General features: G+C 72.5%; 43 protein-coding genes, 2 pseudogenes and 1 riboswitch (1 of these 46 running past the window's edge). Of the genes and pseudogenes, 17 read left to right on the forward strand and 28 right to left on the reverse strand.

Annotated features, from left to right (window positions below; genetic code table 11):
• Window positions 1-90: 90 nt before the first annotated feature.
• Window positions 91-1,101, reverse strand: coding sequence for a GNAT family N-acetyltransferase (locus AB0M46_RS30460; protein ID WP_363341524.1), 1,011 nt, complete (start codon window positions 1,099-1,101; stop codon window positions 91-93).
• A gap of 317 nt (window positions 1,102-1,418) precedes the next feature.
• Window positions 1,419-2,687, reverse strand: coding sequence for a threonine synthase (gene thrC, locus AB0M46_RS30465; protein WP_363341526.1), 1,269 nt, complete (start codon window positions 2,685-2,687; stop codon window positions 1,419-1,421).
• A gap of 14 nt (window positions 2,688-2,701) precedes the next feature.
• Window positions 2,702-2,838: riboswitch (SAM riboswitch) on the reverse strand.
• Window positions 2,839-2,924: 86 nt separating this feature from the next.
• On the opposite strand from thrC, the gene AB0M46_RS30470 reads away from it, so the two are divergent.
• Complete coding sequence (locus AB0M46_RS30470; RefSeq protein ID WP_363341528.1) at window positions 2,925-3,842, forward strand: glucosyl-3-phosphoglycerate synthase; 918 nt, start codon at window positions 2,925-2,927, stop codon at window positions 3,840-3,842.
• A 7-nt stretch (window positions 3,843-3,849) separates the two neighbouring features.
• Here the strand turns inward: AB0M46_RS30470 and AB0M46_RS30475 are convergent, their stop codons facing one another.
• The 3 genes from AB0M46_RS30475 to AB0M46_RS30485 form a co-directional block, all read right to left on the reverse strand.
• A complete protein-coding gene (locus AB0M46_RS30475) occupies window positions 3,850-4,332 on the reverse strand; it encodes a hypothetical protein (protein WP_363341530.1) in 483 nt (160 codons plus the stop codon).
• A gap of 45 nt (window positions 4,333-4,377) precedes the next feature.
• Window positions 4,378-5,250: an ABC transporter permease subunit gene (locus tag AB0M46_RS30480; RefSeq protein ID WP_363341532.1), complete on the reverse strand. Its 873-nt coding sequence runs from the start codon at window positions 5,248-5,250 to the stop codon at window positions 4,378-4,380.
• 89 nt (window positions 5,251-5,339) lie between these two features.
• The gene (locus tag AB0M46_RS30485) at window positions 5,340-8,036 is read right to left on the reverse strand and encodes an alpha/beta fold hydrolase (protein ID WP_363341534.1); all 2,697 of its coding nucleotides are present in this window, start codon (window positions 8,034-8,036) and stop codon (window positions 5,340-5,342) included.
• Between the two features lie 77 nt (window positions 8,037-8,113).
• Between AB0M46_RS30485 and AB0M46_RS30490 the strand changes: the two genes are divergently transcribed.
• Window positions 8,114-10,363 (forward strand): AAA family ATPase, encoded by a 2,250-nt coding sequence (locus tag AB0M46_RS30490; protein WP_363341536.1) that lies wholly within the window; start codon window positions 8,114-8,116, stop codon window positions 10,361-10,363.
• 5 nt (window positions 10,364-10,368) lie between these two features.
• Here AB0M46_RS30490 and AB0M46_RS30495 read toward each other — a convergent pair.
• Together AB0M46_RS30495 and AB0M46_RS30500 are read right to left on the reverse strand one after the other, a co-directional pair.
• Window positions 10,369-10,593 (reverse strand): annotated as a pseudogene (locus AB0M46_RS30495) (DUF3263 domain-containing protein); the annotation flags it as partial.
• A gap of 253 nt (window positions 10,594-10,846) precedes the next feature.
• Window positions 10,847-11,632 (reverse strand): DeoR/GlpR family DNA-binding transcription regulator, encoded by a 786-nt coding sequence (locus tag AB0M46_RS30500; RefSeq protein WP_363341538.1) that lies wholly within the window; start codon window positions 11,630-11,632, stop codon window positions 10,847-10,849.
• A gap of 197 nt (window positions 11,633-11,829) precedes the next feature.
• Here AB0M46_RS30500 and AB0M46_RS30505 point away from each other — a divergent pair, with 197 nt between their 5' ends.
• Window positions 11,830-12,771 (forward strand): ROK family protein, encoded by a 942-nt coding sequence (locus tag AB0M46_RS30505; protein WP_363341540.1) that lies wholly within the window; start codon window positions 11,830-11,832, stop codon window positions 12,769-12,771.
• On the forward strand, window positions 12,768-13,880 hold the full coding sequence (gene nagA, locus AB0M46_RS30510; protein ID WP_363341542.1) for an N-acetylglucosamine-6-phosphate deacetylase: 1,113 nt from the start codon (window positions 12,768-12,770) through the stop codon (window positions 13,878-13,880). Before AB0M46_RS30505 ends, nagA begins: the two co-directional genes overlap by 4 nt.
• A 22-nt stretch (window positions 13,881-13,902) precedes the next feature.
• On the opposite strand, the gene AB0M46_RS30515 is transcribed toward nagA, so the two are convergent.
• The 3 genes from AB0M46_RS30515 to AB0M46_RS30525 form a co-directional block, all read right to left on the reverse strand.
• Window positions 13,903-14,643, reverse strand: coding sequence for a phosphatase PAP2 family protein (locus AB0M46_RS30515; protein ID WP_363341544.1), 741 nt, complete (start codon window positions 14,641-14,643; stop codon window positions 13,903-13,905).
• A gap of 65 nt (window positions 14,644-14,708) precedes the next feature.
• Complete coding sequence (locus tag AB0M46_RS30520; RefSeq protein ID WP_363341546.1) at window positions 14,709-15,938, reverse strand: serine protease; 1,230 nt, start codon at window positions 15,936-15,938, stop codon at window positions 14,709-14,711.
• 529 nt (window positions 15,939-16,467) lie between these two features.
• On the reverse strand, window positions 16,468-18,306 hold the full coding sequence (locus AB0M46_RS30525; RefSeq protein ID WP_363341548.1) for an NAD-binding protein: 1,839 nt from the start codon (window positions 18,304-18,306) through the stop codon (window positions 16,468-16,470).
• Window positions 18,307-18,398: 92 nt separating this feature from the next.
• On the opposite strand from AB0M46_RS30525, the gene AB0M46_RS30530 reads away from it, so the two are divergent.
• Together AB0M46_RS30530 and AB0M46_RS30535 are read left to right on the forward strand one after the other, a co-directional pair.
• Window positions 18,399-19,388, forward strand: a complete 990-nt coding sequence (locus AB0M46_RS30530; RefSeq protein WP_363341550.1) for a hypothetical protein — start codon at window positions 18,399-18,401, stop codon at window positions 19,386-19,388.
• Window positions 19,389-19,455: 67 nt separating this feature from the next.
• Window positions 19,456-20,037 (forward strand): 50S ribosomal protein L11 methyltransferase, encoded by a 582-nt coding sequence (locus AB0M46_RS30535; protein WP_363341552.1) that lies wholly within the window; start codon window positions 19,456-19,458, stop codon window positions 20,035-20,037.
• A 48-nt stretch (window positions 20,038-20,085) separates the two neighbouring features.
• On the opposite strand, the gene AB0M46_RS30540 is transcribed toward AB0M46_RS30535, so the two are convergent.
• Window positions 20,086-22,491, reverse strand: coding sequence for a Tex family protein (locus tag AB0M46_RS30540; RefSeq protein WP_363341554.1), 2,406 nt, complete (start codon window positions 22,489-22,491; stop codon window positions 20,086-20,088).
• A 100-nt stretch (window positions 22,492-22,591) separates the two neighbouring features.
• On the opposite strand from AB0M46_RS30540, the gene AB0M46_RS30545 reads away from it, so the two are divergent.
• From AB0M46_RS30545 to AB0M46_RS30560, 4 genes are all read left to right on the forward strand, one after another.
• Window positions 22,592-23,509, forward strand: a complete 918-nt coding sequence (locus tag AB0M46_RS30545) for a hypothetical protein (RefSeq protein ID WP_363341556.1) — start codon at window positions 22,592-22,594, stop codon at window positions 23,507-23,509.
• Entirely contained in the window at window positions 23,506-25,221 is a 1,716-nt protein-coding gene (locus AB0M46_RS30550) for an insulinase family protein (RefSeq protein ID WP_363341558.1), read from the forward strand. The genes AB0M46_RS30545 and AB0M46_RS30550 overlap by 4 nt, the downstream gene beginning before the upstream one ends.
• Before the next feature lie 66 nt (window positions 25,222-25,287).
• Entirely contained in the window at window positions 25,288-27,135 is a 1,848-nt protein-coding gene (locus tag AB0M46_RS30555; protein ID WP_363341559.1) for a sigma-70 family RNA polymerase sigma factor, read from the forward strand.
• Window positions 27,136-27,137: 2 nt separating this feature from the next.
• Window positions 27,138-27,524 carry a hypothetical protein gene (locus tag AB0M46_RS30560; protein WP_363341561.1) on the forward strand — a complete coding sequence of 129 codons (387 nt, stop codon included), beginning with the start codon at window positions 27,138-27,140 and terminating at the stop codon, window positions 27,522-27,524.
• A gap of 81 nt (window positions 27,525-27,605) precedes the next feature.
• Here the strand turns inward: AB0M46_RS30560 and AB0M46_RS30565 are convergent, their stop codons facing one another.
• A complete protein-coding gene (locus AB0M46_RS30565) occupies window positions 27,606-27,833 on the reverse strand; it encodes a hypothetical protein (protein WP_363341563.1) in 228 nt (75 codons plus the stop codon).
• Between the two features lie 69 nt (window positions 27,834-27,902).
• Window positions 27,903-31,784, reverse strand: a complete 3,882-nt coding sequence (locus AB0M46_RS30570; protein WP_363341565.1) for a hypothetical protein — start codon at window positions 31,782-31,784, stop codon at window positions 27,903-27,905.
• 127 nt (window positions 31,785-31,911) lie between these two features.
• Here AB0M46_RS30570 and AB0M46_RS30575 point away from each other — a divergent pair, with 127 nt between their 5' ends.
• Window positions 31,912-33,546 (forward strand): ricin-type beta-trefoil lectin domain protein, encoded by a 1,635-nt coding sequence (locus AB0M46_RS30575; protein ID WP_363341567.1) that lies wholly within the window; start codon window positions 31,912-31,914, stop codon window positions 33,544-33,546.
• Window positions 33,547-33,710: 164 nt separating this feature from the next.
• The gene (locus AB0M46_RS30580; RefSeq protein ID WP_363341569.1) at window positions 33,711-34,403 is read left to right on the forward strand and encodes a DUF6082 family protein; all 693 of its coding nucleotides are present in this window, start codon (window positions 33,711-33,713) and stop codon (window positions 34,401-34,403) included.
• Window positions 34,404-34,405: 2 nt separating this feature from the next.
• Here AB0M46_RS30580 and AB0M46_RS30585 read toward each other — a convergent pair whose 3' ends face one another.
• From AB0M46_RS30585 to AB0M46_RS30595, 3 genes are all read right to left on the reverse strand, one after another.
• Window positions 34,406-34,651, reverse strand: a complete 246-nt coding sequence (locus AB0M46_RS30585; protein ID WP_363341571.1) for a hypothetical protein — start codon at window positions 34,649-34,651, stop codon at window positions 34,406-34,408.
• A gap of 101 nt (window positions 34,652-34,752) precedes the next feature.
• Complete coding sequence (locus tag AB0M46_RS30590; RefSeq protein WP_363341573.1) at window positions 34,753-34,947, reverse strand: hypothetical protein; 195 nt, start codon at window positions 34,945-34,947, stop codon at window positions 34,753-34,755.
• 10 nt (window positions 34,948-34,957) lie between these two features.
• Window positions 34,958-35,953 carry an acyl-CoA desaturase gene (locus AB0M46_RS30595; protein ID WP_363341575.1) on the reverse strand — a complete coding sequence of 332 codons (996 nt, stop codon included), beginning with the start codon at window positions 35,951-35,953 and terminating at the stop codon, window positions 34,958-34,960.
• A gap of 168 nt (window positions 35,954-36,121) precedes the next feature.
• Here AB0M46_RS30595 and AB0M46_RS30600 point away from each other — a divergent pair, with 168 nt between their 5' ends.
• Both AB0M46_RS30600 and AB0M46_RS30605 read left to right on the forward strand, forming a co-directional pair.
• Complete coding sequence (locus tag AB0M46_RS30600; RefSeq protein ID WP_363341577.1) at window positions 36,122-37,078, forward strand: lactonase family protein; 957 nt, start codon at window positions 36,122-36,124, stop codon at window positions 37,076-37,078.
• A 74-nt stretch (window positions 37,079-37,152) separates the two neighbouring features.
• A complete protein-coding gene (locus tag AB0M46_RS30605; protein WP_363341579.1) occupies window positions 37,153-37,452 on the forward strand; it encodes a hypothetical protein in 300 nt (99 codons plus the stop codon).
• 11 nt (window positions 37,453-37,463) lie between these two features.
• On the opposite strand, the gene AB0M46_RS30610 is transcribed toward AB0M46_RS30605, so the two are convergent.
• Window positions 37,464-38,381 carry a hypothetical protein gene (locus AB0M46_RS30610; RefSeq protein WP_363341581.1) on the reverse strand — a complete coding sequence of 306 codons (918 nt, stop codon included), beginning with the start codon at window positions 38,379-38,381 and terminating at the stop codon, window positions 37,464-37,466.
• Window positions 38,382-38,748: 367 nt separating this feature from the next.
• Between AB0M46_RS30610 and AB0M46_RS30615 the strand changes: the two genes are divergently transcribed.
• Window positions 38,749-39,837 (forward strand): EamA family transporter, encoded by a 1,089-nt coding sequence (locus AB0M46_RS30615; RefSeq protein WP_363341583.1) that lies wholly within the window; start codon window positions 38,749-38,751, stop codon window positions 39,835-39,837.
• Window positions 39,838-40,060: 223 nt separating this feature from the next.
• On the opposite strand, the gene AB0M46_RS30620 is transcribed toward AB0M46_RS30615, so the two are convergent.
• The 5 genes from AB0M46_RS30620 to AB0M46_RS30640 form a co-directional block, all read right to left on the reverse strand.
• A complete protein-coding gene (locus AB0M46_RS30620) occupies window positions 40,061-45,808 on the reverse strand; it encodes a ThuA domain-containing protein (protein WP_363341585.1) in 5,748 nt (1,915 codons plus the stop codon).
• A 167-nt stretch (window positions 45,809-45,975) separates the two neighbouring features.
• Entirely contained in the window at window positions 45,976-47,466 is a 1,491-nt protein-coding gene (locus AB0M46_RS30625; protein WP_363341587.1) for an O-antigen ligase family protein, read from the reverse strand.
• On the reverse strand, window positions 47,463-48,416 hold the full coding sequence (locus AB0M46_RS30630; RefSeq protein ID WP_363341589.1) for a glycosyltransferase family 2 protein: 954 nt from the start codon (window positions 48,414-48,416) through the stop codon (window positions 47,463-47,465). Before AB0M46_RS30630 ends, AB0M46_RS30625 begins: the two co-directional genes overlap by 4 nt.
• 48 nt (window positions 48,417-48,464) lie before the next feature.
• Window positions 48,465-50,489 (reverse strand): hypothetical protein, encoded by a 2,025-nt coding sequence (locus AB0M46_RS30635; RefSeq protein ID WP_363341591.1) that lies wholly within the window; start codon window positions 50,487-50,489, stop codon window positions 48,465-48,467.
• Window positions 50,490-50,738: 249 nt separating this feature from the next.
• Window positions 50,739-51,464, reverse strand: a complete 726-nt coding sequence (locus AB0M46_RS30640; RefSeq protein WP_363341623.1) for a SigB/SigF/SigG family RNA polymerase sigma factor — start codon at window positions 51,462-51,464, stop codon at window positions 50,739-50,741.
• 631 nt (window positions 51,465-52,095) lie between these two features.
• On the opposite strand from AB0M46_RS30640, the gene AB0M46_RS30645 reads away from it, so the two are divergent.
• A complete protein-coding gene (locus tag AB0M46_RS30645; RefSeq protein ID WP_190251213.1) occupies window positions 52,096-52,299 on the forward strand; it encodes a cold-shock protein in 204 nt (67 codons plus the stop codon).
• Window positions 52,300-52,461: 162 nt separating this feature from the next.
• Here AB0M46_RS30645 and AB0M46_RS30650 read toward each other — a convergent pair whose 3' ends face one another.
• The 4 genes from AB0M46_RS30650 to AB0M46_RS30665 all read right to left on the reverse strand — a co-directional run bounded on the left by AB0M46_RS30650 (window position 52,462) and on the right by AB0M46_RS30665 (window position 53,859).
• Window positions 52,462-52,740: a hypothetical protein gene (locus AB0M46_RS30650; RefSeq protein ID WP_363341593.1), complete on the reverse strand. Its 279-nt coding sequence runs from the start codon at window positions 52,738-52,740 to the stop codon at window positions 52,462-52,464.
• Window positions 52,741-52,840: 100 nt separating this feature from the next.
• Window positions 52,841-53,167 carry an STAS domain-containing protein gene (locus AB0M46_RS30655; protein WP_363341595.1) on the reverse strand — a complete coding sequence of 109 codons (327 nt, stop codon included), beginning with the start codon at window positions 53,165-53,167 and terminating at the stop codon, window positions 52,841-52,843.
• Window positions 53,164-53,532, reverse strand: a complete 369-nt coding sequence (locus AB0M46_RS30660) for an ATP-binding protein (protein ID WP_363341596.1) — start codon at window positions 53,530-53,532, stop codon at window positions 53,164-53,166. Before AB0M46_RS30660 ends, AB0M46_RS30655 begins: the two co-directional genes overlap by 4 nt.
• Window positions 53,533-53,595: 63 nt before the next feature.
• Complete coding sequence (locus AB0M46_RS30665; RefSeq protein WP_363341598.1) at window positions 53,596-53,859, reverse strand: hypothetical protein; 264 nt, start codon at window positions 53,857-53,859, stop codon at window positions 53,596-53,598.
• Window positions 53,860-54,238: 379 nt separating this feature from the next.
• On the opposite strand from AB0M46_RS30665, the pseudogene rho reads away from it, so the two are divergent.
• A pseudogene (gene rho, locus AB0M46_RS30670) lies at window positions 54,239-55,426 on the forward strand (transcription termination factor Rho); the annotation flags it as partial.
• A 21-nt stretch (window positions 55,427-55,447) separates the two neighbouring features.
• Here the strand turns inward: rho and AB0M46_RS30675 are convergent.
• Together AB0M46_RS30675 and AB0M46_RS30680 are read right to left on the reverse strand one after the other, a co-directional pair.
• Window positions 55,448-56,308 (reverse strand): hypothetical protein, encoded by an 861-nt coding sequence (locus tag AB0M46_RS30675; RefSeq protein ID WP_363341600.1) that lies wholly within the window; start codon window positions 56,306-56,308, stop codon window positions 55,448-55,450.
• Between the two features lie 169 nt (window positions 56,309-56,477).
• Window positions 56,478-57,671: the 3' portion of a hypothetical protein gene (locus tag AB0M46_RS30680; RefSeq protein WP_363341602.1), read on the reverse strand. It continues 633 nt past the right edge of the window; the window shows 1,194 of its 1,827 coding nt (coding positions 634-1,827); its start codon lies off the right edge, out of view; its stop codon occupies window positions 56,478-56,480.

Raw genomic sequence — 57,671 nt, forward strand, 5'->3', positions numbered from 1 at the left:
TCCGCGCGCACCTCCCGAACCCGACCTCGCCCCAACAACAAACGCGGGCTGACCGGCGTCACCAATCAGCCCGCGTTTAGCACCAGTCACCTAGAGGGTGGTGGGGCCCTGCCAGTTGGCCCAGTTGCCCGCGAATCGGAAGCCCATGGCCTCGTTGATCGCGATCATGTGCTCGTTCGAGGCCGCGTTGAACGTGTCGATCGTGGTCACCGCCGGCTCGGCGGCGAGCATCGCCCGCAGGTTCTCGACCTTCGCCACGATGCCGAGGCGGTGGCCGCGGTGCTCGGGGCGCACCAGGGTGATCCCCTGCCAGGCGTGCCAGTCGACGCCCTCGCTCAGCCCCATCGCGGTCCAGGCGACGAGCCGGCCTCCGGCCGCGTGGACGACGCCGGTGTGGTAGCGCCGCGAGCCCCGGGCGGCGAACGTCCGCTGCTGCTCCCGGATCCGCCCGACGTCGACCTTCTCCGGCTCGTACTCCAGCTCGCCCATCGGCGCCTCGGCCACGAAGGAGCTGTCCAGCGCGGCGAGGTCCTCGAGGTACTCCTCCGGCGCCTCGCCCACCCATCGCACCACGGTGTAGCCGTCCGCGCGGGCCAGGCCCCCGGCGTGCAGCCGGTCGAGCGCGGCGTGGTCGAGGTCGGCGATGAGCAGCCGCCGGCGGGCGTCGGTCAGGCCGTTGCGCATCGCAAGCCCGGCACAGAAGGCCTCCTGCGCCGGGGCGAGCAGGCTGAACGAGTGGGCGGTGGTGCGCCCGGCGGCCCGGGCGAGCTCGGCCGCGTGCCGGTAGAGGGCCCGGCCGATGCCCCGGCGCCGGTGCCCGGGGGCGACGAGGACCTCGATGTGGGCGTTGCTCAGGTTGTCGCGCAGCGGCAACTCCAGCTCGACGGTGCCGGCCGGGGCGTCGCCGTCGAGGGCGAGGAAGACGCGGCGTTCGCACCAGGGCGCCGGGACGCGGAACAGCGCCGCGTGGGAGAACCGGCCGCCGTCGGGCCAGTCCGGCACGTCGGCGCGCAACGCCGCGTCCCCGATGTCGTAGGTCACGTCGATCGCGGCCGGGTCATCGGCGCGCACCTCGACGATCTTGATCGGTGTCCGGGCCATGGGCCCAGCGTGGGCGCGGTGCGCGGGCTCCGGCAAACCATTTATGCCCGGAAATTGGTCGAGAGGACGCTCGCCAACACCTCCGGTGTTGTGGTCGCGGACCCCACCGAAATCGGCGAAGTCTCGCGGCGACACGTCCTCCCGCACCGAGCATCCTGGACCTAGGTACCTAAGGCGTCAAGTCCCCGATCAGCGTACGGCACGCCGACGATCACGTTGCGTGTCGATCACATCCGCCATTCGGACGATCGACGGCAGGTCCCCGCCTGAAAGCGCTCTCTCTGCGTGAACGCTCGGTGACGACGGGGCCTCAAAAATCATCCGAGCAGGCCGGCCTCGCGGGCGGACTTGAGCGACGGCTTCACCCGGTGGGTGGGGCCGACGTTGCCGGCCACCGCATCGAGCGTCTTCAGGCCGTCGCCGGTGTTGAAGACGACCGTCTCGGCGCTGGGGTCGAGCTTGCCCGACTCGACGAGCTTCTTGAGCACCGCCGTGGTCACCCCGCCGGCCGTCTCGGCGTAGACGCCGGTGGTCCGGGCGAGCAGCTGGATGCCGGCGCGGATCTCGTCGTCGTCGGCGTACTCCATCCAGCCCCCGGTGCGCCGCACCGACTCCAGGGCGTAGACGCCGGCCGCCGGGTCGCCGATGTTCAGCGACTTCGCGATGCCGGTCGGCTTGACCGGGGTGATCTCGTCGACGCCGTCGTGCAGGGCCTTGGCGATCGGGTTGCAGCCGGCCGACTGGGCGCCGAAGACCTTCCACTCGGTCGCCGGCACCAGGCCGATCTCGACCAGCTCGGCGAACGCCTTGTCGACCTTCGTGAGCAGCTCACCGCTGGCCATCGGGATGACCACCTGGGCCGGGATGCGCCAGCCGAGCTGCTCGGCGACCTCGTAGCCGAGCGTCTTGGAGCCCTCGGCGTAGAAGGGCCGGACGTTGACGTTGACGAACGCGGTGTCCTCGAACTCGTCGGTCTCGGTCAGCTCCGAGCAGAGCCGGTTCACCTCGTCGTAGGAGCCCTCGATGGCGACGACCTCGCCGCCGTACACGGCGGTCATGATGATCTTGCCCGGCTCCAGGTCGGCCGGGATGAACACGGTCGACGGGACGCCGGCCCGGGCCGCGTGCGCGGCGACGGAGTTGGCCAGGTTGCCGGTGGAGGCGCAGGAGTACCGCGTGAAGCCCAGCGCCTTGGCCGCGGTCAGCGCCACCGAGACCACCCGGTCCTTGAACGAGTGCGTCGGGTTGGCCGAGTCGTCCTTGACCCACAGCTGCGCGGTGAAGCCGAGCTCCTTGCCCAGCCCGTCGGCCTTGACCAGCGGCGTGAGGCCCGGGTCGAGGCTCACCCGGGTGTCCGGGTCGACTCCGACCGGCAGCAGCGGGGCGTAGCGCCAGATGTTCTGCGGGCCGGCCTCGATCTGCTCGCGGGTCACCCGGGCGAGCGCGGCCGGGTCGTAGCCCACCTCGAGCGGGCCAAAACACTCGTAACAGGCGTGCTGGGCGGCGAGCGGGAACGTGGCCCCGCAGCCGCGGCAAACCAGGTTGCGGGCCGGCGAGTCGGTGAAGACGCTGAGCGTCGAGGTCATGGCGGAGGCCTTTCCTCTCATCTTCCCCAAGCGCACGGGCGTGCACCGGGACGGATTTGGCACCTACCGCCCGCTGGCCTCAACATCGAGACGCGCGCAGGGGTTGCCGGGGCTTCATCGGGCCGTATCCCTCTGCCCCTCTGGATGAGGTATGCAGTTGTGCCCCCAGTGTAAGGGGCGCCACCGGGGGCCGGGTATGAGTCATCTCACGACTCGGACACCGCTAGCGTTTCAGTCATGCACCCGATCGCGGCGAACTGGTTCGGCCGGCGCACCTCCGGCTGGCGGGACTGGCCCGCGGAGGAGGTGCTGGCGGCGAAGGGCGACACGCGGGTGAGCGTGGTGCTGCCGGCGCTGGACGAGGAGCCGACGGTCGGCGAGATCGTGGCCGGGGTGCGCACCCTGGGCCCGCTGGTCGACGAGCTGATCGTGGTCGACTCGGGGTCGGTGGACCGCACCGCCGAGGTGGCCGCGGCGGCCGGCGCGACCGTGCACCACCGCGACGACATCCTGCCGGGCACCGGTTCCCGGCCGGGCAAGGGCGAGGTGCTGTGGAAGGCGCTCGCGGTCACCAAGGGCGACATTCTGGTGTACATCGACGCCGACCTCACCGACTTCCGGCCCCACTTCGTGACCGGCCTGCTGGGCCCTCTGCTGGCCGACCCCACCACGCTGATGGTCAAGGCGTTCTACGACCGCCCGCTGCTGGACGTCTCGGCGGCCGGCGGCGGCCGGGTCACCGAGCTGGCCGCCCGGCCGCTGCTCAACGCCTACTTCCCGGAGCTGGCCGGGGTGGTGCAGCCGCTGGCCGGGGAGTACGCGGCCCGCCGCTCGTTGCTCGAGTCGCTGCCCTTCGCGGCCGGCTACGGCGTGGAGACCGGCCTGCTCATCGACGCCTGGCGCGGGCACGGGCTGGACGCCATCGCGCAGGTCGATCTCGGCCAGCGCACGCACGGTCACCAGGACACGGCGGCGCTGGGCCGGATGGCCGCCACGATCCTGCAGACGATCAACGCCCGCGTGTCGCCGAGCCTCTCGGCCTGGCCGACGTTGACGCAGTTCGAGCGGCATGATTCCGCTGTCGTACCGCGGGAGACGACCGTCGCCCACCCCGACCGCCCGCCGATGCGCACGGTCAGCGGCTACGAGGCATAGCGCCCGATCAGGCGGCCGCCCCATCCGTCTCCGGGACGAAGCGCCACAGCTGGGCGGTGGCCGTCGCGGCGCCCACGACGGCCAGGGCGAGCGCGCCCCACTCGGCGGCCAGCAGCCACCACGGGGTGTCGATGATCGCCACCGGGTCGCCGCCGGTGAACGAGCCGACGCCGACCGCCACCGCGACCAGCAGCAGGACCACCAGCAGCAGTACGGCGGTCAGGCGCAGCACCCACTCGCCGGAGCGGCCGGCCAGCCGGGCCAGCAGGGTGCTGCCGGCGGCCACGAGCGCGGCGAAGGCGCTGGCGAACGAGCCGAGCAGGTTGAAGACGCGCGCGGTCTCCAGCTCGGTCGGGCCCTTGGTCACGTTGGGCGTCTGCGCGAAGTGGGTCCACTGCACCAGGTGGCCCTGGTCGTAGTAGAGGCCCGCCGCGAGGGCGGCGAGCCCGACGACCAACGCGCACGCGCCCCCGAGGGCGGAGATTCGCATGACCGGGCACCCTACCGGTCGGTAGGGCGCCCGGTGGACGTGGGCCTAACTGACCACGTCCTTGCGCAGGAAGCGCCAGAACCCGAGGGCGAAGAACACCGTGGCGTAGGCGAGCGCGGCCACGGCGCCCTTGACGAGGTCGTCGACCTGCATCGGGCTGGAGAGCAGGCCGAGCCAGGCGTCGTTGTAGTGCGTCGGCAGGACCGTGCGCAGGTTCCCCAGCGCGGTGATCTGGTCGAGGATGTTGGACAGGATCTGCAGCAGCACCGCGCCGCCGACCGCGCCGAGCGGGGCGTCGGTCGACACCGACAGCAGGAACGCGAGCGAGGCGACGACGAGCAGGCAGACGCAGAGGTACCCCACGATCTCCAGCAGCCGCACCACCCCGGTGCCGGCCGGGATCTCCCCGCCGATCGGCGCGCTCAGCGGGGCCCAGCCGTAGCGCAGTGTGCCGGCCAGCAGCGCGGTGCCGACGAGGGTCAGCACCGCGAGCAGGCTGTAGAGGAGGGAGACGGCGAGCTTGATGCCGAGCAGGCGGGCCCGCGGGACGGGCATCGCCAGGAGGTACCGGAGGCTGCCCCAACTGGCCTCGCTGGCCACCGTGTCGCCGCAGAACAGCGCGACCACCACGACCAGCAGGAAGCCCGACGACACCAGCAGCGTGAACAGGGTGAAGTTCGGGCCGCCGGAGGTCGCGAGGTCCGACAGGCGGGAGAACTGGCCGTTGCCGCCGCCGTTGTCGTTGTTGCTGCCGCTGTCCAGCTGGAACGCGATGAGGATGATCAGCGGGAGCAGCACCATGAAGCCCAGCGCCATCTGCGTGCGCCGGCGAGAGGCCTGCCTGCGGATCTCCGTCCACAGCGAGAGGGTGGCGCCGGGCCGGTACCCTCTCGCTCCCCCAACGACTTCGGTACTCACGGCCGCTCCACCAACAACGTCGGTGCTCACGGCCGCTCCCCCAACCACATCGGTGCTCACGCCGTCACCTCCGCTTCGCTCCGGACCGCTCACGGCCGCTCCCCACTCGCCTTGGTGTCCCCGCCGACGAGCGACAGGAACGCGTCCTCCAGCCGGCGCCGCGGGGCGACCCGGTCGATGCCGACCCCGGCCCTGACCAGCGCCGCCACCACCTCGGCCCGCGGCGCGCCGTCGATGTCGACGACCAGCCCGCGCCCGCCGGACCAGGCCACCGAGCGCACGCCGGTGAGCTCCTGCAGTACCTTCTCGGCCGTATCCACGTCGGAGACGTCCAGCTGCACGCTGGGCGACTCGCCGACGATCTCGTCGACCGGGCCGGCCGCGACCACCTCGCCCCGGTGCATCACCACCACGTCGGTGCAGGTCTGCTCGACCTCAGCCAGCAGGTGGCTGGAGACCAGCACGGCCCGCCCGCCGGTGGCGTAGCGGCGCAGCACCTTGCGCATCTCGGCGATCTGCGGCGGGTCCAGCCCGTCCGTCGGCTCGTCGAGCACCAGCAGCTCCGGCAGGCCGAGCATGGCCTGGGCGATGGCCAGCCGCTGCCGCATGCCGTGGCTGTAGGTGCTCACCCGGCGGTTGACCGCGGTGCCGAGGCCGGCGATCTCGTAGGCCTCATCGAAGCGGGCGTCCTCGGCCGGGCGGCCGGTCGCCTTCCAGTACAGCTCCAGGTTCTGCGCTCCGGTGAGGTGCGGCAGGAAGCCGGGCCCCTCGACCAGCGCCCCGACCCGGGACAGCACCGGCGCGCCGGGCAGCAGCCGGTGGCCGAAGACGAGGATCTCGCCCGCGGTCGGCCGGGTCAGCCCCATGAGCACCCGCAGGGAGGTGGTCTTGCCGGCGCCGTTCGGGCCGAGCAGCCCGACCACCTGGCCGCGCCGCACGGTGAAGTCCACCCGGGACACCGCGACGAAGTCCTTGTACTCCTTGCGCAGCCCGCGCACCACCAGCGGCGTGTCGACGAGCTCGGCGTCGACGCTGCGGTCGATGCGCCGGGCCCGCCGCCGGGCGAGGATCAGCACCACGGCCAGGCCGAGCGCGATGGCCGCGATCAGCCCGGCGAGCACGTAGCGCCACACGACGTCGGGGTTGGCCAGCGGGATGCCGGCGATGGCGGGGAGATCAACCGGGCCGTCGAGGGCGACGGTGTACACCACCGGCTCCGCCGGCGACCAGTAGCCCGAGTCCGCCGTGGCCACCGTGACCCGCACCCGGCTGCCCGCCTCGAAGCGGTGCACGACCGCGGGCAGGGTGACGGTCACCGGCACCGCGTCGCCGATGCTCTTGGGCAGGCCGGTGAGGCGGATCGGGGCGATGAGCCCGTCCGGCACCGACGGCTCGCCCTTGGCCGGCACGTCGTAGAGCTTGACGAAGAGCGTCGCGTCGCCGGTCGGGGAGGCGACGCGCAGCCGGACCTTCGGCGCGCCGGTCACGTCGAGGGCCGCGCCGACCGGGGCCGAGACGAAGTCGGCGTGCTGGCCGGGGATCTCCCGGGTGATCCCGCCGGCGCCGGCCGTGCCGAGCAGGCCCGCCAACCCGGCGATGGGCAGCGAGGAGATCGGCGCCGGATTGCCGTCCGGCGGATTGGCGATCCGCTGGTCGGGACCCTGCAGCTCGACGGCCGCGCCGGCGTTGCGCAGGCCGGGGTAGGCGTCCACCGAGGAGGCGGCGGTGACCAGGCCGCGGCCCTGCGCGTTGAGGCCGGAGACCCGCGAGTAGGTGAAGCTCGTCGGCGGGGTCGCGCCGTTGCCCTTGAGGTAGTGGCCGAGCCACTGGTCGCTGAGCTGCCGCAGCCGGTCCACCTCGGACTGCGGGCCGCTGCCGCCGTCGTGGCCGCCGGTGTACCAGGCGACGCGGACCGGCGTGCCGTTGGCCGCGATGCCGCGGGCGTTGGCGTCGCCCTCGCTGAGCGGGAACAGGGTGTCCACCTGGCCCTGGATCAGCAGCGTCGGCGCCTTGATCCGGTCCAGCACCTGCGACGGCGAGGACCTGCGCAGCAGCGCCTCGGTGGCGGGGGTGGACCGGCCGGTGGTGGCGATGTCGAGGTACGCCTTGCAGATGTCCGCGGCGAAGCGCCCGCACTGCGGGTCGGCCGGGTTCTCCGAGGAGCCGAAGAACTCCCCCGCCCACTGCCGCTTGAACACCCCGCCGGGCAGGAAGACGTTGACGAGGTCGTTCCAGGTGATCATCGGCACGATCGCGTCGACCCGGGCGTCCTGGGCGGCCAGCAGCAGGGACAGCGCGCCGCCGTAGGAGCCGCCGACGGCGGCCACCTTCGGGTCGTTGCCGTCCTTGCGGATCTCGGGCCGCGCGGCGAGCCAGTCGATGAGCCGCTCGGCGTCCTTGACCTCCCAGTCCGGGTGGTCCAGGTGGATCTCGCCGGTAGAACGGCCGAAGCCCTGCGCGGTCCAGGCCAGCACCGCGTAGCCCTGGTCGGCGAAGCGCTCCGCGTCGGAACGCACGCTCTGCTTGGTGCCGCCGAAGCCGTGGGCCAGCAGGATGGCCGGCACCGGGTCGTCCGCCCCGGCCGACTTGGGCAGGTAGAGCGTGGTGTCCAGGGTGACCTCGGACCCGTCGCCGGGGCCGGTCTTCACCGTGATCATCTGATCGGTGGTGCGGAAGCTCTTCGGCTTGGGCGCCGCGGCCCAGCCGACCAGCCCCGCCACGAGCACCAACGCGACGGCGCCAGAGATGATCTGGCGCCGGCTCAGGCTCGGCAGGCGAACTCGCATTGACCAAACGTACGCATCGGATGTCGCGGCGGGCGCAATCCCTCAGGCACTTCACAGCAACGGCTACGCTCGTTTGCGTGTCGGCGACCTTGACGCTCACCGCCAGCCTCCGCCCAGCCGCGCTCGACGCCCGCCGGGGGGTCGTGCGCCTGCACCCGGAGGTGCTGACCGCGCTCGGCCTACGCCCGGGCGACCCGATCGCGCTCACCGGCCGGCGCACCTCGGCCGGGATCGTCGCGGTGGCCGAGCCGGGCGCCAGCCGGGCCCTGCTCTACGCCGACGACCTGCTGCTGGGCAACCTCGGCCTGCGGGACGGGGGCCAGGTGGCGGTGGCCGCCGCCCCGCTACGCGCGGCCCAGACGGTCACGCTGTCCGGGCCGGCCGAGATCATGGCGGTCGTCTCGCCGGAGATGCTGCGGCTGGCCCTGCTGGGCAAGGTCGTCACGGTCGGTGACAACGTGTCGCTGCTGCCCCAGGACGTGTCGCTGGGGACGCTGTCGGTGTCGGCTCCCGCGGTACACATGGTGGATCGCGGCCTGGTCGAGGCGGCCCGGCGCAGCCTGTCCAACACCGTCGGCTACGCCTGGACGAGCGCCCTGCTGACCGTGGTGGCGGCCGACCCGGACCCGGGCGCGCTGGTCACCATGGACACCGCCGTCGGCTGGCAGCACGGCCAGGCCACCCACGCGCCCGGCAGCGTCGTCGCGCCGGCCGGCGCCGCCCCCACCGCCACCGCGCCGGCCTCGGCCCCGGTCCCGGCGCCGGAGCTGGACGACCTGCCCGGGCTGCGGGCGCAGGCCGAGCAGCTGATCGAGCTGCTGGACCTCGGCTTCCACCACGGCGAGGTGCTGGCCAAGCTCGGCACCACCGTCTCCCTCGGCGTGCTGGTCACCGGCCCGGCCGGCTCGGGCAAGTCGGCGCTCGTGCGCGCCGTCGCGGCCGAGGTCGAGGCCCAGGTGGTGGCGCTGTGGGCGCCCGAGATCGCGGCGCTGACCAACAACGACGCCGCGGCCCGGCTGCGTAAGGCGGCGGACGAGATGCGTGCTCCCGGCCCGGCCATCCTGCTCATCTCCGACGTCGATGCGCTCGCGCCGCGCGACCAGCCCGGCCCGCTGGCCACCGTGTTCCGCCAACTGCTGGCCGAACTGATCCGGGAGGGCGAGGCTGTGGTGTGCACCACCAGCCGCCCCGAGTCGGTCGACCCGGCGCTGCACTCCCCCGAACTGCTCGCGCACGAGATCTCGGTGCCGCTGCCGGACGCCGCGCTGCGCCGCGAGCAGCTGAGCGTGCTCACCCGCGGCATGCCGCTGGCCGACGACGTGCGCCTCGACGACGTCGCCGGCCGCACGCCCGGCTTCGTCGCCGCCGACCTGGCCGCGCTGGCCCGCGAGGCCGGGGTCCGGGCCGCGCTGCGCCACCGCCGCGAGGCGGAGGCCCTGCAGGTGGTGATGGCCGACTTCGAGGCCGCGCTAGAGGTCGTCCGCCCGACGTCGATGGCCGAGAGCTCGCTCGAGCTGGCCAAGGTCACCCTCGACGACGTCGGCGACATGGTCGAGGTCAAGCAGACGCTCACCGAGTCGGTGCTGTGGCCGTTGTCGTACCCCGACGCCTTCTCCCGGCTGGGCGTGGAGCCCCCGCGCGGGGTGCTGCTCTACGGCCCGCCCGGCTGCGGCAAGACCTTCCTGGTCAAGGCGATCGCCGGCACCGGCAAGGCCAACGTGCTCTCGGTGAAGGGGGCCGAGCTGCTGTCCAAGTGGGTCGGCGAGTCGGAGCGCGCGGTGCGCGAGCTCTTCCGCCGCGCCCGCGAGGCCGCGCCGACCCTGGTCTTCCTGGACGAGGTGGACGCGCTGGCCCCGACCCGCGGGCAGGCCACCGACGGCGGCACCACCGACCGGGTGGTCGCCGCGCTGCTGACCGAGCTGGACGGGGTCGAGTCGCTGCGCAACGTCGTGGTCATCGGCGCCACCAACCGGCCCGACCTGGTCGACCCGGCCCTGCTGCGCCCCGGTCGGCTGGAGCGGCTGGTCTTCGTGCCGCCGCCGGACGCCGACGCGCGGGCCGAGATCCTGCGGGCGGCCGCGAAGTCGGTGCCGCTCGCCCCCGACGTGGACCTGAAGGCCCTGGCCGGGTCGCTGGACCGGTTCTCGGCCGCGGACTGCGCCGCGCTGGTCCGCGAGTCGGCGCTGGCCGCGATGCGCGAGTCGCTGGACGCCACCGAGGTCACGGCCGCCCACGTGGAGCTGGCCCGCGAGCGGGTCCGCCCGTCGCTGGACCCGGTTCAGGTGGCCTGGCTGGCCAACTACGCGGAGCAGCAGAAGGCGCGCTGAGTCGCCTACCGGTGCCTTGCCCGGGAGGCGCGCAGCCGGCGCAGGCGCTGGACCACCACGGGGTCGTGCGCCAGCGCCAGGGGGTCGTCGAGCAGGGCGTTGAGCAGCTGGTAGTAGCGGGTCGCGCTGAGCCCGAAGGTGTCGCGGATGGCCTGCTCCTTGGCCCCCGCCTGGCGCCACCACTGCTTCTCGAAGCCGAGGATCTTCTTGCTGCGCTCGTCGAGCTCGGCCGGCTCCTCGGCCGCCGCCACGTCCCGGGCCGGCTCCTCCGGCTCGTCGCCGTCCAGGAAGTCGTCGACGTCCTCTGTGGACTGTTGCGGGGCGACGCGGCGGGCGGCGAGGTCATCGCGCTTCATCGTCGCTCTCCCGGGGGATGTGGGGTCACCGCCACCCTATCGGCTGACCCGCCGTTCACCCACCCGATCATGCCGGGAGATGTCCGACATGCCCGCTTCTTCGGATTGCACGCCCGCCGTAATACCGTCAGGCGGTGACGATCTTCACCCCGGCCGCGCGGAAGGCGTCCAGCGTGACGGCCGTCGCGTTGGAGTCGGTGACCAGCGTGTCGATGCGGTCGATCGGGCAGATCCGGGCGAAGGCGTGGCCGCCCAGCTTGGAGCTGTCCGCGATGATCACCACGCGGCGGGCGCGGGCGACCATGAGGCTGTTCATCGCCGCCTCGCCCTCGTGGTGGGCGGCGGCGCCGAGGGTGACGTCGAGCGCGTCGACGCCGAGCAGGGCGATGTCGAGGGTCACGTCGCGCAGGATGTTGCCGCCGAGCGGGCCGACCAGCTCGAAGGACTGCGGGCGGACCACCCCGCCGGTCACGACGATCTTCATCCGGGAGCGCACCAGCAGCTCGTTGGCGATGTTCAGGGCGTTGGTGACCACGGTGAGCTGGGCGTCGTCGACCCCGCCGGTGAGCTCGGGGCGCACCGCGAGCGCGCGGGCCACCTCGGTGGTCGTGGTGCCGCCGTTGAGCGCGACCACCATGCCGGGCGAGACCAGCGCGGCCGCCGCGGCGCCGATGCGCTGCTTCTCCGGGGCATGCTTGGCCGTCTTGTACCGCAGGGGAAGGTCATAGGACACCCCGTTGGCCACGGCCCCGCCGCGGGTGCGGGTGATCATCTGCTGCTGGGCCAGCTGGTCGAAGTCCCGCCGGATCGTGGCCTGCGACACGTCCAGCCGCTCCGCCGCGTCCTCCACGCTGATGCGGCCGGCGTCGGTGAGGATTTCGAGGAGCGCGTTCCAGCGCGCATAGCGGTCCACTCGACCCCTCCCCTGCGCATACGGTGCGAGATGTGTGCACAATAATGCTCGAAACGGCGGGTAAACGCAAAGGCAACTGCTCGAACAAACCCGGACGACATGGTTGCCAGCCGGCCCATCGGTGCGCAATGATGCGCGAACCCGCCGGATTTGATGCCATAACGATCAGGCAGTGAGTGATCGGGGACATAGAGCACATGACGCAGACCGTGATCGCCCTCGATGTCGGGGGCACCGGGATCAAGTGTGCCCTGGTCGGCGCCGACGGCGACGCACTGCACACGGTCCAGCACGCGGAGCGGCACCCCACGGGCGCCCAGCGCGGCCCCGAGGCCGTCATCGCGACCATCCTGGACATCGCCGGCGGGCTCTTCGCGACCGCCCGGGCCAACGGGCTGGAGCCGGTGGGCGCCGGGCTGGTGGTGCCCGGGGTCATCGACGAGGCCAACGGCGTCGCGGTCTGGGCGGCGAACGTCGGATTCCGGGACGTACCGCTGCGAAGGCTTCTGGAAGAACGGCTCGGGCTGCCCGCGGCCCTCGGGCACGACGTGCGCGGCGGCGGCCTGGCCGAGGCGCGGCTCGGCGCCGGGCGCGGGCACGACTACGTGCTCGTCATCCCCATCGGCACCGGCATCGCGGCCGCCAATGTGGTGCGCGGCCAGGTGTACACCGGCGCGCACGGGGCGGGCGGCGAGATCGGCCACATCGTCGTGCGGCCCGGCGGCCCGGTCTGCGGCTGCGGCCAGCGCGGCTGCCTGGAGGCGGTCGCCTCGGCGTCGGCGGTCGGCCGGCGCTACACCGAGCAGGCCGGGCGCCCGGCCACCGCCGAGGAGGTGGCCCGGCTGGCCACCGAGGGCGAGCCGACCGCGGTCGCCGTGTGGCGCGAGACGATCGACGCGCTGGCCGACGGCCTGATGACCGGCATCGCGCTGTTCGACCCGGCGGTAATCGTGCTCGGCGGCGGGCTGGCCGAGGCGGGCGAGTCCCTGCTGGCCCCGCTGCGCGAGGGCGTGCGCGCCCGGGTGACCTTCCACCGCGAGCCGGACATCACCCGCGCCGCGCTCGGGGACGAGGCCGGCTGCCTGGGCGCGGCCCTCATCGCGCTCGACAACCTGAACACGAAGGGGAACACGCAATGACGGTGGTGTCCGGGGTCCGGGTGGTCGCGGGCGACCGCGTCATCGACAACGGCTTCGTCCGCATCGAGGGCGAGCACATCGCCGAGGTCGGCGAGGGGGGCGCGGCGGCCGACGGCGCCGTCGTGGTGCCCGGCTTCGTCGACATCCACGTCCACGGCGGCGGCGGCGCGACCTTCACCACCGGCGACGCGGACGAGGCGCGCAAGGCCGCCGCGTACCACCTCGGGCACGGCACCACGACCATGCTCGCCAGCCTGGTCACCTCGCCGCCGGAGCTCATGCTCGCCGCCACCAGGGCGTTCGCCCCACTCGTCGCCGAGGGCGTGCTGGCCGGCGTGCACTTCGAGGGCCCGTACCTCTCCCAGGCCCGCTGCGGCGCCCAGAACCCGGCCTTCCTGCGCGACCCGTCGCTCGAGGAGCTGGAGTCCCTCATCGCCGCGGGAGAGGGTGCGGTACGGCTGGTCACGGTCGCCCCCGAGCTCCCCGGCGCGCTGGAGGCGATCCGGCTGCTGGTCGCTCGCGGTGTCGTCGCCGCCATCGGCCACACGGACGCGACGTACGAGGAGGCCCTCGCCGGCGTCGAGGCCGGCGCCACCGTGGGCACCCACGTCTTCAACGGCATGCGCCCGCCCCACCACCGCCAGCCCGGCCCGGTCTTCGCCCTCCTCGGCGCGTCGGGCGTGGTCTGCGAGTTCGTCGCCGACGGCATCCACCTGCACGACGGCACCCTGGCCTTCGCCGCCTCGGTCACCGGCCCGGCCCGCGCCGCCCTGATCACCGACGCCATGGCCGCCGCCGGCATGCCCGACGGCACGTACGAGCTGGGCGGCCAGAGCGTCGACGTGGCCGGTGGGGTGGCCCGACTGACCCGCGACGGCGCGATCGCCGGCAGCACGCTCACCATGGACAAGGCGTTCCGGCGGGCCGTCGGGGCGGGGCTGTCGCTGGCGGCGGCCTCGCGGATGGCCTCGACCACGCCGGCGGGCGCCATCGGCCTGGGCTCGGACCGCGGCACGCTGCGGGCGGGCGCCCGCGCCGACCTGCTGGTGCTGGACGAGGAGCTGAACGTGCGGCGCGTGATGCGCGCGGGTGCGTGGGTTCGTAGCTGAGCGTGCTTCGGGCCCGGCGGCCTTACACCCGGTTGCCGAGCGGTGCTTCGGTCCCGGCCGGCTCGACGTCGTAGAACGGGCCGGCCCAGCCCGCGCGCGTCAGGCGCCCGCCGAGCGGCACCGCGTCCCAGGGCACCCGCCGCAGCAGCCGGTCCAGGAACAGCCCCAGCAGCAGCGCCGCCAGGCCGTCGGTGATCCAGTGGAAGCTCAGGTACGTCGTGGTGAACAACAGCACCACCGGCACCGTGTAGCGGATCACCGCCACCACCCGCGGGCTGACCACGCCGGTCAGGAGAGTGGCGAGGACGCCGTACCAGACGATGGCGTTCACCACGTGGCCCGACGGGTACGAGATGCCCTCGTCGGCGTAGAAGAGGTACTCCGGGTGGGCGTGCACGTGCTCACTCGCCGCCAGCCGGTCGGTCCAGATCTTCAGCGGGCCGATCGTCACGTACGTGATCGCGAAGGCGCCGATCACCAGCAGGAACGGGCGCACGGTGTGGCGGGCGCGGGTCAGGAAGAAGGCGGCGATCACGGCCAGCGGGGTGAGCACCTGCCCGCCCTGGCCGAGCCGGTTGCACCAGCGCAGCAGGGTGTCGGCCCAGCCCGGGCGGTGCGCGTCGGCGAAGTCGCGGACGGCGAGGTCCAGGCTCAGCAGCGGGGTCTTCGCGGCCAGCAGGATCGTGATGACGGCGAAGCCCGCCACCAGCAGCGCGTCGAGCCACCAACCAGACGGGCGGATTGGGCGTAACTCGAGGCGCACGAGGTCAAACGGTACCCGAACAGGCGAAGGGGCCCGGCGCACCGGGCCCCACGTGCACGGGATCTTTACATGACCCGGCGCAGCTGGGCGGCGATGCGGTCGATGCGCACGCCGGAGTTCGGGCAGCCGCCGAAGTGGTGCAGGGCGATGACCTTGTTGGTGCGCCGGGAGATCACCGGGGAGCCGGACGAGCCGCCGTCGGTGTCGCAGAAGTACGACATGTCGGTGCGCGCCGCGTAGCCGTCGTAGGCCGGGTTGTCCACCGCGCAGTTGCCGCTCCGCTCGGTGGCGTCCTCGCTGGCGATGACCGTCGGGGCGCCCCGGGGGTGCTGCGGGATGTACAGCTCCTCGCCGCGCACCGGGGCCCGGTCGTCGATCTCGAGGTACCCGAACTGCTGGATCTGCGCGAAGTTGCGCACGCTGAACAGCGTGTAGTCAAGGATGTCGTCGGTGGCCAGCACCTGGTCGCCCATGACCTTGACCGGACGCAGCGTGGCGCCGCCGTCACACCGCGCGCACTCGTAGTTGAACCACACCTCGGTGTTGCGGGCCTCGCGAGTGGTGGTGAAACAGTGGTGGTTGGTGAGCATCCGGTTCTGGGTGCCGACCCGCCAGGCGGTGCACAGCTCGACGCCGTTGATGAGAATCCGGGCCACGGGCTTCGAGTTCGCGTAGGCCACCGGGTCCGACGACTTGTAACAGGCCGCGTTCTCCGTCTCGTTGGCCCGCCCGCAGATGCTCTCCTCGCGCGGCCCGGCGGCCAGCGCGGCCTTCCGGTCGGCGTCGGCCTTGGTCCGCTCGGCGGCGGTCTGTCCGCGCGCCACGCTGTCGACGGTGACCCCCATCGAGGCCAGCCGCGACCGGATCCCGAAGACGTCGTCGCGCCCCTTCACGACCCGCACCACGGCCCGGTCGCCCGACACGGACATGGACCAGTTGCCGGAGTCGCCGAGATCCTTCGAGGTGTACTCGTAGTGCTCGGTCCCCAACGCATCGCTCACCACGACCTTGTCGCCGGACCCGAGCGCAAGCCGCGAGAAGTGCACCTTCACGTAGTCGGCGCCGGGGTACTCGAAGGTACGGCTGGCGGCCCGCTCGATCGCCCCGGTGGTCACCGACTCCAGCACGCCGGCCGGCTCGGCACCCGGCTCCCGCAGGCCCGAGATGTCGTGGCGCAGCTGCGGCGCGCTGCCCGGCGCCCGATACGGCGGGCCGGAAGAAGCCATGGCGACCCCCGCCCCGGCGATTCCCAGCAGGGCACAGACCCCGGCGACGAGCAACGACCTACGGCGCATGAGCGCGTCCTCCCGAATGGGTTGCAAGAAGGGACCGCCCCGGAGCGTTAGGGGTAAATCGGGCGATCCGCCCATTCAACGAGCCATCCACCCGCCAGGAGGCGGGAACGCCCGCGGATCCGTCGCCCGTACCGCCGTTGCGACCCAACCGGCCCGCACCGCCACGACAACCGGCCGACATTTCCGAAATTTCGGACACATGACGCACCAAGACGAGCGGCGAACGACGGCGCCGGACGTCGAAAACGGAGCAGAGGCGGGAGCGGAGGTCGGAGCGGAAGTGGAGCCGAGCGGAGGTCGGAGCGGAAGTGGAGCCGAGCGGAAGTGGGAGCGGAGGTCGGAGCGGAGCGGAGGTCGGAGCGGAGCGGAGGTCGGAGCGGAGCGGAGGTCGGAGCGGAGCGGAGGTCGGAGCGGAGCGGAGGTAAGGGACGGAGCAGAGGTGGGAGCGGAACAGGCGTTCGCGCGAGCGGAGGAAGGGCCAGGGCACGGGAGTCGGCGCCGCGGCCGAGAAGCGACGCCAGGCCGGGCGCTACGAGGGCGTGCCACCCGTGCGGGACAGCAGATCGCCGAGGCCCAGGCGGGTGGTGACCACGGTGAGCAGGTCGTCGGCGCGCAGCACGTAAGCGGCCGGCGGCGCCCACACCGTCCGCTGTTCGCCGTCCGTCGCCACGGCCAGCACCCGCACCCCGCCCACCTCCTGGGCCGCCGACACGGGGCGCCCGTCGAGCTGGGAGCCCTCGCACACCGGCACCTCGGCCAGCAGCAGCACCCGCCGGTCGATCGGGACGGTGCCGATCACCTCGCGCTCGAGCAGGGCGGCGGCGAAGGCGGGGGCGGCGAGGTACGACACGCTCCGCGAAGCGGTGATGCCGAAGGCCCGCTGCACCCGGTCGGCGAAGCGGCCGTCGAAGAGCCGCAGGACGACCCTCAGGCCGGGCTTCAGCGCCCGGCCCTCCAGGGCGGCCTCTAGGTTGGCCTGGTCGTCGGTGGAGACCACCACCAGCGCGCGGCAGGTCTGCACGGACGCGGCCTTCAGGGTCTCGGCGCTGCTGGCGTCGCCGATGATGAACGGCACGCCGCGGGACCGGGCGGACTGGGCGCCGCGGGCGTTCTCGTCGCGGTCGATGACCACGACGGGGACGCCGAGGTCGACGAAGGCGTGCATGACCCGGGTGCCGACGTTGCCCAGGCCGACCACGATGACGTGGTCCGAGACCGGCTCGCGCAGCCGGCCCAGGGCGATCGCCAGGCGGGCGTTGACCACCGCCTCGACCACGGCCGCGGTGATGACCGGGATGAGGGCCACGTTCACCAGGCCGAGCAGCGTGGTGACGAGCTTCTCCGGCCAGTGCGACTCGAGGTCGGGGCTCGCGCCGGTGAGCTCGGACAGCAGGGTCACGTAGGCGGCGTTCCACCAGCTCACGTGCTTGTAGTGGGCGATGACCACGCTGCCGGCGACGAGCACGGCCAGCAACGCGGCGGCGGTGACCCACAGCCGGCGGCTCACCAGTCCGCGCACCAGCCGCAGGGGGCTGCGCAGCTGGCGGCGCCACCAGCGGCCCAGGCGCTCGGCCCTCGGGCGCCGCCGCGGCAGGCGCTCGCCCCGCTCCACGACCGTGGCGGCGCGCTCGCCGTTGGCAACGGCGAGTACGACATCGGCTTGTTCCTGCTCCTCCGGCAGCAGCCGGGGCTCGTCCTCGCCGGCGGTGGCGGCCAGGCCGCAGACCACGTCGTCGGGGCGGACCTCGGCGCGGCGGGCCACGAAGAGGGTGCGCTGCGCGACCCGCACGTGCACCGGGGCCACCTCGCCCAGCGCCTCGGACACGAAGGCCGGCGCGGCCATCTGGGCGTCGGAGAGCACCCGCACGTCGGCGAAGTTGCGCCGCACGCTGTACCCGAGCCGCAGGTTGAACATCCGGATGACCAGCCGGATCTTCGGGTTGACCTCCTGGGCCTGCAGGGCGGCGTCGAGGTTGCCGATGTCGTCCTGCCTGACCAGCGCGAGCGCGTCGGCGCCGGTCAGGTCGGCCCGCTCGAACGCCGCCGTGTCGGGCCGCTCGGCCTCGATGACCCGGCCGCCGTGGCGGGACAGCAGCCGCGCGATCTCCGGGCCGTGCCGCCGCTCGGCGCTGGGCATGATCGCGGTGACGTGCACCCCGTACTGCAGGATCAGCTCACTGATCAGCCGGTGGGCGAGCGGGTCGTCGCCGCACACCACCACCCGCTTCGCCGGGCCGTGCACGACGTGCCGGGCGGCAGGATCGGAGGAGGGGTCGGCCGGGGGCTCGATCGACCACGGACGGGTGATCGCCCGGGCGCGTGGAAGATTGCCGCGCAGGCGCCTCAGCAGCGAAGACTCGGACGCCACCGGGCGATCCTAACGAAGATCACCAGTTTCCGAAGCCCCGGCGTCTCGTTGGACCCGGCGAATCGCATTGTCGACCAGATGGGTTTTCGCCGATGAACACGTGGTTTCGCCGGACGGTAGGCACCGTCGGCCTCGCCGGCGGCATGCTGCTGCTGGGCGCCGGCGCCGCACACGCCGATGACACCGCGCTGGCAGCCGGCCAGCTGGACGATCTGTTCTCGCCCCTTGGCGGGCCGAACAACCAGTCGCTGCAACTGCAGGCGCACAGCGACCGCATCGACACCAGCGTCGACGCGGCCACCGATGCCAGCCTCGAGACCAACCGCCTCAACGGCCGCCCGATGCCGGGCGTGCTCGACGGCGTGCCGGTGTCGAGCCTGGTCCCGACCGACAGCCTGGGCCTGCCCCGGACCACGTCGAGCCGCCTGCCGGGTCTCCCGGCCCTGCCCACCGGCGCCGTGCCGGTCGCCGGCACCGAGAGCTCGCTGCCGGGCCTGCCGCTGGTCGGCCAGCTGACCAGCCTCGACCAGGTGGGCCTGCCGGGCCTGCCGGGCACCGGCACGCTGGGCGGCACGTCGATCGCCGACACCTCGACCGCCCTCCCGGCCCTGCCGGCGACGCGGTCCAAGCCGAAGCCGTCCCCGCGCGGGGCCCAGACCGAGGACCTCCCGCTGGTCGGCAGCCTGCCGCTGCTGGGCGACGGCTTGCCGATTCGCGGCACGCTGAAGCCGGTCAACGACTACGCGATCCCGGTCGGGTACACCGAGTCCGGCGGCCTGCCCCTCGTCGGCGACGCGCCGCTGGGTGGCAGCGACGTGCTCAAGAACGACTCGATCACCGGCCTTCCGGTGATCGGCGGCATCGGCCCGACCCCGGGCGTGAGCACCACCGCCGTGGCCAACCGGCTGGTCCCGACCACGGGCGCGCTGCCGCAGGCCGCCGGCCGCCTCCCGCTGGTGACCGAGAGCGCCTACCGGCCCCGCCACGCCCAGCCGGAGGCCCTCCCGCTGGTGACCGGGCTGCCCGCGGTCGGCGGCATCGCCGGTGGCGTGCTTCCCTTGTTCAGCGGCATCGTCGGCTGACCTTCCGACCGATCGGAAATGTCCGGGCGCTGCGCGCGTCCGGATATTTCCGTATTTGGGGGCTGGCATGCTGCCGGAGATCGAGCTCGACCTGGCCGCGGACGGCACCCCGCTCTTCGAGGGCGACTACCGCAGTGACACCCCGCCGCCCTTCTGGGCGTTCGCCTGGCCCGGCGGGATCGCGCTGGCGCGGTACCTCCTGGATCATCCGGGCGTCGTCGCCGGCCGCACGGTCGTGGACCTCGGCGCCGGCTCGGGCCTGGTGGCCATCGCCGCGGCCAAGGCGGGCGCGGCCCGCGTGACCGCCGTGGACACCGACCCGCGGGCGCTGGCCGCCGCCCGCCGCAACGCTGAGCGCAACGGCGTGACGATCGAGACCGCCACGCGGCTCGTCCCGGCGGACGTGATCGTCGCCGGGGACGTCTTCTATTCCGAGACGGTTGCCGCGGCGGTACTGCAGATGCTCCGCACCGCCACAAGCGTCGCCCTGGTCGGCGACCCGGGCCGGGGCTACCTGCCGGAGCGGCGCTTCGAGGAGCTGGCCGCCTACGACGTCCCCGTCCGCCGGGAGCTGGAGGACGGGGACGTCATGCGCACGCGGGTCTGGCGCCTGCGCCCTACTTCCGCCGCTGCTTCTGCTGGCTCTTGAGCCCGTCGAGGCCCTAGTCCAGCCCGGAGCAGCGCGGGCGCCTGCGCCCTACTTCCGCCGCTGCTTCTGCTGGTCCTTGAGCCCATCGAGGCCCTTGTCGAGCCCGGCCCGGCGCAGCGCGTCGGCCAGCGCCCCGCCCCCGCTGAACGAGTCCCGGGACTCCCGCGGGCGGCCGCCACCGCGCGAGTCGCCGCGGGAGTCGCCGCCGCGGGGCCGGCCGCCGCCCTCGCGGCGCTCGGGGCGCTCGGGGCGCTCGCCCCGCTCGCGTGGGGCCGGCGTGGCCTCGTCCTCGAGCCGCAGGGTCAGCGAGATGCGCTTGCGCGGGATGTCCACGTCGAGCACCTTCACCCGCACGATGTCGCCGGGCTTGACCACCTCGCGCGGGTCCTTCACGAACGTGCGGGACAGCGCGGACACGTGGACCAGCCCGTCCTGGTGCACGCCCACGTCGACGAAGGCGCCGAACGCGGCCACGTTGGTGACCACGCCCTCCAGCAGCATGCCCGGGGTCAGGTCGGAGATCTTCTCGACGCCGTCGGCGAACTCGGCGGTCTTGAAGGCCGGGCGCGGGTCGCGGCCGGGCTTCTCCAGCTCCTTGAGGATGTCGGTGACGGTCGGCAGGCCGAAGGTGTCGTCGACGTAGTCGGCCGGCTTGAGCTTGCGCAGCGCGGTGCCGTTGCCGATCAGGGCCTTGAGGTCGCCGCCGGTGGTGGCCAGGATGCGCCGGACCACCGGATAGGTCTCCGGGTGCACCGAGGAGGAGTCCAGCGGGTCGTCGCCGCCGGGGATGCGCAGGAAGCCCGCGCACTGCTCGAAGGCCTTCGGGCCGAGCCGGGCGACGTCCTTGAGCGCCCGGCGGTTGCGGAACGGGCCGTTGGCGTCGCGGTGCGCCACGATCGCGTCGGCCAGGCTGGCGCCGATGCCGGAGACCCGGGTCAGCAGCGGGGCGGACGCGGTGTTGACGTCGACGCCGACGCCGTTCACGCAGTCCTCGACGACCGCGTCGAGCGAGCGGCTGAGCTTCGACTCGGAGAGGTCGTGCTGGTACTGCCCCACGCCGATCGACTTCGGATCGATCTTGACCAGCTCGGCCAGCGGGTCCTGCAGGCGCCGGGCGATCGAGACCGCGCCGCGCAGCGAGACGTCCAGGCCGGGCAGTTCCTGCGAGGCGAAGGCGGAGGCGGAGTACACCGAGGCGCCCGCCTCGGACACCATCACCTTGACCACGCTGAGCTGCGGGAACTGCTTGACCAGGTCGGCCGCGAGCTTGTCGGTCTCGCGGGAGGCGGTGCCGTTGCCGATCGCGATGAGCTCGACCTTGTGCTTCTGGCACAGCGCGGCCAGGATCGCGATCGACTCGTTCCACTTGTTCTGCGGCACGTGCGGGTAGATCGTGTGGGTGTCGACCACCTTGCCGGTGGCGTCGACGACGGCGACCTTGACGCCGGTGCGGAAGCCCGGGTCGAGGCCCATCGTGGCCCGGGTGCCGGCCGGCGCGGCGAGCAGCAGGTCGCGCAGGTTGGCCGCGAAGACCCGCACCGCCTCCTCCTCGGCCGCCTGCCACAGCCGCATCCGCAGGTCGATGCCGAGGTGGACCAGGATCCGGGTGCGCCAGGCCCAGCGCACGGTGTCGTTGAGCCACTTGTCGCCGGGCCGGCCCGCGTCGCGGATGCCGAACTTCGAGGCGATGGCCGGCTCGTACAGCGACGGCGCCTCCGGGTCCGGGGTCGGCTCCATCACCAGGTCGAGCATCTCCTCCTTCTCCCCGCGGAACATGGCGAGGATCCGGTGGGAGGGCAGCTTGGTGTACGGCTCGCTGAAGTCGAAGTAGTCGGCGAACTTGGCGCCGTCGGTCTCCTTGCCGCCGCGGACCTTCGAGGTCAGCCGGCCCTGCGCCCACATCTTCTCGCGCAGCTCGCCGATCAGGTCGGCGTCCTCGGACATGCGCTCGACGAGAATGGCCCGCGCGCCGTCCAGGGCCGCGGCGGCGTCGGCCACGCCCTTCTCGGCGTCGACGAAGACGGCCGCGGCCGCCTGCGGGTCCACGCTCGGGTCGGCCAGCAGCCCGTCGGCCAGCGGCTCCAGCCCGGCCTCGCGGGCGATCATGGCCTTGGTGCGCCGCTTGGGCTTGTACGGCAGGTAGATGTCCTCCAGCCGGGCCTTGGAGTCGGCCGCCATGATCTGCGCCTCGAGCGCCTCGTCCAGCTTGCCCTGGCTGCGGATCGACTCGAGGATGGCGGCCCGCCGCTCCTCCATCTCCCGCAGGTACCGAAGCCGCTCCTCCAGCGTGCGCAGCTGGGCGTCGTCGAGCATCTCGGTGGCCTCTTTGCGGTACCGGGCGATGAACGGCACCGTGGCCCCGCCGTCGAGCAGGTCGACCGCCGCGGTCACCTGCCGCTCCCTGACGCCGAGCTCTTCCGCGATGCGCTGGTGAATCGAGGTCGTCACGAGCATGCATTGTGCCCCACTCGCCCCGTTCGCACCCAGCAGCCACGGGTCGAACTGCCGAAACGGGGCCCCACACGTGAGGCCGCTTCACCTATGCTCTCGCGTCGTGACCGACTTCGACCCCGCGGCGCCGTTCGAGGAACTGCGGGAGCTGCGCCAGGCAGTGGGCCGCCGGGACTGGCCGGCCGTCGCCGCACGGTTCGCGGCCCTCACCGACCCGAACGACCACGAGTACGCGGCGGGAATCGTCGCCGGCGTGGCCGGCAGCGAGGACTTCCTCGCGGCCTGTGCCGAGCGGGAGCCCGGCACGCTCGCCCGTACCCTCTACGCCGGTCGGCTCATCTCGGCCGGCTGGGAGGTGCGCTCGAGCGCGCGGGCCAAGAACGTGAGCCGGGAGCAGTTCGCGACCTTCCACGACCACCTGCGCCGCGCCGAGCGCATCCTCGTCGGCGTCACCGCGGAGGAGCCGGCCAACGCGACCGCGTGGACCAGCCGGATCAGGGTCAACCGCGGGCTGCAGCTCGGGCAGAACGAGGCCCGGCGCCGCTACGACCGGCTCAGTCGGCACGTGCCGCACGTGTACGCCGCACAGGCCGGCATCGTGCAGCAGTTCTGCCCCAAGTGGTCGGGCTCGTTCGAGAAGGCCCGCGCCTTCGGCCTCGAGTGTCTGCGCGCGGCCCCCGACGGCTCGCTGGCCCCGCTGGCGCTGCTGGAGGTGTACGTCGAGATCTGCTTCGAGGAGGGCAACGGCAAGGTCTGGAAGCTGCCCGAGACCCGCGCCGAGGTCTACGAGGCGGCCGACCGCTCGGTGCGCCATCCCGCGTTCCGGGCCGACGGGTACCGGGCGCTGACCGCGCACAACCTCTTCGCCCTCGTCTTCTGGGTCATGGGCGACCGGGCCGCGGCACGGCCCCATTTCGAGTTCGTCGGCGAGCACGGCGGCGGCGACCTCTGGAACTACTTCAGCCCGACGGACGGGCGGAGCCTGTACCTCTCGGCCCGCAAGGCGGTGGTCAAGTCATGACGATCGAGCAGACCGACGTCGACGGCGTCCCGGCGCTCTTCGCGCGGCACGACGGGCCGATGATCGCCGGCCTGACGTTCCGGGTCGGCCAGGCCGACGAGACCCTGGCGTACCGCGGCATCACCCACCTGCTGGAGCACCTCGTGCTGCACGGGCACGGGCTCACCGACTACCACTACAACGGCAGCACCGGCGCCGTGACCACGGTGTTGCACATGCAGGGCGGCGAGGACGACATCGTCGCCTTCCTCAACGGCGTGTGCGCGTCGCTGCAGGCGCTGCCGCTGCACCGGTTGGAGACCGAGCGGCAGGTGCTCGCGGCCGAGGAGAGCGGGCGCAGCGGCGGGCCGGCCGAGTCGCTCGCGCTGTGGCGGTACGGTGCCCGGACGTATGGGCTCCCGGCGTACCACGAAATGGGCCTCCCCCGGATCACCGGCGAGGACCTAAAGCGCTGGGCCGCGGCCTGGTTCACCCGGCAGAACGCGGTGCTCTGGGTGGCCGGCGAGCGGATCCCGCCGGCGCTGAAGCTGGCGCTGCCCGACGGCGCGCGCCGCCCCGTGCCCGCCCCGACATCGGCCCTGCGCGCCACGCCGGCGTACTTCTCCGGCGACGGCACCCACGTCGCCTACGACGGCGTGGTCCGGCGCGGCCCCGCCGCCTCCGCGCTGGCCGGGGTGCTGGAGCGGGAGCTGTACCGCAGCCTGCGCCAGGAGGACGGCAACTCCTACACCGCCGCCACGAACTACGAGCCGCGGGGCGACGGCATGGCCGTCATCACCGCCGTCGCCGACTCGGTGCCGGGCAAGCACGACGCCGTCCTCGGCGGCTTCGTCGACGTGCTCGCCAAGCTGCGGGCCGGGCGGATCGAGCCGGGCGACCTCGACGCCGTGAAGGCCAAGGCCGAGGACGGCCTGCGCGGGCCGCTGGCCGAGGTCGGGCGGCTGCCTTCCCGGGCGATGGACCTGCTCACCGGCGCGCCGCTGCGCACCCTCGAGGAGATCCGGGCCGAACTGCAGGCCCTGACCGTCGACAGCCTGCTGCCGGTCGCGCGCGAGATGCTCGACGGCGGGCTGCTGTGCACCCCGAGCGGCCACGACGCCGAGTGGGCCGGGTTCGCGCCCGCCCCGGTCGCCTCCGAGCGGCCGATCCCGGGCCACCCGTTCCGCTCCCGGCGCGACGGCAAGGTCAGCCTCGTCGTCGGGCCGACCGGCATCGGGCTCGAGCGGGAGGGGCGGGCGCCGATCGCCATTCCGTTCGCCGAGTGCGCGGTGTCGCTGGCCTACCCCGACGGCGGGCGCTCCCTCATCGGCTTCGACAGCCTCAGCATCCGCGTCGAGCCGACGATCTATCCGGTGCCCCCGGACCTGCTCGCCCGCATCGACGCCGCGCTCGCCCCGGTGACCGTGCCGCAGCCGCCCCGCGCCCCGGAGCAGATTCCGCGGCCCGAAGCCCCGGCCGGTCCGTCGCACGGCTCGTCGAAGCCCGCCCGATCCACCGGCCGGCTCGTCGGCGCGGTGATCGCCCTGGTGCTCGCCGTGGTCGCGCTGTGCTGCACCGGGGGGTTCAGCGCGCTCGTGGCCGACAACAGCGACCCGCAGAACGACATCAAGCTCGACAGCATCTCGATCATGCTCATGGTGTTCGGCTACGGCGCGTTCCTGGTCCTGGGCATTCTCGGCGTCGTACTGCTGCGAAGGCGTGACCGAAAGTAGTTTTCCGGAAGCCGTTATTGACCCAGCGCAGCGACGTCTCCTGAATAGGTTCGACAGGAGGCGCTGATGAGCACGGCCACGGTGATCGCGGCGAGAGCCGGCGACCAGCGGGCACTCGATGTCCTGGTCAGCGAGTACCTGCCGCTGATCTACAACATCGTGGGTCGCGCGTTGCAGGGACACGCGGACGTCGACGACGTGGTGCAGGAGACGATGCTGCGCGTCGTCGACGGGCTGCCCCGACTGCGCGAGCCCGACAGCTTCCGCTCCTGGGCGGTCGCCATCGCGATGTCCCAGGTCCGCGACCGCCACCGCCGCCAGGTGCAGGCGCCGCTGGTCGGCGACTGGGCCGACCCGACCGACACCGCCGACCCCGGTGCCGACTTCGCCGACCTGGCGATCACCCGGCTGCGCCTGTCCGGCCAGCGCCAGGAGGTCGCCGAGGCCACCCGCTGGCTCGAGCACGACGACCGCGAGCTGCTGTCGCTGTGGTGGCTGGAGGCGGCCGGGCAGCTCGACCGCGAGGAGGTCGTCGGGGCGCTGCGCCTGACCCGCCAGCACGCCGCGGTGCGCATCCAGCGGATGAAGGCCCAGCTCGACGCGGCCCGGGCGGTCGTGCGGGCGCTGGCCGCCCGCCCCCGATGCCCCGAGCTGAGCGCGGTGCTGCACAGCTGGGACGGGCGCCCCACCGCGCTGTGGCGCAAGCGCCTGGCCCGCCACACCCGCGAGTGCAACCGCTGCGACCTGGCCTGGAGCGACATGATCGCCGCCGAGCGGCTGCTGGCCGGCATCGCGCTGGTGCCGGTGCCGGCGGCCCTGGCGGCGACGGCGTTCACCGCGGGCGCCACCGGCACGATCACCGGCACGGCCGTGACCGTGAAGGCCGGCGGGCTCAAGGCCATGCTCGCCGGGTGGGTCGCCGCCTCCAAGCCGGTCTTGGTCGGCCTGGCCGCCACCGTCGCCATCGCCGGGGCCGCCGGCGCCGTCTACGTCGCCACCCAGGGCGAGGAGCAGCAGCCGGCGGTCACCACCGCCGCGGCGCCGTCGGATCCGACCTCCGCCGCGGCCCCCACGGCCGCCGCGTCCGCCGCGCCGCCGTCGACGAGCGCGGCCCCGAGCAGCGGCGCGCCGAGCCCGACCCCGAGCAAGACCACCGTGCCGGCGCCGCTGCCCCCGGTCACGAAGAGCGCCAAGAAGGGCGTGAGCACCAACGACAAGTTCGGCGCCAACAATGCCCCGGCGATCAAGGACGTGCGGGCCGGCTGGTACTACGACTGGTCCCCCAGCCCCGTGGCCAGCGTCTCGGGCGTCGAGTTCGTGCCGATGGTCTGGGGCCCGAACAACCTGTCGTCCGACCTGGCCAAGGCGAAGGCCAACGGCAAGACCCTGCTGGCCTTCAACGAGCCGGACCTCAAGGAGCAGTCCAACATGACCCCGGCGCAGGTCCTCGACCTGTGGCCGCAGCTGCAGGCGACCGGCATGCGCCTGGGCAGCCCCGCCCCCGCCTACGGCGCGGACACCCCGGGCGGCTGGTTCGACCAGTTCATGACCGGCATCAAGCAGCGCGGCTACCGGGTCGACTTCATCACCCTGCACTGGTACGGCGGCGACTTCTCCGCCAACGCCACCAACCAGCTCAAGACGTACATCCAGAACGTCTACAACCGCTACCACCTGCCCATCTGGCTGACCGAGTACGCGCTGATGCGCTTCGACAACGGCACGGTCTACCCGTCGACGGACCAGCAGGTCGCGTTCGTGAACAGCTCCACGGCGATGCTGCAGGGCCTGTCCTACGTCGAGCGCTACAGCTGGTTCCTGCTCTACACCAGCAAGTCCGGCGACACCGGCCTCTACAGCAACGGCACCACCCCGACCCAGGTGGGCGCCGCCTATCGAGCCGCAGGAGGATAACCATGGACGCGAGATCGAGCGGGGCCGCCACGCTGCTCGGCGCACTCAACGAGGCCTGTGAGGATTTCCAGCGGTACGGCCAACGGGTCGCCGCCACCCACGGCCCGCTGCACTGGGAGCTCATCGGGCGGATCGGCCCCGGCGAGGCGCCCTTCGCGCTCGTGGGGGTCGTGCTGCGCTACGGGCGCACCACGGTCGACCTGGGGGTGGATCTCTGGGTGCGCGACAGCGGGTTCGAGGTCAGCGGCTACACCACCGTGGACGGGCGGCGGCTGCTGATCGACCTGCCGGACGTGCTGACCGAGGACATCGACGAGGCCATCGGCGCGCTCCGGGAGTACACGCGGCGGCTCTGCTCGCATCACAACGTGCTCGACGAGGTCGCCTGAAACTGCCCGTTCCCGGCACGTCGGGCGCTCGCGTGCCATGACATGTCGGATTTATACCCCTACAGGCGACATCGGCAGCTGTTAGGCGACATACAGCGCGCGCCCCCGCACGCGCACCACCAGCGCAACGGCCCCCAGCACAGCGGTCGCCACCCCGCACGCCACCAGCGTCGCCGCCGGCCCGGCCGCCTGTACCAGCGGCGCGCCCATCAGGGTCCCCAGCGGCGTGGAGACGACCACCACCGCGCCCCGGGCGGCCAGCACCGGCGGCAGCCGCTCGGCCGGCACCGCGCGCTGGAACAGGGCCACGCTCGTGGCGGGTACGGCGCCCAGGCCAGCCCCGCGAGCGCCAGCGCCAGGAGGTCGGCGACGCGGCGGCTACACCCCGCCGGGGCGCAGCCGCGGCAGCCGGGTGTCGACGTCCGGCACCGAGTAGCCCAGCGCCCGCAGCCGGGTGCTGACCTCCTCGATCGGCTTGCGGATCTTCTGCGCCGCGGCCAGCAGGTGGTTGAGCGGCACCGGCTGCGAGGCGTCCAGCCACGGCCGCGAGCCGTCCAGGTCGGTGCTGGCCAGCAACAGGTCGTTCGGCTTCACGGCGTCCACGGCGATGCTGCTGAGATCCACGTCGACGGTGTACCCCAGGATCTCCAGCCGCGCCGCGATCTCGTGCACCGGGCGGCGCACCCGCCGGGCCGCCTGCAGCAGGTGCGGCAGCGGCACCTGCTCGTCCAGGTCCAGCCACGGCTGCGAGCCGTCCAGGTCGCGGCTGGTGATCAGCAGGTCGTCCGGCTCCACCTGGTCCAGCGACGGGCCGGCGCCGTGCAGGCTCACCGCGTAGCCGAGGAACGTCAGCCGGGCGGCGATGTCGTGCACACTGCGCCGGGTCCGCTGGGCGGCGCGCAGGATGCGGATCGTCGGCACCGGCTTCATCGGGTCCAGCCAGGGATCCGAGCCGTCGAGGTCCTCGCTGGTGATGGTCAGGTCGTCGGGCTCCAGGTGGTCAATGAGGATCGCGTCGGGGTCGACGTCCACCCGGTAGCCGCACGCGGCCAGCCGGGTCGCCACCTCGCGCAGCTCGCGGCCGGTGGACTCGGCCGCGCGCAGCAGGTGGATCAGCGGCACCGGCCGGGAGGAGTCCAGCCACGGCTGCGAGCCGTCCAGGTCGCGGCTGGCCAGCTGCAGGTCCTCGGGCTCCAGCTTGACCACCTCGATCGCGTCGAGGTTGCCGCCCAGCCTGAAGCCGAAGGAGCGCAGCCGGGCGGCCACCTCGGCGACCGGGCGGGAGGTGCGCTCGGCCGCCCGCAGCAGGTGGATCGGCGCCACCTCCTCGCCGAGGTCCAGCCACGGCGAGGTGCTGTCGAGGTCGCGGGCGATGAGCACCAGGTCGTCGGGCTCGGTGACCAGCGTCTCCCAGCCGCTGTCGAGCTGGTAGCCCAGCAGGGCCAGGCGCGCCGCGGTCTCGTCGGCCGGCAGGGCCACCTTGTGCGCGGCCCGCAGCAGGTGCAGCAGGGTCACCGGCTCGCGCGGGTCCAGCCACGGGTGGGAGCCGTCCAGGTCGCGGCTGGCGATGGTGAGGTCCTTCGGGCCGAACTGCTCCAGCGGCAGCACGTCGACGTCCACGTCCACCTCGAAGCCGAGCTGGCGCAGCCGGGCCACCACCTGGTGCACGCTGCGGCCGGTGCGGTGCGCCGCCCGCAGCAGGTGCACCAGGTGCACCGGCTGGTCGGGCTGCAGCCACGGCCGGGTGCCGTCCACGTCCCGGCTGGTGAAGATCAGGTCGTCGGGGTCGACGCCCACCGTGTCGGCGCCCACCGACGGCTCGTAGCCCAGCGCGTCGAGCCGGGCCGCGACCTCCGGGGCCGACCGGCCGGTCTTGCGGGCCGCCCGCACCAGGTGCACCAGCGGCACGATGTCGACCGGGTCCAGCCACGGGCCGGTGCCGTCCACGTCGACGCTGAGCAGCAGCGCGTCGGACGGGCGGGAGCGCATCGCGCGCCTCCAGTCCGGGCCGGGCTTGAGCACCTTGCGGTAGCGCCCGCCGGCGGCCAGCGCCGTGAGCCGCCACTCGACGAGCTCGTCCGGGCCGCCGACCGGCCCGTCGTTGGCCACGAAGCAGCCGGTGACGGCGGCGTCGACGGTCTCGCCGTCCATCTCCCACTTGCCGTGGCCGCGCTCGATCGCCTGCTCGAAGATCAGGTCGGCGACCAGCGGACGCACCGGGGCGAGCCGGCACAGCCACTCGTAGCCCAGCAGGGTGGTCCCCGGCGCCGTCAGGGCGGGGACGGCCTCCCAGAGCAGGCGGTCGACGTCGTCCTCGCGGTACGCCAGGATCTTCGTCCGGTCGACGGACAGCCGCGGTGCGAGGTCGCGGTTGAGGTTGACCACCGCGCCGAAGATCTCCTTGCCGGCGTAGAGGCCGTCGGCCAGCAGCGCGCCGTTGCCCTTGCACCACCACACCCGCGAGCCCTCGGCGGCCACGAAGCCGGCGCCGATGCTCTCCTCGTCCTCGTCCTCCTCGTCGTCGACCACCCCGGCGGCCGCGGACAGCTCGCCGGGCGCCCAGAGCTGGCTCTGTACGCCGTCGCTGGCCTCGGTGGCGAACTCGGCCACCCACAGCAGCTTGCGCAGCTCCTCGACGGAGGCGACGGTCAGCCCCTCGCGCAGGTGCAGCCGGACCGTGGTGCCCGTCTCGGTGCCCGGCCCGAGGTCCTGGATGCGGAACAGGCTGCCGGGGCCGGCGATCGACACCCGCAGCCGCTCGCCGGGCTGGCCGTCGCGGCCCATCCGGCACGTCTCGACGGTGAGCTCGTCGGCGAGCATGAAGTAGCTCAGCACGCCGATGCCGAAGCGGCTGTTGGGGTACAGCTGCACCGGCGGGTCGAGGCGGGCCCACTCGGCCTGCTCCTCGAGGAACTCGGGCAGATCGGCCAGGCGCACGCCGGCCTGCGAGAACACCTCGCTGAGCTCGCGCACGCCCATGCCGATGCCGTTGTCGGTGCAGTCCAGGTAGCCGCGGCCGTGCTCGTCGACCCCCTGGACGAACTTGATCCCGCCGTCCCATTCCAGCCGGCGGTCGTGGGCCCGGGTCAGGTACTCCGTGCGGGCCTCCCGGTAGCGGCAGGCGTCCAGCGCGTTCTGGTACAGCTCGCGGATGGCCAGGGCCGGGTCGCCGTACAGCTGCTCGCCCATGAGCAGCTCGCGCACCCGGTCCTCGGCGAGCCGGAAGCGCACGCCGGCCGACTGGTAGGCCGGCAGCCCGTCGCGCACCAGCGGCCCGACCTCGTCGGTGGCCGCCCGGTTGGGCAGCCCGCGCAGCGGCAGCAGCTCGTCGTCCCGGGCCGCGGCCCGCTGCGCCTCGGCCAGCAGCTGGTTGAGCGTGTCGATGTGCGCCCGCAGCGCCACCTCGATCGACGGGTGGGCGCAGGCCGCGCCCAGCACCAGCGTGGCGCCGCGCGCCTCCCAGCGTCCGTCGCGGACCGTGTCGAGCACCTGCCCGGCGGTGACCGGGTCGCCGATGCCCAGGTGCTCGCCGATGACCTCCGGCAGCACCGTCACCTCGATCGCCAGCCCGCGCGCGATGGTCAGCAGGAAGCCGACCAGCCGCTCGCGCACCTCGCCGCGGCGCGACTCCAGCGCCTCGGGCCGGTCGTGGCGGTTGAGGAAGGCCGGGTCGGCCCGGATCGCGCGCAGCAGCTCGGCCGTGCGCCCGTCGGCGGCGTAGCCGGTGAGCGCGGCGACCGTTTCCGGCTGGTAGGCCTGCGGGCGCCGGCCGATCCACCGGTGCAGCAGCCACCAGCCCAGCTCGGCCGCGGTCTCCCGGCGCCCGGCGCGGATCGCGGCGAGGGCCCGGCGGTGCGGCTGGGCGTAGGTCTGGGCGAAGCGCTCGAACGCGGCCCGGTCGCTGCTGGCGTCCTGCGAGGGCTCCAGGTCGCCGGGCTCCACCCCGCGCTCGTGCGCGGCCAGGCCCGCCCAGAGGGCGTCATGCAGCAGCGGTACGGCGACCAGCAGCAGCGCCTCCTCGCCCGACAGCGCCTCGCCGTCGGGCAGCAGGTCGACCAGGCGGGCCACCTGCCGGGACATGCGGGCGGCGAAGTCACCGTCCTGCCAGGGATCATCACCGAGCTCCCCGGCCGCGCGCGCCCTCGCCGCGGCCAGTTCCCCGGCCAAGGCGACGGCCTCGTCGCGGTGCGTTTGCCCGTCCCGGACGCGACCCCACACCGTATGCTGCGCCGCGATCGTTTCCCAGCCCTCTGGCACCATGCGGAAAACTTACCGGGCGACCGCCACGGGAATGACAGGCATCGGACTTACGGCCGGTCGCGCGTTGTCGCTGACGCAGGCTACGGTGCTCCGGGCAGTACCCGACCACCGGAGGGGGTTTTTCGGCATGTCCGTCGCTGGAGACGGGAAAGACGCGGACGAACCGGGCGGTCAGCCCGCCTCGTCCCGCGCCCGCCACCGCGTGGCGCCCACGACCTCGACCGCGACCCCGGTCCTGCCGCAGCCGTTCACCCCGGACAAGCCCACCATCCCGGCGATCCCCCACCCGCGCCGCCCGGACGGGCCCACCGCGGTGGCCTGGGCGGCGGTTCCGGAGGCCCCGGCCCCGCTCCCGGTCTTCACGCCGAAGCCCTCGGACCGGGCGCTCCCCGAGCCCTTCACCCCGGCCCGGCCGACCATCCCGGACGTGCCGCACCAGCGGCGCCCGGACGGCCCGACGGCGGTGGCGACGGCCGCGATCCCCGCCGTGCCCGTGCCCGGCCCGGACGAGCCGGACCCGGACACCGTCGACACGCTGGCCGGCGAGGCCCGGGCCGACGCCGCCGAGCTGCTCGACCCGGCGGACGATCGTACCTTCGAGTTCATCGTGACCCTGCCGGGCGTCACCAACGACCCCGAGCTGGCCGAGCCTTCGCCCGTCGCCGGGCTTTCGTCCGCTGCCGAGCCCGAGCTTGTTGCCAAGCCCCAGTTCAAGCCCAAGCCCGTCGCCGCGCCCGAGCCCGTTGCCGCGCCCCAGCCCGAGCCCGTTGCCGCGCGCGAGGCCGAGGCCAAGTCCGAGCTCGTTGCCGCGCCTCAGCCCGAGCTTGTTGCCGAGCCCCAGCCCGCGCCCGAGGCCAAGTCCGAGCCCGAGCTTGTTGCCGAGGTCGAGGCCGAGCCGATCGAGACCGTCGAGGGCGAGCTCCTCCCCGTCGGGGTGTTGCCGGCCGACGACTCGCCGACGCTCGCCGACTACGAGCCGCCCGCGCTGGCGATCGTGGCCGAGGTGGACCCCGACGACGCCGCCGACTACCGCGGCAGCCGCCGGCGCACCACCCCGTGGCGCCGCTTCCCGGTCGGCGCCGTGGCCGTGGCCGTGCTGATCCTGCTCATCACCGCGGGCGTGGCGATCCAGGTGCTGCGCCGCGACAGCTCGGGTGGCGGCCACGACAACGGCCTGTCGTCCCACGTGCCCGGGGTCTCGGTGCCGCCCGCCCCCACCCCGCAGGCCGGCAACGCCGGCCCGTCGCCCGAGGGCTCCCCGTCCGCGTCGGCCAGCCCGTCCGCCTCGCGCACCCGGTCCGCCTCGCCCTCCGCGTCGCGCGCCCCCTCCGCCTCGGCTGCCCCCGGCTCGGCCAGCGCCTCCCCGCCCCCGGTCCCCGCGCCCACTTCGGGGCGGCTGATGGGCAAGCAGTCGGGCAAGTGCGTGGAGTACCGCACGCAGCGCAGCTCCACGACGGTGCTGCTCAACACCTGCGACCCGCGGGGCACCAACCAGCACTGGCGGGCCCAGGGCGACCTCAACACGGGCGCGACGCTGCTCACCGACGCCGGCAAGTGCCTCGACGTGCAGAACGCGGGCACCGGCAACGGCAACGCGGTGTGGGCGTTCGACTGCAACGGCAGCGGGGCCCAGAAATGGATTCGGCACGCGAACAACACGTGGGAGAATCCGAACTCCCGCCGCTGCCTGGACGCCAGCGGCACCTCGCTGATCATTTGGGACTGCAGGGGCACCGACAACCAGATCTGGAGCCTGGGCTGACGCTCCTGAATTTGCACGTGCCAATGCCACCGGGCGATATTCCGGGGGTCGGCGGTGCTCATTCACGATTCATTCAGTAAAGAGTCACGGAATACGTTCGGCCGACGTCGGCCCGCGCGCTCATGATGGATGCCTGGTCGCCCTCCTCGGGAGGTGGGTGTGCGATGAGCAGCAATCCCGCCGGTCGCGCCGCACCGGCACGCGCACTGATCGTCGCCGGGCTGATCCTGATCGTGCTCGCCGTGGCCGCCGTTCTGGGCCTGGCCAGCATCGGCGCGGCCGGCCTGGTCACCGGCACGCAGGCGCCGCACGGCTGGGACCAGCTCAGCGACGCATTCTCCGTGGTCAACGGCATCTTCTCGGTCTTTGCGCTGATGGTGGTCGGCCTGACCCTGTGGGTGCAGTTCACGGAGCTGCGCATGCAACGCGCGGAATTGCGCATGCAGCGCGAAGCCACCGAGAAGTCCCAGCGCGAACTGCACCGCTCCTCCGAGGCCGTCTACCGGGAATTGCACATGCATCTCACGGAACTGGCCATCAACGACGAGAACTTTGCCGAGGTGTGGTCGCGGTACGACTCGAATCTCTCACCGAAGCTGCGCAAGCAGTACTTCTACGCGAACCTGGTGCTCAACTACCACGGCCTGTTCTATCGCACCGGCGACCGGGACGAGCGCTACGTCAAAGCGATGCTGCTGGATCAGTTCGAGAACCCCGTGATCCGCGCCTTCTGGGGCGAGGTCCGGCAGTTCCGCCGGGCGATGCAGGACTCCGGCACCCCGGAGCGCGACTTCGACCTGCTGTGCGAGGAGGCGTACCAGGCCACCCGCCCGGCGGAACGCGATACCGAGGCTTAAGCCTAAAAATCGGGAATGTCGCGCTTTGCGTGCAGCAGCGTCTCTCGGCTGATCACCACGATGCGTTCGTAGCTCGCCACCCCGGCGTCCGGCGGCAGCTGGCCCCGCAGGTCGCCGGTCATATCCGTGCCGATCACCGCGAAACGCCCATCGGCCAGCTCGAAGATGTCGGGACAGCTCGCCTCGTTCCTCGACCCCCGTTCCTGGGGCGTTGATCCCAGCCGGCGCCTGACCTGCGACTGCTCCATCGTCGTCCATTCATGTCGGGGAAGCTGCAAGCTGCCGGGCAAACTACCACGAACCCCCCGAAATCACCGGCAAGTTAGCTCACCCATCCGGATCGGCAAGGTCAGGCGATTCTCGCCGGTGGGCGGGAAGTAGCGCAGCGGGCCGGGACGGCCGACTGCGGGTGGGTGGCGAACAGGTCGTCGCGCCGGGCCCGGAACCCCGCCAGGTCCGCCTCGGACAGGTACATGGCGGCGACCCGGGCCCGGTAGTCGGCGAGGGAGAGTGCGAGGGAGAGGGAGAGGGAGAGATGCTCCACGCCCCGAAAGCTACCGCCGCAGGGGCGCGCCGGCCTCGTGCAGGTGCCGCAGCGCCTGGCCATAGGACGAGACGAAGGTCGCCGAGTGGTACGGCACCCCGATCTCGGCGCAGAAGCGCTCCACGATCGGCTGGGCCCGGCGCAGGTTCGGGGTGGGCATGTTCGGGAACAGGTGGTGCTCGATCTGGTAGTTCAGGCCGCCCAGCGCGACGTCCAGCCACGCCCCGCCGCGCACGTTGCGCGAGGTCAGGACCTGCTTGCGGAGGAAGTCGAGCTCGTCGGCGGCGGTGAGCACCGGCATGCCCTTGTGGTTGGGCGCGAACGTCAGTCCGAGATACAGGCCGAAGAGCCCCTGGTGTACGACGATGAAGGCGATCGCCATCCCGGGCGAGAACAGCAGGAAGGCGGCCGCGAGGTAGGCGGCGAAGTGGCCGTACAACAGGAATCCCTCGAGCCGGCGCCGCTTCATCGACGGGATGGCGCGGGCGCTCTGCACGTGGAGGTTGAAGCCCTCCAGCAGCAGGAGCGGGAAGAACAGCAGCGCCTGGTGACCGCCGATCAGCCGGGCCAGCCCCCGGGCCCGCTCGGCCTGGCGGGTGGACCAGACCAGGATGTCGGGCGCCACGTCGGGGTCGTGGTCCTCGTGGTTGGGGTTGGCGTGGTGGCGCGTGTGCTTGTTCATCCACCAGCCGTAGCTCATGCCGACGGCGGCGTTGCCTGCCAGCAGGCCCAGCGCCTCCGACCACCGACGGCCACGGAACACCTGCTTGTGGGCCAGGTCGTGGGCGACCAGCGCGACCTGCGCGTAGGCCACCGCGAGGACGGCGGCGAACCACAGGCTGTGCGTCGCCGCGAGGCCGGCCCAGCCGCCGGCGTAGAGGACGGCGACCAGGGTGAGGCGCACGACGTAGTAGCCCGGACGCCGGTCGAGTAGCCCGGCGGCACGGATGCGCTGGGACAGGGCGGAGAAGTCCGTGGACCGCTGCGCATCAACCAGAACTGTCATGCATCTCAGCGTCGCGTTCGCGGGCGCGTTGATCGAACCGGTCAGCCCCCAGCATTCCCGGTAGGGCTGGCCCCACCCTTAGGGGTCGACGCGCCCCCGAGCGCCGTAGCCGGGCATCGGGGGGCGTCCCCGCTGCACACCCGGGACCCGGAGCCTAGGCTTGGACGAGTGCCACTGCTCATCGGCTCCTACGCAGACCAGTACTCGACCTACGACGACGACTTCCAGCCGCTGTCCCCGCCGGTCCGCACGCCCGCGCCCAGCTTCCTCGCCGCCGGGCCGACCGGCATCCGCTACGCCGTGGCCGAGCTGGACGACGGCGCGGTCTCCGCGTTCGCACCGGACGGCACGCTGCTGGGCACCCTCCCGACGGGCGGCGGGGCGCCGTGCCACCTGGCCCTGGCCGGCGATCGGCTCCTGGTGGCCAACTACGCCACCGGCAGCATCAGCGTCTTCGCGCTGACCCCTGACGGCCGCCTGGACCGGCGCACCGATCTGGCCCAGCACGCCGGCGCCAGCGTGGTGCCGGACCGGCAGGAGGGCCCGCACGCCCACCATGTGACCGTCCGCGGCACCATGGTGCACGCCGTGGACCTGGGCATGGACGCGATCGTGCACTATCGCCTGACCCCGGACGGCCGCCTCGAGCACCTGCGCACCACGACGGTCCAGCCCCTGGGCACGGGCCCCCGGCACCTGGTGTTCCACCCCGATGGGCGGGTCTTCGTGGCCAACGAGCTGGCGTCCACGGTTTCGACGTACACCTCGGGATTCGAACTGCTCGACGTGAAGCCGTCCTGCCTGGTCCAGCCGGTCGGCGACAACTTCCCCAGCGAGCTGGCCCTGTCCCGCGACGGCCGGCACCTGTACGTCGCCAACCGGGGCAACGACACCATCACCACCTTCGCCGTCGAGTCCGGCGGCCTCCTGCCGATTGACGAGGTCTCGACGGGCGGCACCTGGCCGCGCCACTTCGCGGTGCTGGGCGACGCCCTGTGCGTGGCCAACCAGCACTCGGACACCGTGACCCGGCTGTCCCTCGACCCCTCGTCCGGCGTGCCGCACCCGGCCGACGTGGTCCTGGAGCACCTCTCTCCCAGTGCCGTGATCCCGGTCGATCGATAGGCTCCGGGCGATATCCCGGATGACGGGGCACTGAACGCTTGCTGAACCAGCGTTCAGTGCCTCAGCATGGGTCCATGGGTGAGCTGGTACCGCTGCCCAAGACGGGCGATGTGTTCTCGGACGTGCGCGGCGACGAGCGCACGATGCGGGTGACGTGCCATCCGCATCGCGGCACCGTGGTCGTCTCCCTGTGGGTCGACAAGCTCTGCCGGGCCTCGTTCCAGCTGGCGGAGGCCGACCTCCCCCGCCTGCAGCAGGCCCTGTTGGAGATGCGCTTCGACCAGGCCGCTCAGGTCGCCGAGTCCGCGGATCGCATCGAGGTTACGCACGCGCCCGAGCATCCGGGCGGTAGCGATCTGCCGGCGTCCGCCTGATCCGCGAACCGTCAGGCGGCGGCCTCCGTGGCGACGGCCTTCGCGTCGGGCTCCGAGCGGGAGTTGCGGCTGCGCTGGCGGGGGACGCGCCGGCCAGACGTGATGCCCGCGGCCGCGATGCCGGCCTCCCGCACCGCGTCCAGGGTGTCGCGCAGCTCCGCGGCCTCTTCGGCCACCTCGGCGGCCTCCTGGGCCAGGGCGGCCGCGGCCACCACGGCCACGTCCGCGGCCGTCACGGCGGCGCGTTCGGCGGCTGCGGCCGCCTCGTAGAGGCGGCGGGCCCGGCTCTCGGCGCTGCGGCGCAGCTCGACCTCGCGGGCCGCGAGCTCCTGCAGCGGGTCGGCCCCGGCCACGCCCTTGAAGACCTGCTCCAGGGCGTCGACGGTGATGTCGCCGCGCTTGAAGGCGTCCAGCGCGGCGCGCGAGACCTCACGCTTGGCGTCTTCCTCCTCGTCCGGGGCGGCGGCCTCGGGCGCCGCGGGGCCGGCGGCGACCAGGGCCTCCTGGTAGGCCTTCTGGGCCACGTCGAAGGTCGTCCAGGCGACCTCGCGGGCCTGCTGGGCGGCGACGGTGCGGGCCTGGGCCTCGGCGACCGTGATCTGGGCGCGCTTGGCGGCGACGGCCGTGGCGGCGGCCTGGCGGGTGAGCTCGCCGGCCTCGATGCGCAGCCGGGCGCGCTCGGCCGGGCTCAGGCTGGCCTCGATCTCCTTGGCGGCGGCGCGGCGGTCGGCGCGGTTCAGGCGATGCAGGCTCCACCGGGAGAGGAACCCGGCGAGCAGCACGAACAGGACGATGAAGGCCATCAGGCCGAACCACAGGACGATGGCGCCGGTGACCGGGTCGAGCCCGAAAATGCCACGGCCCCCATTGAGGGTCCAGGGCAGGTTACCTGCGGATTGTGCCAACGTGGCGGGGGCGTGATGGGCCACGGCGCGACCTCCGGCTGTGCGTGTCGCTACAGAGTAGTCGGCTCCCACCGAGCGAGTCATCCCATCGAATCGTGACAATGAGGCGAACTGACGTACACGAATAGTCACGACGGCGCAAGTATGCGCCGGTCAGTGGCGTGTCGCGCGGTGTGTCGCGGTCGCGCTGCGTGTTGACGATCAAAAGAATGTCGCCGAGTTGTCACCTGATCGGTAACGTGCGCGGCATGTGTCTGCGTGTCGTCTGCCCGCCGCCCACTCGGTAGCGGGCAGGCGGAGCTCCCCGGCAACCCGGTGACGTGCACCCGGGTCGGTGGCCGCTGCCCTCAGTCAGCGACCACCGAACATCCGGAAACCGGGAGACACATCCATGGCAGACTCGCGTGCCCTGCCCATCGGGCGGGGACTGTTCTACATCGCCTTAGCCGCCGTGTCGTGGGGCCTCGGCGGCTTCGCGGCCGCGCTGCTCTACCGGCACAGCGACCTCGGCCCGATCGCCGTCACCTTCTGGCGGTACATCGGCGGCCTCGCCCTGCTGGCCCTGCTCAGACGGCCGAAGAGGCACAACCCGAAGAAGCTCGATCCGAAGCGGCTCGTCGCCAACGGGCTCGGGATGGCGCTCTACCAGAGCGCGTACTACGTCGCGATCGACCTGGCGGGCATCGGCGTCGCCACCGTCGTCACGCTCGGCTCGGGCCCGGTGCTCATCGCGATCGGCGCCCGCGTGTTCCTCGGCGAGCGCCGCAACCTGGCCTCGATCGGCATCGCGCTGGCCGGGCTGGTCCTGCTCGTGGCCCAGGACCCGCACGCCGGCCGGCACCCGCTGGCCGGCATCGGGGTGGCGCTGCTGTCCGCGGCCGGGTACGCCGCGGTCACCCTGCTCAACCGGGCGTCCACCGACGACCCGTACGACTCGGCGCTCGGCGGGTTCGCCATCGGGGCGATCGCGCTGCTGCCGCCGGCCGCGATCGAGGGGCTCACCACGCGACCGACGGCGGCGACGCTCGGGCTGCTGGCGTTCCTCGGCGCGGTGCCGACCGCCCTGGCCTACGCGCTGTTCTTCCGTGGGCTGACCGTGGTGAGGGCGACCACCGCGTCGGTGGTCGCCCTCGTCGAGCCGCTGGCCGCGGTGGCCCTCGGCACGATGGTCCTCCATGAGCCGCTCACCCCGGCCTCGGCGGCGGGCGGCCTGCTCCTGCTGGCGTCGGTCGTGGCGCTGACCCTTCAGGAGCGCCGTAGCCGCACGATCGCGACTCCGGTGCATACCAGCGCCCCGCCCAGCAGCGCCCAGATCCACCAGCGCGGCGAGGCATCCGGCGCCGCGGCCGGAGCAGCGGCCGCAGACGTGGCGGGCGGCGTCTGCGCCGCACGCGCCACGACCACCGCCGAGGCGCTGTCCGGGCCGGAGGACACCACGACCGTCCACCGGCCCGGCGACAGCACCGGACCCGAGGTGTAGAAGCCCCGCCCCTCCGAGGAGGGGTTGAGCTGCACGGGGCCGACCGTCCGGCCGCCCTCCGCCGTAGCGGTGAGGACGAGCCGGACGTCGGACTCGGCGGGCCGACCGTCCACGCCGGACGCGCGGACGGTCACCCCCGTCGCCCCGTCCCCCGCGACCTCCAGGTGGAGGCCGGCGGGGGAAGGAGCGAGCAGCACGAGCGAGAACATGAGGTACAGCAGCGTCACAGCCGGCTCGGATCCGATGCGAGGCGACCGGAGTCCTTGAGGGACTTGCCGGAGTTGGCCTTGACGCCGGCCTGGTTGGGCGGCGTGCCGCCGAGCCGGATCGTCATCGCGTCCGAGTCGCGGATCAGCGTGTCCCGGACCTCGGCCTCGGGCACCAGGGACGCCGTCAGCAGCGCACGGAACGCCGCGAGCTCCTTGAGCGCCTTGGTGTCGTTCCGGTCGGCCTCGGCCTTGCGGACCTTGGCCAGCGAGTTCGAGAGCTGGTTGTACGCCTTGTTCGTGACCCGCCCCGTGGCCTTGAACCGGTCGAGCAGGCCCTGCATGTCGCGGAACGAGGTCGAGACGAAGAACGTGACCGTGGTGGTGGTCGCGTTCCCGGCGTTGTCGGTGCCCACCACGGTCAGCTTGTGCATCCCGAGGTTCAGCTCGTACATCGCCTGCAGCGTGCCGGTCTGGTAGGCCTTGCCGTCGAGCGAGCCGGCGACGGACTTGATCCCCGACGTCGTGTCGATGGCCTGCCAGGTGACCCGGACGTCCTGGCTGTCGCCGTAGAGCTGCCCGTCGGCCAGGCCGGCCACGATGACGGTCGGCGCGGACGAGTCGATCTTCAGGATGGCCGACTTCAGCGTCTCCACGTTGCCGGCCGCGTCGGTCGACTTGTAGAGCAGCTCGTGCTGGCCCTCGCCGGTGACGTTCACCGGCGCCGTGTACGGCGTCCACGCCCCGCCGTCCAGGGACCACTCGACCTTGGTCACCCCGGAGCCGGCGTCGGTCGCGGCGAGCGTGACCGGCGTGGCCCCGTTGTGCCAGCCGGCGTCGCTGGCCGGCGCGAACGCGGCGGTGGTGACCGGCGCGGTGGCGTCGATCTTCACCTCCTGCGTCTGCACCGCCGAGACGTTGCCGGCCTGATCGGTGGCGCGGTAGCGGACCTGGTGGGTGCCGTCGCCGCCGACCTGGATCGGGTCGGCGTAGGCGGCCCAGGTGGTGGCCGAGTCGAGCTGGTACTCGATCCGGCCGTCCGAGGCGCGCAGCGTGACGGTGACCGGGCCGGCGTACCAGCCGTTCACCGCCGTGCCATCCACAGTGGACGTCACCGTCGGCGGCGTCGTGTCAGCGCCGGAGACGTGGAAGTAGTCGAACGAGGCCGGCTTCGACGCGGTCTGGCCCGCGCCGAGGGTGAACAGACCGACCTTGGCACCGCTCAGGGAAGAGGAAAGGGTGCCCAGCGTCGTCCAGGCGGTGCCGTCAGCCGAGTACGAGGCCGTGTAGGCGGAGCCCACCTTGGAAAGCCGCAGGTACCACACGCCCGAGGTCAGGTTCCCGATGTTCGGCTGCGGGTTCTGCACCACGCCGCCGATCTCGCTGCGGAACTCGATCCGCCGGGCGACCGGCTGGCCGGCCTGATTGTCGGTGACGGTGTCGAGCTTCACGTAGTTGTCGTCATCGACGTAGACGATCAGCCCGCCCTGCTGGTACTGCTCGTTGAACTGCGACCCGTCGACCTTCGTCTCGAGCGTGAAGTCCCCGGCCGGGGCCTTCTGCAGGATGAAGTTCGCCGGCCCGGTGTTGCCGGTGCCGTAGATGTCGCCGTTGGGCACGTCGATCTGCAGGCTGCCGTTGAGGATGCGGTACCGGGTCGAGTCCTCCCGCACGATGGCGTTCCACCGGCAGTGGTCCAGCGTGGGCCCGGTGAACTCGTCGTTGGGGTCCACGCTGGCCGGCGGGTCGTCCGGGCTGATCTGGAACCAGTCGAACGCCGCGTCGACCACCGGCGCGGTGGTGCCGCCGTTGAGCGCGTAGAGCCCGATCCGCGGCTGGGCGATGCCGGCCAGCGCCGCGGACCGCCCGACCGGGACGAACGTGGTGCCGTCGGCGGAGTACGCCGCCGTCACGTTCGTGCCGTCGGAGGTCAGCCGGACGTAGTACGAGTCACCCGGCTGCGCGGCGATGCCGTCGGCCGCCTCGTTGCGCGGCACTCCGGCGCTCTCCCGGATGAACTCGATCTTCCGGCCGCTGTTGTGCAGCAGGTCCACCTTGGCGTAGTTGTCGTCGTCGCCGTAGAGGATCAGGCCGGCCTGCTGGTAGTTCGCCGTCGTCGGCAGGTTCACCTTGGTGGTGGCCTGCCAGGCGCCGGACGGGGCGGGCTGCAGCACGAGGTTGCTCGCGCCGTTGGTGCCGCCGTAGAGGTCGCCGGAGGCGGTGGGCAGGTGCAGCGCGCCGCCGCTCACGGACAGCGCCTGGGTCTCCCGCACGACCGTCCACCTCGTACGGTCCAATGTGGAGCCGAGGAAGTCGTCCGAGCGCGCCCCGAAGCACGCCGTGTTCGGCGCCTCGACCCGCACCTGGACGCTCGCCGTGCCCTTGGCCCCGCGGGCGTCGGTCACCGTCAGCGTCGCCGTGAACACGCCCGGCGCGGTGTAGGTGTGCGCCGCGTTCGCCGTCGCCGCCGAGCCGCCGTCACCGAAGTCCCAGGCGTACGCGAGCGGGTTGTCGTTCTCGGCGTCGGTCGCGGTGCCGGTGAAGGACACGTTGAACGGCGCGGTGCCGCTCGCCGGGCTGGCCGCCGCCGTGACGACCGGCGGCGCATTGTCGGTCACGCCGCGACCCAGGAAGTCGACCCAGTTGATGTTGTACCCCGCCCCGGTGCCGGTCGCGATGAAGTACAACGGCCCCGAGGTCGTGCTGGGCGTGATCGGGACGGACAGGTTGACGTACGTCTGCCATCCGCCGGTGCCGGGCACCGCCACCGAGCCGACCACCGGCCCGTCGAGGGCACCGGCGCGGATCTGGATGGTGCCGCCGCTGGCGTTGTTGCTCGCGGCCCGGATCCGCAGGCTGTCGATCCCGGTCAGGTTGACCGGCGCGAAGGAGAACCAGTCGCCCTCCTCGACGAAGCCGATGTTCTGGAAGCCGCCCAGCGGGTCACCGGTGGTCTCCCGCTTCACGCCCGGGTCGCCGCCGGAGTTGACGCCGGGCACCCGGCCGGTGGCCGCGAAGTACTCCGCCTGCATGCGCTTGGGCTGCAGCTGCACGAGCGAGCGCCCGGTGAGCGGCGCGGCGCCACCGGCCCCGCCCTTGTCCACATAGGACGCCTCGATGACCCCGAACACGTTGGCCTCGGCGCCGTGCCCACTGGCCAGCGCGGTCTGCACGCTGCCGGAGCAGCCGGTGTACTGCTGCAGCGGGTGGGCGTGCTCGTCGTGGCCGAGGAGGTACTGCACCTGCACCTTCGAGCAGTCGATCTGGCCGTCCTCGGGGTCGCTCACCTCGACGGTGAACTTCACCTGGTCGCCCCAGTCGAAGAAGCCGCCGTCCGGCGGGATCGTCAGCTTCACCGTCGGCGCCGTGTTGCCCACGGTCACCGGCACGTTCGCGGTGCCGGTGCGCCCGCCCTCGTCGGTGACGGTCAGCTGGGCGGTGAAGTTGCCGTTGGTGGTGTAGGTGTGCGACGGGTTGGCCTCGGTCGAGGTGCCGCCGTCGCCGAACGTCCAGGCGTAGGTGATCGCCTGCCCGTCCGGGTCCCGCGAGCCGGCGCTGGAGAACTGCACCGTCAGCGGGGACTGGCCGCTGGTCGGCTGGGCGGCCGCCTGCGCGATCGGGGCGCGGTTGCCGGCCACGTAGTCGATGCGGTAGACGCCGGAGTCGTCGTTGTTACCGCCGAAGCCGGTGCCCCACTCGAGGAGGTACAGGGCGCCGTCCGGGCCGAACTCCATGTCCATCGGGCGGATGAACGCCATGCCGGGCAGCAGCTGGTTGATGTCCACAAGGGACTTACCGTCGGCCGAGACCTGCATGGTGTACAGCTTGCTCTGGTTCCACTCGCCGAAGATCGCCTTGCCGTCGTAGTACGCCGGCCACTTGTTCTCCGCGGTGTTGTTCGCGTCGTAGCGGTACACGGGCCCGCCCATCGGCGCCCCGCCGCCCCCGATCTCGGGGAAGCGCGGGTTGCCGCCGTAGTTGTAGTCGACGGTCGCCGCGATGGCCGGGGGCAGGTTGGTCAGGCCGGTGTTGTTGGGCGAGTCGTTGACCGGCGCCGCGCAGTTGAACGCGGGGCCGGACGGGCCGGACGGGAAGGTGAAGTCCCGGTACGCCGCGTTGGCGCCGATGCAGTACGGCCAGCCGTAGTTGCCCGGCTGGGCGACGATGTTCCACTCCACCGTGTTGCCGGGCCCGCGGTTCGGGTCGGCCTGGGCCGCGTCCGGGCCGTAGTCGCCGAGGTACAGCGTGTCGGTCAGCGGGTCGACGCCGATGCGGAACGGGTTGCGGAAGCCCATGGCGTAGATCTCGGGCCGGGTCTTCGCGGTGCCCGCAGGGAACAGGTTGCCGGCCGGGATCGTGTACGTCCCGTCGCTCTGCGGCGTGATCCGCAGGACCTTGCCCCGCAGGTCGTTGGTGTTGGCGGCGGTGCGCTGCGCGTCGTAGTCCTCGCGGCCGGGCCGCTCGTCCAGGGGCGAGTAGCCGCTGGACTCGAACGGGTTGCTGTTGTCACCGGTGGCCAGGAACAGGTTGCCGTGGCTGTCGAACGTCATCGTGCCGCCCTCGTGGCAGCACGTGTTGCGCTGGGTGGTGACCGTGAGCAGTTGCTTCTCGCTGGCCGGGTCGATGGAGTCGCCCGTCACGGTGAACCGGCCCAGTACGTTGCGGGGCGGGCCGGAGGCCGGGCTGTAGTACAGGTACACCCAATGGTTCTGCGCGAAGTGCGGGTCCAGCGTGATGCCGAGCAGCCCGTCCTCGTTGCCGGTGAACACCGGGATGGTGACCGCGGTGACCGTCCTGTGCGTGTCCGGCTTGACGATCTGCACGCGCCCGTCGCGCTCGATGTAGAACACCCGGCCGTCCGGGGCGACGCCGAGCTCCATCGGGTTGTTGGTGTTGCTGTCGAGCGTGACCTTCTCGAAGCTGCTGGTCTGCGAGGCGCTGCAGTCGGCCTTGACGACGCCGGCCGCGCTCTGGATGCCGCCGAGGAGGTGGCCCAGGAACTGCGGGTCGGAGTACGACTCCTGGGTGTGGCCGAGGCCGCTGTACCAGGAGCGGCCGCCGTCGTAGTCGCGGCACCAGGCGATGGGGTGGTCGGCACCCATCGCGCCCGACCCCGGCTGGTAGGTGGTCTCGTCCAGGCTGGCCAGGACGTGCGCCTTGCCGCGGGGGTTGGTGCGGAAGTTGTACAGCTCGTCGAAGCGCGACCACTTGGCCGGGAGGTCCTTGGTCGAGGGGTGCGCGGGGTCCTCGACCTTGACGGTGACCTGCTGCTGGGCCGGGTGGCTGGTGAACCAGGCGCCCATCAGCTCGCCGTACCAGGGCCAGTCGTACTCGGTGTCGGACGCGGCGTGCACGCCGGCGTAGCCCCCACCGTGCTCGATGTATCGCTGGAAGGCGGCCTGCTGGTCGGGGTCGAGCACGTCGCCGGTGGTGGAGAGCCAGACGACGGCCTCGTACTTGGCCAGGTTCGCGTCGGTGAAGGCGGCCGCGTCTTCGGTGGTGTCGACGGTGAAGCCGTTGGCCGCGCCGAGCGCCTGGATGGCGGCGATGCCGGCCGGGATGGAGTCGTGGCGGAAGCCCGCGGTCTTGGAGAACACGAGCACGTCGAACGGCGCCGTGGCGGCGGCCCGGGGCACTTGCTGTTGTACGGGTGGGATGGTCTCCGCGGAGGCCGGCGTCGGCAGGGTCACGATCAACCCGGCGACGAGCGGCAGCACCGCGGCAATGATGGGCGCGCGCCGGGCACGCCTTTGAACGTTGAACACGAAAGCTCCTCATGCGAAGGGCTTCGCGCAACGGTCGCCGATACCGCTGAGCAGGGGGTGTGAGGGCGGTGAGGGGCGCCCCGCCGAGGGCGCCGTTGGTTCGTTCTGGTACCTAACAAACTAACGGCGCAGAGGCCCCCGGGCAATCAACCGGAATGTCCGTAAAATCAGGAAACCGCAGGCTGAACGCCCGCATTTTGGCCCGCATCGAGGCCAAGATTGCTCGACTCGACCGCCGGCTTCACTCCTGGACGCAGCAGCGTCCAGGACTCGCCCGCGGCCAGCAGGAGCCAGATCGCCCCATTTGTCCCGCCGATCAGCCAGTCCTCGGTCGCGATGGTGGGCACGGCCGCGACGGCCGCGATCGTGAACCACGCCGGGGGCAGCGACCCGTCCGGCCGGCGGCGCACCGCGTGCCACAGCAGCAGCCCGAGCCCGAGCAGGAAGGCGCCCGCGCCGAAGACCCCGCCCCGCCGGAACGCCCCGACGGCCGCGTTGTCGGTGTTGAGATCCCGCCGCGGCCCCCCGATCGGGTTGCCGTCGTCCAGCCGCCACACCACGGCCCGCGAGGTGCGCGCGTCGCCGAAGGCCTTCTCGGCCAGGCCGGCGTGCTTCCAGTCCACCCAGACCTGCCGCCAGGTATCGGTCCGCCCGCTGGTCACGTCGTTCTGGTCGTCGGCGAACCGGTCGCGCAGCAGGAACTGGTACCCGCCGCCGAGCGTCACGACGATGGCCAGCACCACGAACGGGGTGGCCACCGACAGCCAGGCCGAGCGGGACGGCAGCCGGTCCAGGTCGTCGTTTCGCCGCCAGAGCACCAGCGCGAGGTGGACGAGCGCGCCGGCCGCGGCGAAGACGAACCCGGTGCGCGAGTCGGAGATCGACAGCACCAGCGCGGCCAGCGCGCCCACACCGAGGCGCTGCCACCACGCCATCGCCCTGTCGAAGCCGATCCGGATGCCGGCCACGGCCATGAGCCCGGCCAGCGAGTTCGGGTGGTAGAACAGCCCCGGGCCGCCCCAGAAGCGGTTGGTCATCACCTTCGCCGACGCGTTGTCGGGGATGGCGTGCGGCAAGTCGAACAGGCTGCCCGCGCCGACCAGCAGCAGCGCCGCGATGCCGAGCAGGATCGCCGCCGCCATGCCGACGGAGAGGTCCTTGCCGCGGCGCTTGTGGTTCAGCGCGATGACGGCCAGCACGGCGAGGGTGAACACGCCGGCGTAGGCGACCCGCTGGCCGGCCACCTTCCAGTGGGCGACGAGCACCGCGCCGGCGACGCCGAAGATCCAGTACGCGAGGCCGAGCCACGCCGCGCCGAGCCGAGGCAGCGACCGGGTCGCGCGCAGCCAGGGCCACACCCACACCGCGAACACGACCACCTCGACGGCCAGGACCGCCCAGATGATCCCCGGGCGCTTGGTCGCGGTCCAGGTCAGCATGCCGGCGAGCACGAAGAGCCCGCCGAGGGCCAGGCCCTGCAGCGTGATGCCGGGCAGGCTCAGCGCCAGCCCGACCACGGCCATGGCGATCAGGCCGGCCGCGAAGGCCTCCGCGGACTGCCCGAGCGAGTCCGTCCGGGTGTACTCCAGGACGCCCGCCAGCAGCGCGATCACGATCGCCGCGACGGCACCCGCCGCGCGGCCCTTGGTCAGGGTCATCCGACGTCCGCCCGCGTCCGGCGCCCACGGCTGAGGAAGAAGTCGCGGACCACCCGGCGGGGGCCGGCCGGCACCAGCCAGACCTGCAGGAAGGTCACGTAGTCGGTGAAGCTCGGCTTGCCGTGCCGCCGCGCCTCGCGCAGCAGGTCGAAGAAGACCCGCGGGCTGCGGCTGGCCGCGGCCATCGAACCGACCACGCTCATCGCCAGCGCCGCGTAGGCCCGCGGGGTGACCCGGGGCCGGGTCTCCTGCAGCCACTCGAGCGACTGCTTCCACGGCGCGTCGAAGCTGATCCGGGGGCGGTTCTCGTCGGCATACCAGATGACGAGCGGCTCCTCGGCGTAGATCAGGTCCACGCCTTCCTCCTGCAGGCTGCGCAGCGTCCAGTCGAGCTCCTGCAGGCGGCGCAGGCCGTCCGCGAACGGCACCTTCCGCAGCAGAGCGGTGGGCGCCATGATCGTCGAGGTCTGGATGAACCCGTCGCCGTGGAACAGCCCGTGGCGCACGGCGAGATACTCGCTGATCGGCTCGCCCGGCGCCGGGATGCGGCGCGGCATGATCAGCTCGGCCCGCGGGGTGCGCATGTAGAGCCGGCTACCCACGATCGGCAGCGATACGCCGGAGGATTGGGCCCGCGCCAGCTGGGTGGCGAGCTTCTCCGGCAGCCACTCGTCGTCGTCGTCGAGGAACGCCACCCAGTCGGCCCGCGCGTGATCTACGCCACGGTTGCGCGCGTTGGGCGCGCCGCCGGAGGCGGGCAGCTCGACCGGCCGGACCCGCTCGTCGCCCAGCCCCCGCAGCGCCTCGACAGTGGCCGGGTCCGGGCCGTCGATCACGACCACGACCTCGATGTCCGGCAGGGTCTGGGCCAGCGCGCTGCGCACTGCGCGCACCACCAGCTCGGGACGGTTGCGGGTGGGAATTACGACGCTGACCTCGGGTCTTTGCACGATGACCAATCCGTCTCGGTTGCGGTGCTGCGCCACCACACAGAGTCCTTATGGGTTCGCTGGCGTAGCGTACACGACCTGCACTTTCGTCGGATATTTCGCAGCCAGCGCGCGGGCCGCCGCCACATTCGTGGGCGCGGCCGGATCGCCGAACGCCGCGGGAAGCGGCTGACCAGGCTTGACGTTCGGGCGGCTGGGGTTCGTCCCATCGACGACCAGCAGACTCGCCTCCGGGTCGTGCACGAAGAACCGCACCGGCACCGGGCTCTCCCGGACCAGCCGGTCGAGATCATCCATGGTGCTCGCCCTGCCGGCCTCACCCGGGTACAGCAGGCCGGACCAGGCCGGGAAGTACCGGTAGTTGTGCTGCAGCGCGGCGGCGCCGAGCGTGGCCGACCAGTTGCGCCACGGGCTGCCCATCAGGTCGACGCTGACCGCCCCGCCGCCCGGGAACATCCGGGTCATCAACAGCGCGTCGCGGGCCGCCTCCGGGGAGCCACGGTCCTTGCCCAGCGCCAGCTTGACGCCGGGCGCGACCGGTGCGGCGTGCCACTCGCCGCCGGCGACGGCCAGCGCGGCGACGATCGGCAGCGCGACCGCCACCCGCAGGGCCACGCCGAGGCCGGGGGCGAAGCGGACCAGCCCGCCGAGCGCGCACAGGCTGACCACGATCAGCAGGTGCAGGAGCTTGTCGAAGTAGTACACCGGGTGGCCGAGGGTCGCCGTCTGGTACAGCCCCAGGCCGCTCGCCACCCCGGCCGCCACGGCCAGCGCGAAGAGCGCCGCCCGGTGGCTCGGGGCGCGCAGCCCCCGGCGCACGAGCACCGCGACCACGGCCAGGGCCAGCAGGCCCACGGTCGCCGGCCGGTCGACGACCCGGGCCGTGCCGTTGAGTAGCAGCTGCGAGCCGCTGGAGGCGGTCGCGGCGGTCAGCGGGCCGATCGCCGCGACCAGCGCGACCAGCGCAGCGCTCAGCCAGCCCCACCAGAAGCGCCACAGCCGGGCGCGGCGGATCCACCACAGCGCGGCCAGCCCGCCGAAGGGCAGGAAGAGCGGGTAGGCGAAGGACAGGCCCACCAGCAGCAGCGCGACGGTCGCCGTCTGCTCGCCGAGGCGGGTCAGGGGGCGCACCACGATCGCGGTGAGCACGGCCGCGCAGGCCAGGCCGGCCAGCTCGTTCGGGTAGCCGCGGGACAGCACCGTGACCGGGTCGCCGAGCACCAGCCAGGCGGCGGCGAGCAGCAGCACCGGCAGCAGCCGGGCGGGCGAGGTGCCCGGGCCGGCCAGGCGGCGCACGGCCCACAGCACGGCCAGCGCGAGCAGCAGGAAGGTGCCGATCAGCAGCCACATCATGACGTCGACGGCGGCGACGGCCGAGGTGTCGCCGGTGCTCGAGGAGACGAACCGGCCCAGCACGGCGTAGGCGAAGTGCACGCCCTGCGGGTAGTTCGCGATCCCGTTGAGCTCCTCGTCCGGCACGTAGGGCCGCAGCGCCGAGGGGCGCATGAACAGGTATCCGCCGGTCCGGCCGATCGCGTCGTACAGCAGGTAGTGCCGCGCGATGTCCTCGCCGGCCAGCGGAAGCCCGAGCCGCCCGCCGAGGTCCCGCGCGACGTACGGCACCAGCGCGGCGAGTGCGACCCCCGCCGCGGCGACCGCGAGCAGGATGTCGGCCGGGCGCCGGATCTTGCGAAGGTGCCGGACGTCCCGCCGCATCCGCCCGGTCGCCGCCGCGATGATCACGAGCGCACTCAGGGCCACGCCGGCGACCAGCGTCGGGTGGAGGTGCCCCGGCCACAGCGTCGCGCCGAGCCCGAAGACGCAGGCGGCCCCGAACAGCTGGGCGCAGGCCACGACGAACCGGTCGACGAGACCCGTGGCGCCGCGCTGGATCGCCATGGTCCCGGCGAGCACGAGCAGCGGCAGCAGCGCGTCGAGCCGCAGCGGATGGGCGGCCAGCGGCACCAGCCAGGCCAGCGCGAGGGCGACCAGGACGCGCGCGGCCTCGGCGCCGCGCCGCCGGTCGGCCGGGGTTTCGACCGAGTCACCGGTACTGGGATGCGTCACCGTCACCACAGGCACACTCCGTATCGGCGTTCGGTTGGTCCGCCGGGAGGTCGACGATATCGCGTTCAGGTGACGCCTTCGGGCGGGGGGACCGGAAATGCCCCGTTTCAGCGGTATTTCCGGGCATCAATCGGGCCGCCCCGGCGGACGGCCCGATTGCGATGTCGATTCGGCCTTGTGTCGATCCGGCCGTGCGCCGGTCCGGACTTGTGTCGATCCGGCCTTGCGCCGGTTCGGACTTGTGTCGGTTCGGCCTTATTCGGCGATGGCGCTGAGCTCGGTGCGCAGCGTGCGCAGGGCCGCGGCCAGCAGCCGGGACACGTGCATCTGGGAGATGCCCAGCTCCGCGGCGATCTGCGACTGGGTCAGGTTGCCGTGGAAGCGCATCGCGATGATCTTCTGCTCCCGCTCCGGCAGCTTCGCCAGCAACGGCCGCAACGCCTCACGGTTCTCGACGTTACGCATGTCCGGGTCCTCGGCACCGAGCAGATCACCCAGACCCGCAGCCCCCGCGTCCGCGCCATCGCCGGCCGGGGCGTCCAGCGACAGCGCCCGATACGCCTGCCCGCAGTCCAGGCCCTCGATGACCTCCTCCTCACCCACCCCGAGCCGGGCAGCGAGATCGGCGACCGTCGGGGACCGGCCCAGGTCCTGGGCAAGATCCCCGGAGACCTTACTGATCTCCAGCCGCAACTCCTGCAGCCGGCGAGGCACCCGCACATCCCAGCCCTTGTCCCGGAAATGCCGCTTGAGCTCACCGACAATCATCGGGATCGCGTAACTGGTGAACGCCGCCCCCCGCAACGGGTCGAACCCATCAACCGACTTGATCAGACCGAGGTTGGCCACCTGGACCAGATCGTCGAACAGCTCACCCCGGTTACGGAAGCGGCGGGCGAGGTACTCCGCGAGCGGGATGTACAGCTCGATCAGCCGGGCGCGGACCCGTTCACGGTCGGCGCCGGCCGGGAGGTCGGCCATGAGCGAGAGCAGCGCCCGAGCCTGGGCGTCGGTGGCCCGGGTGGTCGAGCCGCCGGAGGAATCGCCGCCGCCATGGCCGCCCGGGGTCTGGGCGGCGGACTCGGCGAGAGCGCGATCGATGGCACGGTCGACGGAGACGGTCATGGGTTTGACCCTTCTGGTGCGGGTGACCGGCGGCGACCTGGGCGCAGACTGCTGCTGCGCCGGAAGAGAGGAAGGAAGGCATGCGCCGCACGCCGGTCGAGCGTCGCTCTCGGCACCCGTTTCTTGAGTGCCGGTGCAAGACCTACGGGCTCACCCGGGCCGGCCCGCCGCTGCTGGACGGGGCCCCACGCCCAAACAAGCCGTTCGGACGAGGCGAGCTGAGCCGACTGTACTAGAGGTTGACCGTCAGCGCGAGACAACAGGCGTTGAAGGTGGTCGCTATATCACCGACCGTTGAGTAGGGCAATACGCTGAGTGTCCGCAAGGCTCGGTTGTGCATTTCAGTTTGGTCGTCGATTGGGTCCGCATGGCGATACCGGGGCTGCGTTTTCGCAGCGCGGGAGCTACCGTCTCCACTGTGGCGTGTGCCTGTTTCAACATTGATCCGTGAGGTGCGGATCGGGGCGACGTCGCTAAGGAGTTACACGTGGCATCAGGCACGGTGAAGTGGTTCAACTCGGAGAAGGGCTACGGCTTCATCTCGCAGGACAACGGTGGTCCCGATGTGTTCGCGCACTACTCGGCGATCCAGGCCACCGGCTACCGCGAGCTGACCGAGGGCCAGAAGGTCGAGTTCGAGATCACGCAGGGCCAGAAGGGGCCGCAGGCCGACAACATCCGCGCGGTCTGACACACCCCCTTAGTCGTAGGCCGAGACCCGCTTCACGGCCGAAGGAGTAGCAAGCCCCCGTCCGAGCATCTCGGCGGGGGCTTTGCGGTATCTGCGGGGCGTCTAGCTGTCTACGGGGCCGCCCGCTTGTCTACGGGACTCCGCCCGCGGCGGGTGGGCCGATCAGGCGAGCGCCACGTTGGGCTCGGCGAACACCTCGGGGGTGCACGAGTTGGCGTACGCATCCTTGATCATGCGCAGCGCCCAGCCCATCCGGGTGGTAGCGCACTCGGGGTGGTCACCGAACTCGGTGGCGACGCAGGCGACACAGCCCTGCACGCCGATGCCGCGCAGGGTGCTCGTCACGGCGTCACGCACGTCGGCGGCCAGCGGGCCCTGGGACATCTGCAGCGTGGAGGCGAAGAGCGCTTCGGCGCGAACCGCTTGGAACGTTGACTCCATCGTCAGACCTCCTGCTGGAAACTCCCTGTCATGGTCCAGCTAACTCCTGTCCAGGTGCCGGTGCGGGGACAGTCCGGTTGCGAAATGGTTAGGTCACCTTTCACGCAGAACGCTCCTGTGGCAGCCCGAATTCCTCCAATACCCCGGTGAGCCGGAGCAATCGGTGGACGGCCGGACTCGTGCCGGTGATCTGCAGGCCGCCGCCGACGTCATTGTTGGCCGCGACGAGGACCTGCAGGCCGGTCGAGTCCATGAAGGTGACGGCGGTCAGGTCGAGGTCGACCCGCGACGGGCCGTGGGCGCGGATCGCCTCCCGCAGGACGGTGATCAGCTCTGGGGCGCTTGTCATGTCGAGCTCGCCGGAGGCGGTCACGGTGACCGTCCCGTCCCCGGAGGGGGTGGCCCGGGCGGTGAACTCGGTCGTCATAGCAGCTTGGTGACCTTCACGAGCAGGCCGTCGCCGTCGACGTCGACATGGTCGGCGAGACTTTGCACGACGCGGAGGGAATGCGCGGAGGCGATCGGTGCGTTGAACTTGTCGGTGACCGGCTCGCCGGGGTGAGTGACTTCAATCACACACTGCTCCTCGTCGACGATCGCCTGGACCTGAAAGGTCACACCGACCCGCACGTGAGCGATCACGTTCGCCCACGTCTCGTTGACGATCAGGGCGATATCTGTGCGAGCCTGTTCGGCCACGCCGAGGCCGGCCAATGCTCCGTCCAGCGCGTGCCGGAGCGCGTTCATCCGGTCGAGATCGCGCGGCAGGTCGACGGTCAGGCGAAGGTCCACAACTCAACTGATACCGCGTCGGCCGCTTTCGGAAACGTGGTCCTGGTGAACCGGGATCCGCGCTCAGCCGGCGTAGGCGAACTCGCGGGAGGCGAGCTCCTGATAGGCCGAACGGATCATCTCGAGCGCCCAGGCCATGCGGGTCGCGGCCGTCTCCGGGTACTCCCCGAACTCGCCCGCCACCCGGGCGGCGCACCCATTGACGCCGTAGCGGCGCAGCGTGCTGGTGACGGCGGCGCGCACCTGCGTCGGCGTCGGCTCCTGCGAGGCCTGCAGGACCGAGGCGAACAGGGCCTCGGCGCGAACCGTGTCGAACGTCGTGTTCATGTCAACCCCCCGGCTGGTGTGCTCCGTGACACCATTCATGGAACCGGCGACCCGGTGCCGCTCCGGGACCCGTTCGGGTGCCGCACGGTAGCGCGCCACGCCAGCGCGGGGCTTGCCCGCGGTTCAGGTTCGCGTTACCGTCGAGCCAGTCCCGCGGAAGTCGGCTATCTGCCGCCCGGGGACGCCCTTCGCCACCGCGTGTCACGCTCTCGCGTAGGAAGCCAGGCGGCCACCGCACACGCAGCCCATTGCACACGCAGCACAGTCCAGGTTCGTCGGCCAGCCAGGCGCGTAGCTGGAGATCCTCGTTTCCCCACGGCCGAACAGTCCTAGGAGGACGCATATGGCCCCAACTGATGTGTTGGAACGTACCGCCCCCAAGCAGAACCCGTCCGGCCAGGGCCGGCGCCGCACCCGCTCCACGCAGCGCAACCGCGACCACAGCCGCCCGGCCAACCAGCCACAGCCGCCCACCTCGGGCGAGGCCCGCGACGTCGCCGGCATCGTCGACGTCCACCGCGACAAGATGATCCTCCGGGTCGACAGCTACCTGCCCGGCCCCGACGACGTCGCGGTCCCCGCCGCGATGGTGCGTCGTTACGGCCTGCGCCACGGCGACGCGCTCACCGGCAGTGCCAACGGCGGCACCCTCACCCGGCTCGACACGGTGCACGGCAACGACCCCGAGTGGGCCCGCAACCGGCCCGAGTTCGCCAAGCTGACCGCGCTGTTCCCGCAGGAGCGGCTGCGCCTGGAGACCGGCCCGCGGCAGCTCACCGCCCGGCTGATCGACCTGGTCATGCCGATCGGCAAGGGCCAGCGGGCGCTCATCGTCTCGCCCCCGAAGGCCGGCAAGACGATGGTCCTGCAGGCGATCGCCAACGCCATCGCGAAGAACAACCCGGAGTGCCACCTCATGGTGCTGCTCATCGACGAGCGGCCCGAAGAGGTCACCGAGATACAGCGCTCCGTGCAGGGCGAGGTCATCGCCTCGACCTTCGACCGCCCGGCCGGCGAGCACACCGGCGTGGCGGAGCTGGCCATCGAGCGGGCCAAGCGCCTCGTCGAGCTCGGCCACGACGTGGTCCTGCTGCTCGACTCGATCACCCGGCTCGGCCGGGCGTACAACAACGCGGCCCCGGCCTCCGGGCGCATCCTGACCGGTGGCATCGACGCCAACGCGCTCTACCCGCCCAAGCGCCTGCTCGGCGCCGCGCGCAACATCGAGAACGGCGGCTCGCTGACCATCATCGCCTCCGCCCTGGTGGAGACCGGCTCGACCGGCGACACCGTGATCTTCGAGGAGTTCAAGGGCACCGGCAACGCCGAGCTCAAGCTGGACCGCCGGCTCGCCGACCGGCGCGTGTTCCCGGCGATCGACATCGACGGGTCCAGCACCCGCCGCGACGACGTGATCCTGCACCCGGACGAGCTGCTGGCCGTGCAGCGGCTGCGCAAGGCCCTCGGTGCCAACGGCCAACCGGCCACCGAGCAGCTGATCGAGCGGCTCGCCAAGACCCAGTCGAACGCGGAGTTCCTGACACTGCTGCTGCGCGGCCAGGCCTGACGGCGGGCCCGCCCGAAGGGTCTAGAGGGCCACCCGGGAGCGCATCAGCGCCTCCTCGGTCGGCAGCACGCCGAGCGCCGAGGCGAACGCCATCTCCCGGCCCCACGACGCCACGTCGGCCGGGGCCAGGTCGGTCACGCCCTCCATGGCCACGAGGTGGGCTCGGTAGGCCAGCCACTCGGCCGCCACCCGCATGCCCTGCGGCGTGTTGCGGTCGCTCCAGCGCAGCTCGACCACGAAGTACATGACCAGGAACACCGCGCCCGCGCCGATCAGCGAGCCGGTGATCTGGTCGGACAGGCCCGCGTGCAGCTGGGTCGCGACCCACATCCAGGACGCGAACATGCAGGCGGCCGGCACCAGCGCCGCGCCCAGCAGCGTGTGGCGGATGCGCCGGGACAGCCGGGGCCGGGACAGGCCCCGGGTGCGGGCCTCTTCGATCACCTCGCGGTAGAAGGCGCCCCGCCACCGGCGCGCCTCCGACCAGCTGCGAAATGCCAGGCTGGTCAGGGACGCCTCGCCGCCGACGGCGAGCTTCTGGACGCGGTCGAGCACCTGCTGCTCGTAGGGTGTCAGGCTGCGCCCGTCGCCCTTGCGCAGGCGCACCGTGGTCTCGGCCGGGTCGTCCCCCGGCTGGCGCAGCTCGAGGAAGCCCCGGGCGGCCAGGTCGAGCAGGGTGCTGTCGATGGCGTCCTCGTCGGAGCGCCAGCGGTTCACCATGAGGCTGACCACCGCCGGAGGCTCCTCCCCCGGCGGGGTGGTCAGCGCCGGACCGGCCTCCGGCAGCCGCGTGCGCGACCGCCAGAGCGTGACGGCCGTCACGACGACCCACACCGCCAGCGTGACCGGCACGCTGAGCTGCAGGAACGGGGGCCAATCCACGACGAACCTCCGGGCGGGCGGGGCAGGGGCACAGAGCGGGTTGCCCAACCACCCTAGACGGTCCGCTTCGGCATCCCGCGACCACGACCTTCCCGGCCGTGTGTCCGTCTTTCACCATTTCGTGGGATTTGCGCGGCCGATCGGGCCGCGCCCGGCCGGGCAGCTCGTGCTACCCCTTCGGCGGCAATGCGTACGTCACCGGCCCACGCGTTTGGGACGACCAGGACGGCGGGATGAAGAAGGCGCAGCCGTTCGGCGGCTGCACGCACACGAGCGCGTCCACCGTCTCCACGCCCGGCGCCTTCAGGTCCGGCTGCAGCGACTGCAGCGACACCAGGTCCCGGCCCTTCAGCAGCACCCACCAGGGGTACTCCCAGGTGTTGTAGCCCTGCACGATGCCCACCCGCCGGGCCCCGGAGGCGCGCACCGCGTCGGCCGCCCACACGTAGTCGGCCCCCCACTCCGGGCGGCGGATGAACCGCTCGTCCAGCCGGCTCGTGGTGAAGACCGAGCCGTGCCCGACCAGGCGGCGCGGCCAGCCGAACCCGACCGAGAAGGCGCCGGCCGCGGCCCCGCCGGCCAGGGCCAGCACGGTCAGCCCGGCCACCCAGCGCCGCCGGGCGGCGAGCAGCCCGTCGACCCACAGGGCGGCCAGCGGGGTGCCGAGCAGGATGAGGAACACGATGAGCCGGTTGCCCCAGGGCTGCCACTTGACCATGACCACGTAGGCGAGGACGGCGAGCCAGAACATCGCGGCGTAGAGGCGGGCCGGCGAGCGGCGCCACAGCAGGACGGCGGCGCCGATCAGCACGAGGGCGCCCTGCACCGGCAGCGAGACGCGGTCCTCGTCCGGGGGCCAGGACTCGAACGGGTACGTCTCGTTCCAGTACGTGATGTCCCGCCCGTCCGGGTCGACGCCGAGCGCGTGGGCCAGGCCGCGGATGGCGTCCGCACCGACCGGGCCGGCCGGGGTCTGCAGCGCGGTCTCGGCGATACGCAGCGCGTTGACCAGCACGGAGGCCGGGTCGTGGCGCTGCATCGAGATCGACCCGCGCAGGTGGGCCGGTCCGAGCGGGTTGTCGTAGGTGGTCTCGACGCGCCAGAGGTACGGCCCGGCGATCAGGGCCATCACGCCGGCCACGACCGCGGCGCCGGCGAGGGCCCGCCCGGCCGAGCGCAGCAGGGGGCCCTGGCGCAGCTGGGCGACGAACCACAGCACGAGCAGCGGGCCCGCGGCCAGCAGTCCGGTGGCCTTGGTCAGCAGGGTGAGGCCGGCCGCCGTGCCGAGCAGGAGCGTCGCGGGCCACGTGGTGCGCCGGCGCAGCTCGTCGAGGACGAGGGTGGCCACGCTGCCGACCCACAG

The organism is Dactylosporangium sp. NPDC051485, assembly GCF_040682015.1.
In the GTDB taxonomy this organism is placed as follows: domain Bacteria; phylum Actinomycetota; class Actinomycetes; order Mycobacteriales; family Micromonosporaceae; genus Dactylosporangium.

Coding starts and splice junctions, on each gene's coding strand:
- AB0M46_RS30605 (WP_363341579.1), top strand. CDS start 37,153: ATGGGTGAGCTGGTACCGCTGCCCAAGACGGGCGATGTGTTCTCGGAC.
- AB0M46_RS30535 (WP_363341552.1), top strand. CDS start 19,456: ATGCTGCCGGAGATCGAGCTCGACCTGGCCGCGGACGGCACCCCGCTC.
- AB0M46_RS30555 (WP_363341559.1), top strand. CDS start 25,288: ATGAGCACGGCCACGGTGATCGCGGCGAGAGCCGGCGACCAGCGGGCA.
- AB0M46_RS30475 (WP_363341530.1), bottom strand. CDS start 4,332: ATGCGAATCTCCGCCCTCGGGGGCGCGTGCGCGTTGGTCGTCGGGCTC.
- AB0M46_RS30530 (WP_363341550.1), top strand. CDS start 18,399: ATGAACACGTGGTTTCGCCGGACGGTAGGCACCGTCGGCCTCGCCGGC.
- AB0M46_RS30585 (WP_363341571.1), bottom strand. CDS start 34,651: ATGGAGCAGTCGCAGGTCAGGCGCCGGCTGGGATCAACGCCCCAGGAA.
- AB0M46_RS30640 (WP_363341623.1), bottom strand. CDS start 51,464: ATGGCCGACCTCCCGGCCGGCGCCGACCGTGAACGGGTCCGCGCCCGG.
- AB0M46_RS30540 (WP_363341554.1), bottom strand. CDS start 22,491: ATGCTCGTGACGACCTCGATTCACCAGCGCATCGCGGAAGAGCTCGGC.
- AB0M46_RS30550 (WP_363341558.1), top strand. CDS start 23,506: ATGACGATCGAGCAGACCGACGTCGACGGCGTCCCGGCGCTCTTCGCG.
- AB0M46_RS30580 (WP_363341569.1), top strand. CDS start 33,711: ATGAGCAGCAATCCCGCCGGTCGCGCCGCACCGGCACGCGCACTGATC.
- AB0M46_RS30560 (WP_363341561.1), top strand. CDS start 27,138: ATGGACGCGAGATCGAGCGGGGCCGCCACGCTGCTCGGCGCACTCAAC.
- AB0M46_RS30665 (WP_363341598.1), bottom strand. CDS start 53,859: ATGAACACGACGTTCGACACGGTTCGCGCCGAGGCCCTGTTCGCCTCG.
- AB0M46_RS30570 (WP_363341565.1), bottom strand. CDS start 31,784: ATGGTGCCAGAGGGCTGGGAAACGATCGCGGCGCAGCATACGGTGTGG.
- thrC (WP_363341526.1), bottom strand. CDS start 2,687: ATGACCTCGACGCTCAGCGTCTTCACCGACTCGCCGGCCCGCAACCTG.
- AB0M46_RS30655 (WP_363341595.1), bottom strand. CDS start 53,167: ATGACGACCGAGTTCACCGCCCGGGCCACCCCCTCCGGGGACGGGACG.
- nagA (WP_363341542.1), top strand. CDS start 12,768: ATGACGGTGGTGTCCGGGGTCCGGGTGGTCGCGGGCGACCGCGTCATC.
- AB0M46_RS30650 (WP_363341593.1), bottom strand. CDS start 52,740: ATGGAGTCAACGTTCCAAGCGGTTCGCGCCGAAGCGCTCTTCGCCTCC.
- AB0M46_RS30575 (WP_363341567.1), top strand. CDS start 31,912: ATGTCCGTCGCTGGAGACGGGAAAGACGCGGACGAACCGGGCGGTCAG.
- AB0M46_RS30485 (WP_363341534.1), bottom strand. CDS start 8,036: ATGCGAGTTCGCCTGCCGAGCCTGAGCCGGCGCCAGATCATCTCTGGC.
- AB0M46_RS30460 (WP_363341524.1), bottom strand. CDS start 1,101: ATGGCCCGGACACCGATCAAGATCGTCGAGGTGCGCGCCGATGACCCG.
- AB0M46_RS30615 (WP_363341583.1), top strand. CDS start 38,749: ATGGCAGACTCGCGTGCCCTGCCCATCGGGCGGGGACTGTTCTACATC.
- AB0M46_RS30505 (WP_363341540.1), top strand. CDS start 11,830: ATGACGCAGACCGTGATCGCCCTCGATGTCGGGGGCACCGGGATCAAG.
- AB0M46_RS30470 (WP_363341528.1), top strand. CDS start 2,925: ATGCACCCGATCGCGGCGAACTGGTTCGGCCGGCGCACCTCCGGCTGG.
- AB0M46_RS30625 (WP_363341587.1), bottom strand. CDS start 47,466: ATGACCCTGACCAAGGGCCGCGCGGCGGGTGCCGTCGCGGCGATCGTG.
- AB0M46_RS30520 (WP_363341546.1), bottom strand. CDS start 15,938: ATGCGCCGTAGGTCGTTGCTCGTCGCCGGGGTCTGTGCCCTGCTGGGA.
- AB0M46_RS30595 (WP_363341575.1), bottom strand. CDS start 35,953: ATGACAGTTCTGGTTGATGCGCAGCGGTCCACGGACTTCTCCGCCCTG.